Genomic DNA, 56780 nt, shown 5'->3' on the forward strand with positions numbered 1-56780 from the left:
CCCCCGCCCCCCCGGGGCCTGCGCCCGCTGGCGCGGGCGCGCTCGGGATGAAGCGGTTTGTGCGGGCGGCGAAACGGAGACGGCGGGCCGGCTGACCCCGCCGCTAGCCCCCGTCCCGCTTCACCCGGAACGACGAAGGGCGGAGCCGCCGGCTCCGCCCTTGTCTTGTCTGCGGTCGCTTCCGTCCTGCCGCTCAGGCGGCGGCGTAGATGCCGGCGGCCTTGATCTCGTCGCCGACGTAGGGCTCGAACTGCTTGAAGTTCTGCTCGAAGCGCCGGGTCAGCTCGCGCGCCGTCTGGTCGTAGGCGCGCTTATCCTTCCAGGTCGCCCGCGGGTCGAGCACCTCGGAGGGCACGCCCGGGCAGGTCTTGGGCACCGCCAGGCCGAAGTGCGGGTCGGTGAAGTACTCGGCATCCGCAAGCCCGCCGTTCAGGGCGGCGCGCACCAGGGTGCGGGTGTGGCCGATCGCCATGCGCTTGCCGACGCCGTAGGCGCCGCCCGACCAGCCGGTGTTGACGAGCCAGCAGTTGGCCCCGGTCCTGGCCATCTTCTCGCCGAGCATCTTGGCGTAGACGCTGGGGTGGCGCGGCATGAAGGGGGCGCCGAAGCAGGTCGAGAAGGTCGCCTTGGGCTCGCTGCCGACGCCCTTCTCGGTGCCGGCGACCCGCGCGGTGTAGCCCGACAGGAAGTGGTACATAGCCTGCTCTGGCGTCAGCCGCGAGATCGGCGGCAGCACGCCGAAGGCGTCAGCGGTCAGCATGATGATGTTGGCCGGCAGCCCGCCCTGGCCCGACTCGGCGATGTTGGGGATGAAGTCGATCGGGTAGCAGGCGCGGGTGTTCTCGGTGAAGTGCGCGTTGTCGAGGTCGAGGGACCGGCTGTCCGGGTCCATGACGACGTTCTCGAGCACGGTGCCGAAGCGGCGCGTCGTGGCGTAGATCTCCGGCTCGGCCTCCGGCGACAGGCGAATCACCTTGGCGTAGCAGCCGCCCTCGAAGTTGAATACGCCGTGCCCGGACCAGCCGTGCTCGTCGTCACCGATCAGGGTGCGCGTGCCGTCGGCCGAGAGCGTCGTCTTGCCGGTGCCCGACAGGCCGAAGAAGATCGCGGTGTCGCCCTCCGGCCCGATGTTCGCCGAGCAGTGCATCGGCAGCACGTCGCGCGCCGGCAGCAGGAAGTTGAGCAGCGAGAAGACGGACTTCTTGATCTCGCCGGCATAGGAGGTGCCGCCGATCAGCACCAAGCGCCGCTCGAAACTGACCAGGACGAAGCACTCGGAGTTGGTGCCGTCGACCGCGGGGTCGACCTGCAGGCCGGGCAGCTGGACGATGGTGAAGTCGGGGTCGAAGCCGGCCAGCGCCTCGGTGCCGGGCCGCAGGAACATGTTGCGCGCGAAGAGCGCGTGCCAGGCGTTCTCGCAGACCACGCGGACGCTCAGCCGGTAGTCCGGGTCGGCGCCGGCGTGGCAGTCGACGACGAAGGCCTCGCGGTTCTGCAGGTAGGCCTGCGCCTTTTTGAAGACGCCGTCGAAATGGCCGCGGCTGATCGGCTTGTTGACATCGCCCCAGGCGATGTCGGCCTTGCTCGAGGCTTCCTCGACGATGAACTTGTCGTTGGGCGAGCGGCCGGTGTGATGGCCGGTATAGGCGACCAGCGGCCCACCCAGTCCGATCTGCGCCTCGCCCCGCCGGATCGCGGCTTCGTAGAGCTGCGGGACGCTGAGATTGAAGTGCGCCTTGGCGAGATTCTTCAGGCCGAGGGCTTCCAGCCCCTGACGGTCGGCGACCGGACTATCGATTGTCACGCGTTCCTCCGGAAAGGCTAAGGACGACATCCCTGAACCCCACTCTTGCCGGCGGGGTTCCGTTGTTTAGCGGCTGGCCGGCGGGGGTTCAACCTGAACCAGACCGCGGGCCGGCCGGGGGCGCCGCCTTGGCCGCCCGCGCCCGCCGGGTCAGGCGCACCAGCTCGACGCGGCACTCCTCCGGAGTCCGCACCGGCCTTTCGAAGGCGATGCGCGCGCGCTCGACGCCGCGCAGCAGGTCGGCACCTTCCGGATCGACGCCGGTCATTCGCCAGGGTGCGGCCGCCGCGACCTCGGGACGCGCCAGCAGCACAGTGGCGATCAGCCGCAGCGCCTCGCCGTGATCCTGGTTCATGTGCTCGAGGATACCCGTCTCGGCCGCCGCCAGCGGCCCGGCGCCGGCGAGCTGCAGCGAGGCGGCCTCGATCCAGTGGATCCGTCCGAAGCCGGCGACCAGGTGAGCGCGCTCCAGGGCGACGGCGTAGAGGTGGAAGTCGCCGAAGCCGGCATAGAGCTCGGCGCTGGGATTGCGCCGCAGAAAGCGCGCCAGCAGGCGCGCGTCCTCGACCCGGGCGGCGCGGCCGAGCAGGGCGGTGCGCGGGCCTTCCAGAGGATCCTCGAAGCCCTCGGTCTCCTCGATCAGCAGGCAGATCCGCGGGTCCGTCCTCAGGTTCCGGGCATGCTCGGCCAAATCGGAGAGCAATAGCAGAGGCGTCGCGTCCTGGTCGCTCGCGAGCAGGGCGAGCGACCCGTAGGGCGCGCCGGAACCGTCGCGGGCAAGCGCCGTGGACAGGCGGCAGCGATCGGCGCGGCGCAGCATCGCGCGCACGCTCCGGCCGATCTCCTCCGCCTGCTCCGCCATGGGGTCATGGTGAGAGGCCGCCGGGGCGGGATCAAGGCCGAAGCGACGGGCCCCCCGCGGTTGCGCGAAACCTGCGTCGGTAGCGGGCACAAAACGGCCACATCCGGCGTTAGGCTCCCCAAGTCGAACCCGGCGCGAGGCGGGCAGCGCATTGCGGCCCAGCCGCTGCCGCAATCGTGCCAAAAGTGGCGACTATCCATAATGCCCAGGCTGGGGGTGGGACTCGGCCGGGCACTTTCGGGGAGCGTCAGAGGATGCAGAACAACATCGCGCTGGTCGATGACGACCGGCACATCCTGACCTCGATCTCGATCGCGCTCGAGGCCGAGGGCTTCAAGGTACGCAGCTACGCCGACGGCTCGGAAGCGTTGCGCGGCCTGACCGTGCAGCCCGCCGACCTGGTGGTGCTCGACATCAAGATGCCGCGCATGGACGGCATGGAGCTGCTGCGGCGGCTGCGCGAGGATTCCAACGTGCCGGTGATCTTCCTGACCTCGAAGGACGACGAGGTCGATGAGCTGCTCGGCCTGCGCATGGGCGCAGACGACTACATCAAGAAGCCCTTCTCCCAGCGCCTGCTGATCGAGCGCATCCGCGCCCTGCTGCGCCGCGAGCGCTCGGCCAAGGAGGAAACCTCCACGACCAACGAGGCGCCGATCGTGCGCGGCGAGCTGGTGCTCGATCCGGGCCGCCATCTCTGCACCTGGAAGAACGGCCAGGTGAATCTGACGGTTACCGAGTTCCTGATCCTGCGCGCGCTGGCGCAGCGCCCCGGCCACGTCAAGAACCGTGACCAGCTGATGGACGCGGCCTACGGCGAGCACATCTACGTCGACGACCGGACGATCGACAGCCACATCAAGCGGCTACGCAAGAAGTTCAAGGAAGTCGACGACGATTTCGGGCAGATCGAGACCCTCTACGGCGTCGGATACCGCTATAAGGACGGCTGAGCCGGACCTGGGACGGTGCGGGGCGACCGCCGTCCGCCGAAGCTGTAGGGTGGCGCCATCATGAGTCTCGATACGCCCGCGCCGCAGACGTCGCGCTCCAGGCGCGCCCGCGCCCGGGCACAGGCCGAGCTCGACCGCAGCGCCGCGACGGCCCGCGGCGTCGCCGAGCGCCACGCGCGCAGCAGCGCCGCCGTCGGCCATCGCCAGCGCCCGGCTTGGCGCTCGCCGCTGACCCGGCGCATCCTGATCCTCAACGCCCTGGTGCTGGCGATCCCGGTCCTGGGCCTGCTGCATCTCGACCAGTACCGCATGAGCCTGATCAGCTCGGAGCTGGAGGCGCTGCGCACCCAGGCCGACACCCTGGCCTCGGCGCTCGGCACGGCGGCCGTGCGCGACGGCGAGAATGGCCGGCAGGAGCTGATGCCCGAGACCGCGCGCCAGCTGCTGCGCGTCGGCCTCGCGACGACCGGCGCCCGGGCCCGCGTGTTCGGCCGCGACGGCACGCTGGTCGCCGACTCGAGCCTGCTGGCCGGGCCGCTCGGCTCGGTCCAGGTCGTCGAGCTGCCGCCGCCCGACCGCACCCCCGAGTACCTGGTCTGGATCGAGGACCTCTATCGCGCGCTGCGCCGCCTGGTCGAAGGCGCACAGGAGCTGCCGCTCTACATCGAGGTGCCGGAGCAGACCGCCGGCTCCTACGGCGAGGCCGCGGCCGCGCTGCAGGGCGAGCACGCCAGCCGGCAGCGCGTCGACTCGACGGGGCGGCTGTTCCTCTCGGTCGCCGTGCCGGTGCAGCGCTACCGCCAGGTCGTCGCCGCCCTGATGCTGACCAAGGACGGCAGCTCGGTCGACAAGGCGGTGCAGGACCGGCGCCGGGACATCCTGCTGGTCTTCGGCCTCTCCTTCGCGGTCACCGTGCTGCTGTCGCTTTATCTGGCGCGCACCATCGCGACGCCGATTCGCCGGCTCGCCGATGCCGCCGACCGGGTTCGGGGCACCTCCGGGCGGAGCGAGAATATCCCGGACTGGAGCAACCGCCGCGACGAGATCGGCGACCTCTCCGGGGCGCTGCGCGAGATGACCCAGGCATTGCATGCCCGCATGGAGGCGATCGAGGGCTTCGCCGCCGACGTTGCCCACGAGATCAAGAACCCGCTGACCTCGCTGCGCAGCGCCGTCGAGACCGTCGCCCGGGTCGAGGACCCGGAGCAGCAGAAGAAGCTGATGAGCATCATCCTCGACGACGTCCAGCGCCTCGACCGGCTGATCAGCGACATCTCCGACGCCTCACGCCTGGACGCCGAGCTGGCCCGCGGCAAGTCCGAGGAGGTCGACCTCAGGCGCCTGCTCGAGGCCCTGGTCGAGGTCCAGCGCGCCGGCGCCGAGGAGGGCGGGCCGGCCTACCGGCTCGAGCTCGACGAGCGCGAGGAGCTGCGGGTCGAGGGCATCGAGGGACGGCTCGGCCAGGTGTTCCGCAACCTGATCGCCAACGCGACCTCCTTCTCGCCGCCGCACGGCACGATCCGGCTGGCCGCCCGGCGCGTGCGCGGCCGCGGCCGCAACGACGACAGCATCGTCGTCACCGTCGCCGACGAGGGCCCCGGCATCCCGCCGGACAAGCTCGACGATGTCTTCGACCGCTTCTATTCCGAGCGTCCGAAAGGCGAGAAGTTCGGCACGCACTCCGGGCTCGGCCTGTCGATCTCCCGGCAGATCGTCGAGGCCCACGGCGGCGTCGTCTACGCCGAGAACCGTCCGGAAGGCGGCGCCCGCTTCACGGTGACGCTGCCGGCCAGCTGACCGGCCGCCGGCGCCGGCGGGCCAACGCGGGTGATGCGCGCGCCCCGCTTTCCGTTCTAGATAGGCGGCATGGAAGAGATCCACGCCACCTGCGTCGCCCTGCCGAGCCCGATCGGGCCGCTCGGCGTCCTGCTGCTCGGCGCGGCGGCCAGCGGCAAGTCGGACCTCGCCCTGCGCCTGGTCGACGCCGGCGGCTGGCTGGTCGCCGACGATCGCGTGCGCCTGAGCGAGGAGGACGGCCGGCTGCAGGCGCGTCCGGTGCCGGGCTACGCGGGCATGCTGGCGCTGCGCGGCCTCGGCCTCGCTCAGATCACTCGCCTGGAGGAGGCGCCGGTCGCGCTCGCGGTGCGGCTCGTGCCGTCTGACGGCGCGCCGGGCGACCCGCTGCCCGAGGAGCGGCCCGAGCGGCTCGCCGGCCACGAGGTGCCGGCGATCGGACTCGACGCCTCGGCGGCCTCGGCTGTCTCGCGCATCCGTCTTGCCCTGGCCGCGCGCGCCGCCGCCCTGGCGCGTCCCGCCGGTCCGGCACGCGAGAAGGCGGCCCTGCCGCGCGGTGGCGCGTTGCCCGTGGTGATCGTCACCGGCCTGTCCGGCGCCGGCCGGACGACGGCGCTGAAGGTGCTGGAGGACCTCGGCTACGAGGCCATCGACAACATGCCGCTCAACCTGCTCTCGCGCGCCGTCACGGAGGGCGAGCTGGGCCGTGCCGTGGCGCTGGGCGCCGACGTGCGCAACCGCAACTTCGCCCCCGGGCCGTTGCTCGAGCAGTTCGCCCGGCTGCGCGCCGATCCCGCCCTGGCGGTGACGCTGCTGTTCGTCGACTGCGAGGACGAGGCCCTGCAGCGCCGCTTCACCGAGACCCGCCGTCGCCACCCGCTGGCCGAGGGCCGTCCGCTCGCCGACGGCATCGCCGCCGAGCGCCGGCTGCTGGCGCCGCTGCGCGAGCGTGCCGATTTCGTGATCGACACCTCGACGATGGCCCTGCCGGAGTTCCGGCGCTCCCTGTCGCAGCGCCTGGCGCTGGCTGCGGGCCCGCGCATGGGCGTCTTCGTCACCTCCTTCTCCTTCCGCAACGGCCTGCCGCGCGAGGCGGACCTGGTGTTCGACGTCCGCTTCCTGCGCAATCCGCACTACGACCCGGCGCTTCGGTCCCTGACCGGGCGCGACGCCGCGGTCGCCGACTACGTCGCCGAGGACGCAGGCTTCGCGCCCTTCTTCCAGTCCCTGACCGGACTGCTGCAGCCGCTGCTCCCGCGCTACGAGGCCGAGGGCAAGAGCTACCTGACGATCGCGATCGGCTGCACCGGAGGGCGCCACCGCTCTGTCGCCATCGCCGAGAAGCTGGCGCACTGGGTGGCGCTGCGCGGCTGGCCCGTCGGCCTGGTGCATCGCGACCTGGAGCGCAGCGACGTGGCGGAGGAGGCGAGCGGGGCGTCCGCCCCCTGAGATCGCCCGCCGAGATGCCCGCCGGGGTCGCCCCGGCGGGATCGCCCCCGGAGATTCGCCCCCGAGATTCGCCGGTGTCCCGCAGGGCGCTTTTGCGCTAGAACGCCCAACCTGCTCCAGCAAGGTACGAGCATGATCGGTCTGCTTCTCGTCACCCACGGCAACCTGGCCCGGGAGTTCGTCTCGGCCATGGAGCATGTGGTCGGTCCCCAGGCGCAGGTCGCCACGGTCTGCATCGGGCCCGAAGACGACATGGAGGAACGGCGCCAGGAGATCCTCGACAAGGCGACCGCCGTCGATAGCGGGGCGGGCGTGGTCATCGTCACCGACATGTTCGGCGGCACGCCCTCCAACCTCGCGATCTCGCTGCTCGACCGGGCGAGGGTCGAGGTCATCGCCGGCGCCAACCTGCCGATGCTGATCAAGCTGGCCAGCGTGCGTGCCCGCGACGGCCTGCAGGACGCCGTGGCCCAGGCCCAGGAAGCCGGTCGCAAGTACATCGCCGTCGCCTCGCAGCTGCTGAAGGACGAGGCGGCCAGCTAGGATACCGGCGGCCATGTCCGAACAGACCAGCCAGGCGATCCGACGACGGGTCGTCATCTGCAACAAGAAGGGCCTGCACGCGCGGGCCGCGGCCAAGTTCGTCAAGACGGTCAACGCCCACGAGGCCGCGGTCACGGTGCGTCGCGGCGACACCGAGACGCCCGGCTCCTCGATGCTCGGGCTGATGATGCTGGCCGCGGGACCGGGCTGCGAGCTCGAGCTCTCGGCCGAGGGCGGGCAGGCCGCGGCGGTGCTGGAGGCGCTCGCCGACCTGGTCGCCAGGCGATTCGATGAAGACTGAGCGGAAGCAGCCGAAGCGGGGTCCCGGCAGGCCGCCCTCCTGGGCCGGCAGCGGCGAGCGTGTGCTGCGCGGCCTGGGCGTCGCCCCCGGCATCGCCATCGGCGCCGCCTACCTGGCGCGCGGCACCGAGCTGCGCGTGCCGCAGTACCAGGTGCCGGCGCGCCACACCAAGACCGAGTTCGGGCGCTACGAGACGGCGATCCGCCAGGCGATGCGCCAGCTCGACAAGCTGCGCGCCAAGGCCGAGGACTTTCACGGCGCCTCGGCGGAGGAGCTCGGCTTCCTGCTCGAGGCGCACGGGCAGATGCTGCGCTCGGGCCGGCTGCGCGAAGGCGTGCAGCGCCGCATCTTCGAGCAGCGCGACAACGCCGAGCATGCGGTCTCGGCCGAGATCGAGGCGATCGCCGCGGCCTTCGGCTCGGTCGAGGACGACTACCTGGCGGCGCGCGCCGACGAGGTCCGCCAGGTCGGCCACCGCATCCTGCGCAACCTGACGGAGCGGACCTTCAGCAGCTTCGCCGAGCTGCCGGCCGGCTCGGTGATCCTGGCCGAGGAGGTGACGCCGGCCGACACCGCGCTGATGGACCCGACCCGGGTCGGCGGTTTCGCCTCGGTGCTCGGCGGGGCCGAGGGACACACCGCGATCATGGCCCGCTCGCTCGGCATTCCGGCGGTGCTCGGCGTCGCCGACCTGCTGGCCCAGGCGGCCCAGGGCCAGCCGGTGATCGTCGACGGCGACCAGGGCCTGGTCGTGCTCAGCCCGACCAAGCGGCGGCTCGAGAGCTACCGCAAGCGCCTGACCCGGCAGCAGGCCGAGAACCAGTCCCTCGGCCGGCTGCGCGACCTGCCTGCCGAGACCCGCGACGGCTGCCGCATGACCCTGCAGGCCAACCTCGAGCTGCCGAGCGAGGTCGGGCCGGCCCTGGCGGCCGGCGCCGAGGGCGTCGGCCTGCTGCGCACCGAGTTTCTCTTCATGAATCGCGACGACCTTCCCGACGAGGACGAGCAGACCGAGGTCCTCACGCGGGTCGTCGAGGGCATGGACGGCCGGCCGGTCACCGTGCGCACCCTCGACGTCGGCGGGGAGAAGCTGGCGACGGCGCTGGGCCCGCACCTCGGCGCCTCGGCCAACCCCGCGCTCGGCCTGCGCGCGATCCGCCTGTCGCTGCGCGTGCCGGAGCTGCTCGAGGCGCAGCTCGCCGCCAGCCTGCGCGCCGGCGTCGCTGGACCGGTGCGGATCCTGCTGCCGATGGTCTCCTCGGTCGAGGAGGTGCGCGCCGTGCGCGCCGTGCTGCAAAGGGTCGAGGCGCGGCTGCGCCGGCGCGGCGTCCCGATCGCCTCGCCGACGCCGCCGCTCGGCGCGATGATCGAGATCCCCGGCGCCGCCCTGGCCGCCGACGCGCTGATCCGCGAGGTCGACTTCTTCGCCATCGGCACCAACGACCTGATCATGTACACCCTGGCCATCGACCGCGGCGACGAGCGGGTGGCCTATCTCTACGACCCGGTGCATCCGGCGGTGCTGCGCCTGATCCACTTCGCTGCCGACGCCGCGCTGCGGGCCGGCAAGCCGGTCTCCGTCTGCGGCGAGATGGCCGGCGACCCGCGCTACGCCGGGCTGTTCGTCGGCTGGGGCATCCGCGAGCTCTCGATGCGCGCGCCGGCGATCCCCCAGGTCAAGCGCCGCCTGCGCGCCATGGACTGCCGGGCCGCCAGCCGCTTCGTCTCCTCGGTGATGCTGGAGAGCGACCGCGCCGCCGTCACCCGCCTGCTCGACAGCTTCGAGCAGAGCGAGGCGCGCCGGCGCTGAGTCGGCGCCGCCCGACCGGCATCAGGTGTCCAGGGCGACGAAGGCGCCGGCGAGGCTGGAGACGAGCATCAGGGCGCGCACGACCTGCCCCTTGCACGCGGACGCCCGCGCCGCTATAACCCCGCGCCTACCGAACCGGCGCGTCCGGGCCAACAGGCATGCCCGGCCGCCGCGCAGGTCCCCGACCGGGGACCATCAACCGACGAGGAACAAAATGCCGAAACTGAAGTCGAAGAGCGGCGCCAAGAAGCGCTTCAGCCTCACCGGCTCTGGCAAGGTCCGGGCCAATCCCGCGAACCTGCGCCACGGCCTCCGCAAGCGTCCCACGAAGATGAAGCTCCAGGCGCGCGGCACGATGATCCTGTCGCCGGCCGACACCAAGGTCGTCAAGCGCCACTTCCTGCCCTACGCCAAGTAGCGGCAGCGGAACGCTTTTCCAGGAGGAGGCCAGACTATGGCTCGCATCAAGCGTGGTACGACGGCGCACGCCCGTCACAAGAAGGTCGTCAAGCTCGCCAAGGGCTATCGCGGCCGCGGCAAGAACGTCTATCGCGTCGCCATCGAGCGCGTCGAGAAGGCGATGCAGTACGCCTACCGCGACCGCAAGGTCCGCAAGCGCGACTTCCGCGGCCTGTGGATCCAGCGCATCAACGCGGCGACGCGCGAGGCCGGCATGACCTATTCGACCTTCATGGACGGTCTCAAGAAGGCCGGCATCGATCTCGACCGCAAGATCCTCGCGGATCTCGCCGTCGCCGAGCCCGAGGCCTTCAAGTCCCTGGTCGAGCAGGCCCAGGCCGCCCGCGGCTGATTTCGCGGGGCTGACACCGTGCGGGCGGGGCCCCAGCCCCCCCCCCCCCCCCCCCACCCCCCCTCAAGGCTCGTCTCGACCGTCCTTGCCCTCGGCTCGGCGGCCGGTTAGACCGCTTCGCGCGGCCCTCGCCGCCGGTCTCGGACCGGAGGGAGGGCGTCGCCTAACCGGAGCGGACTAAGGATGCAGGATCTCGAGGCGCTCGAAGCAGAGCTGTTCGCCGACCTCGAAGCGGCCGGCGACCTGGCGTCGCTGGAGGCGCTGCGCATCGCCGCGCTGGGCAAGAAGGGCCGGCTGACCGAGCAGATGAAGAGCCTCGGGCAGCTCGACCCTGAGGCGCGCAAGGCGCGCGGCCAGGCGCTCAACGCCGTCAAGGACCGGCTGCAGTCGGCCCTGGAGTCGCGCAAGGCCGGCTTCGAGGAGGCGGCCCTCGAGGCGCGCCTGGCGACCGAGCGGGTCGACGTCACCCTGCCGGCCCGCCCGCACGCCATCGGCCACGTCCACCCGATCAGCCAGACCGTCGAGGAGCTGGTCGCGATCTTCGGCGAGATGGGCTTCTCGGTCGCCGAGGGGCCGCACATCGAGGACGACTTCCACAACTTCGAGGCCCTCAACATCCCGGCCTGGCACCCGGCGCGCCAGGACATGGACACCTTCTACCTGAAGCCCGCCGCCGACGGCGTGCGGCCGGTGCTGCGCACCCACACCTCGCCGGTGCAGATCCGCACTATGCAGCGCACGACGCCGCCGATCCGGATCATCTGCCCGGGTCGCACCTTCCGCGCCGACTCCGACGCGACCCACTCGCCGATGTTCCACCAGGTCGAGGGCCTGGTGATCGACGAGAAGACCCACATGGGCCACCTCAAGGGCACGCTGATCGAGTTCTGCCGCGCCTTCTTCGGGGTCGACGACCTGCCGGTGCGCTTCCGCGCCAGCTACTTCCCCTTCACCGAGCCCTCGGCCGAGCTCGACATCGGCTGCGGCCACCGGGACGGCCAGCTGATCATCGGCGGCGGCCACGACTGGCTCGAGATCCTGGGCAGCGGCATGGTCCATCCGCGGGTGCTGGAGAACTGCGGCATCGACTCCAGCCGCTACCAGGGCTTCGCCTTCGGCATGGGCATCGAGCGCATCGCCATGCTGAAGTACGGCATCCCGGACCTCCGCACCTTCTACGACAGCGACCTGCGCTGGCTGCGCCACTATGGCTTCGTGCCGCTGGAAGCGCCTTCGGTCGTGCGAGGCCTCTGACATGAAGTTCACCCTGAGCTGGCTGCAGGATCACCTGGAGACCGAGGCCCCGGTCGAGCGGATCTGCGAGACGCTGTCGCTGATCGGACTCGAGGTCGAGAGCCTCGAGGACCGCGGCGCCGCCTTCGCGCCCTTCACCGTCGCCTACGTCGAGGAGGCGGCACCCCATCCCGACGCCGACCGGCTGCGCGTCTGCCGGCTGCGCACCAAGGACGGGCCGGTCCAGGTCGTCTGCGGCGCGCCCAACGCGCGCACCGGCATGCTCGGCGTCTTCGCGCCGACCGGGACCCACATCCCCGGCACCGGCCTCGACCTCAAGGCCGGCGTGATCCGCGGCGTCGAGTCCAACGGCATGCTGGTCTCGGAGCGCGAACTGGGTCTGTCCGAGGACCACGAGGGCATCATCGACCTGACGCCGGCCGCCGGCGCGGCCGCGCCCGAGGTCGGCACGCCCTTCGCCAGCCTGCTCGGGCTCGACGAGGTCGTCGTCGAGATCGGCGTCACGCCGAACCGCGGCGACTGCCTGGGCGTGCGCGGCATCGCCCGCGACCTCGCCGCCGCCGGCCTCGGCCGCCTCAAGCCCTTCGAGCCGGGCCGGGTCGCGGGCGGCTACGCCTCGCCACTCGCCTGGCGCATCGCCGAGGGCGCCGGCGAGGCCTGCCGCTTCGTCGCCGGCCGGCACTTCCGCGGCCTCAGGAACGGGCCCTCGCCGGCCTGGCTGCAGCGCCGCCTGACGGCGATCGGGCTGCGGCCGATCTCGGCGCTCGTCGACATCACCAACTACGTCACCTTCGACCTCGGCCGGCCGCTGCACGTCTTCGACGCGGCCAAGCTCGCGGGCGACCCGACCATGCGCTTCGCGCGCGCCGGCGAGGAGATCCTGGCGCTCGACGGCCGCAGCTACGCGCTCGATGCCGAGACCCTGGTGATCGCCGACGAGACGGGCCCGCAGGGCATCGCCGGCATCATGGGCGGCGAGCTCTCCGGCTGCACCGAGGCGACCACCGAGGTGTTCCTGGAGGTCGCGCTCTTCGACCCCATCGAGGTCGCCTTCGCCGGCCGCCGCCTAGGCATCCATTCCGACGCGCGCTACCGCTTCGAGCGCGGCCTCGACCCGGAGTCCGGCAACTGGGGTCCCGAGGTCGCGGCCCGCCTGATCCTGGAACTCTGTGGCGGCGAGGCCTCCGAGGTGGTCAGCGCGGGGCGGGTCCCCGACACCCGCCGCTCCGTGCCCCTGCGCAAGGACCGCTGCGCGACCCTGGGCGGCGTGCCGGTGCCCGACGGCGAGCAGGTCCGCATCCTGCAGGACCTCGGCTTCGAGATCACCGACCGCGGCGACGACCTGGAGGCCCAGGTGCCGTCCTGGCGCAACGACGTCGAGGGCGAGGCCTGCCTGGTCGAGGAGGTGCTGCGCCTGCACGGCTACGAGCACCTGCCGACCTCCTCGCTAACCCTCGACACGGCGATGCCGCTGCCGGCGCTCTCGACCCGCCAGCGCCGCGCCGCGGCGGCGCGCACCGCGCTCTGCTGGAGCGGCCTGGAGGAGTGCGTGACTTTCTCCTTCGTCGCCGAGCGCCACGCCCGCCTGTTCGGCTGGAGCGAGGAGGCCCTGCGCCTCGACAACCCGATCTCGGCCGAGCTCGACGTCATGCGCCCCTCGGTGCTGATCGCGCTGATCGAGGCGGCGGCACGCAACGCCGACCGCGGCTTCGGCGACCTCGGCCTGTTCGAGGTCGGCCCAGCCTACGAGACCGCCGCGCCCGACGGCCAGCGCCAGGTCGCCGGCGCCCTGCGCGTCGGCCACAGCGGCCCGCGCCACTGGGCCGTCGAGCGCCGCCCGGTCGACGCCTTCGACGCCAAGGCCGACGCCCTCAGGGTGCTGGAGGCGGCCGGCGCCCCGGTCGACAACCTGCAGGTCTCGACCGATGCGCCCGGCTGGTACCATCCCGGCCAGTCCGGCTGCCTGCGCCTCGGCCCCAAGGTCCTGGCCCGCTTCGGCGCCCTGCACCCGCGCGTGCTCGCGGCCTTCGACCTCAAGGGACCGGCGGTCGCCACCGAGATCTTCCTGGAAGCCGTTCCCGAGCCGAAGCGCAAGGGCACGGCGCGCCCGGCCGCCGACCTCTCGCCCTTCATGGCGGTCGAGCGCGACTTCGCCTTCGTCGTCGACCTCGAGGTGCCGGCCGAGAAGCTGGTGCGCGCGGCCCGCGGCGCCGACAAGGCGTTGATCTCGCAGGTCGCGCTGTTCGACGACTACCGCGGCAAGGGCCTGCCGGAGGGCAAGAAGTCGCTCGCCCTGGCGGTCACCCTGCAGCCGCGCGAGAAGACCCTGACCGAGCCCGACCTGGAAGCGGTCTCTGCGAAGATCGTCGCGGCGGTCGAGAAGGCGACCGGCGGCACGCTGCGGGGGTAGGTGCCGCCGCTCCACGAGGTCAGGTCGTCAGGCGAGAGGCGAAGGATCCGGCTCCCACGCTTGCATGGTTCGACAGGCTCACCATGAAGCGACGGCACGTATAGCGCAGGCGTCAGGTCGCGCTTCATGGTGAGCTTGCCGAACCAGAAGCGCGAGCCTGCGCTGCAGGACGGGAGGTGGCAGGCCCCGCGCCCGCTCAGTCGACCAGCAGGTATTCCATGCTGGTGACCACGCGCAGCTTCTTGACCGGCTGCTTGGGCTCGTAGGCGCCGGGGTAGTCGTCGCGCGGCAGGATCTGGAACAGGCCCTGGTTGGCGCGTCGGATCGGGCCGACCTCGGAGCCGGCGTCGCGGGCGAACTGCTCGGCGGCCTCGCGGGCGCTGGCGGTCGCCTCGGCGATCATCTCCGGCTTGACGTCGTTGAGGCGGGTGAAGAGGTAGACCGGGCCGCTGATCGGCTGGTTCTCGCTCGACAGCACGACGCCGGCGTCGACCAGGCGGCCGACGTTCTGGGCGGCGGCGGCGACCTTGGCGATGTCGCCGGAGCGGACCAGCAGGCTCTGGGCCAGGATGTAGCGGCTCTCGACCGGCCCGCTGCGGTACTGCTGGGCCAGCAGGTCGGTGACCTGGTAGTCCTCGACCACGACCTCCTGCTCGGCGAAGCCGGCCTCGGCCAGGAAGGCGCGGACCTGGCCGGCGTCGGCCTGCAGGCGGGCCTGCGCGGCGTTGAGGTCGTCGTCGGTGGCGACGAAGCGCAGCGACCAGAGCGCGAGATCCGCCTCGACCTCGCGCTCGGCCAGGCCCTTGACCGAGACGCTGCGCTCGCCGCTGCGGAAGTCCTGGAGACCCTGGGCGACCAGCCAGCCGAAGGCGGCGAGGCCGAGGGCGACGAAAAGGCCCGCGAAGAAGATGTGCGGGCCGGCCGGGACGCGCTGCTTGCCGTCGCTCATGGGGCGCTCGCTGTCGCTGATGGGGCGGGATCATAGCCTGGATTGCAGCCGGGCCGTGACCGCGATCTTCGCCGGCGGCCGCGAGGCCCGGCCGCCGCCCTCCCGCAGGCATTGCGGCGGCCGGGCCGCCCGCCTATGTTGCGCCTGCGTTCCGCGCGGCCCCAGGGGCCGGCGCCGCCTTCCCGTTCCCCGGACTCCCGTCCCAGCAAAGCGTCTCGATGACCGACCTCTCGCACATCCGCAACTTCGCCATCATCGCCCACATCGACCACGGCAAGTCGACCCTGGCCGACCGCATGATCCAGCTCTGCGGCGGGCTGACCCAGCGCGAGATGAAGGAGCAGGTGCTCGACTCCATGGAGCTGGAGCGCGAGCGCGGCATCACGATCAAGGCGCAGACCGTGCGGCTCAAGTTCGAGTCGGCCGACGGCAAGGTCTACACGCTGAACATGATCGATACGCCCGGTCACGTCGACTTCTCCTACGAGGTCAGCCGGTCGATGAAGGCCTGCGAGGGCTCGATCCTGCTGGTCGACGCCAGCCAGGGCGTCGAGGCGCAGACCCTGGCCAACGTCTACCTGGCCCTGGAGCACGACCACGAGATCGTGCCGGTGCTCAACAAGATCGACCTGCCGGCCTCCGAGCCGCTGCGCGTCATGGAGCAGATCGAGGAGGTCATCGGCCTCGACACGACCGACGCCCTGATGATCTCGGCCAAGACCGGCAAGGGCGTCGCCGAGGTGCTGGAGGCAATCGTCAAGCGCCTGCCGCCGCCGATCGGCGACGCCGAGGCGCCGCTCAAGGCCCTGATCGTCGACTCCTGGTACGATTCCTATCTCGGCGTCGTAACGCTGATCCGGGTCATGGACGGCCGCATCAAGGCCGGTACCAAGATCCGCATGCTCGGCACCCGCGCCGTCCACGACGTCACCGAGGTCGGCATCTTCGGGCCGGCGCGCCGCAAGGTCGAGGCGCTGGGCCCGGGCGAGCTCGGCTACGTGATCTCCGGCGTCAAGGACATCGCCGACGCCAAGGTCGGCGACACCGTGACCGACGAGCGCCGCCAGTGCGACGCGGCGCTGGCCGGCTTCAAGCCCTCGATCCCGGTCGTCTTTTGCGGCCTCTTCGCCGCCGACACCGCCGAGTACGAGGACCTGCGCGATTCCCTGGGCAAGCTGGCGCTCAACGATTCCTCCTTCGTCTTCGAGCCCGAGGTCAGCCCGGCGCTCGGCTTCGGCTTCCGCTGCGGCTTCCTGGGCATGCTGCACCTGGAGATCGTCCAGGAGCGCCTGGAGCGGGAGTTCGACCTCGACCTGATCACCACGGCGCCCTCGGTGGTCTACGACATCCACCTGCGCGACGGCACGCTGCTGAAGCTGCACAACCCCAGCGACATGCCCGACCCGACGCGCATCGAGTCGATCGAGGAGCCCTGGATCAAGTCGACGATCCTGGTGCCCGACGAGTTCCTGGGCGCCGTGCTGAAGCTGTGCGAGGAGAAGCGCGGCATCCAGCAGGAGCTGACCTACGCCGGCAGCCGCGCCATGGTCGTCTACGAGCTGCCGCTCAACGAGGTCGTCTTCGACTTCTACGACCGCCTGAAGTCGGTGACCCGCGGTTACGCCTCCTTCGACTACCACCTGATCGGCTACCGCGAGGGCGACCTGGTCAAGGTCGCGATCCTGGTCAACGCCGAGCCGGTCGACGCGCTCTCGCTGATCGTCCACCGCGGCCAGTCCGAGGCGCGCGGCCGCGCGCTCTGCGCCAAGCTGAAGGACCTGATTCCGCGCCAGCTGTTCAAGATCGCCATCCAGGCGGCGATCGGCGGCAAGGTCATCGCTCGCGAGACCGTCTCGGCGCTGCGCAAGGACGTCACCGCCAAGTGCTACGGCGGCGACGCCACCCGAAAGCGCAAGCTGCTGGAGAAGCAGAAGGCCGGCAAGAAGCGGATGCGCCAGTTCGGCAACGTCGAGATCCCGCAGTCGGCCTTCCTGGCGGCGCTCAAGATGGACGGCGACTGAGCCTCGCCTTCTACCGTCTGCTGAAATGCGAGTCGCGCCGGCCGCCGCCGCGGCGCCCGAGCAGCAGCAGGACCAGGCCGGGCAGGCCGAGAACCAGCACCGCCGGCTGTAGCAGCACCCAGAACAGGCCGTCCCACAGCGGCTGCCAGACGTGGCGCTCGAGCACGGCCTGGACCAGGTTCAGACTCGGCCGGTCGATCTGCGCCCACAGCGCGCCCAGCTCCGAGAGCCGGAAGCGGCCGGTCGTCGACCAGGCCAGCAGGTCGACGGCCAGGGCGGCGAGCGCCGCGATCAGCAGGAGGTACCCCAGAAGGCGTGCCAGCAAACGCATGGGTTTCGGCAATACGCCCCTTTTTCGCTCGCATCAAGGGTGCTGCTGCCGCCGGCGCGCTGGCGGCAGGTCCCGCGTCGCGCAGCGTTGCAACCCGCGACGAGCTTCGCTAGGTTCCGGCCGCCCCAGGGCGGTCCTGCAGGGGGTGAGGTGGCCGAGTGGTTGAAGGCGCACGCCTGGAACGCGTGTAAGGGTGCAAGCCCTTCGTGGGTTCGAATCCCACCCTCACCGCCATCCGTAGGTTCGCGGCGCAGCATTTTCCGGATCGAGCTAGAGTTTCTGGGGTGCTCGTTTCAGGGGTCCTCGGCCTCGAGCAGCGCGCATGCCGTCGCGGGTCTGCTCCAGGCGGTACAGACGACTCCGCTCCGTCCTGCCTACGAGACGCTCCCCGCCGGCATGAGTTCCGCCGGGCCGGGCCGCTTGCCCGGCTCGGCTTCGGCGCCCTGCGGTGCTAGGCTGCGGGCCGGAATCCGAGGAGGCGTCATGACGGAGCGAAGGCCGGCGAGCCTGGCCGAGGTCGACCTGGGGCAGCGGCTCGACAAGCGCCGCTATCACGAGCGCAAGGACGCCCTGAAGCAGCGCCTGCGCGCGCTTCAGCTGGCCTACTGGAGCCAGGACCGGGCCGCCGTCCTGGTCTTCGAGGGCTGGGACGCCGCCGGCAAGGGCGGCACGATCCGGCGCCTGGCCGCGCAGCTCGACCCGCGCGGCTTCGCGGTCTGGTCGGTCGGGGCGCCGAACGGCGACGAGCTGCGCCAGCATTACCTGCAGCGCTTCTGGACGCGCCTGCCGGAGGACCGCGAGATCGCCGCCTTCGACCGCTCCTGGTACGGCCGCGTCCTGGTCGAACGGGTCGAGCAGCTGACCGCCCCGGCCGACTGGCGCCGCGCCTACCAGGAGATCAACGCCTTCGAGGCGCTGCTGACCGCCGACGGAACGCGCGTCGTGAAGCTGTTTATGCACATCTCGCTCGAGGAGCAGAAGCGCCGGCTCCAGGCGCGCCTGGAGGATCCGCTCAAGCACTGGAAGCTGGCGCCGGAGGACTTCCGCAACCTCGAGCTGCGCGATGCCTATGCCGCCGCCATCGATGACATGCTGGCGCAGACTTCGACGGCCGACTCGCCCTGGCACCTGATCGCCGCCGAGGACAAGCGCTTCGGGCGCATCGCCGCGCTGGAGGCGGTGGCCGAGGCGCTGGCGGAGGGTGTCGACCTGACGCCGCAGCCGGTCGACCCGGCGATCCGGGATCTGGCGCGCAGGCTGCTGTAGCAAGCTCCGTGGTTGCCGCGACGCCGCGGCTCTGGCTAGCCTCTGCCCCATGTCCGTCCAGAGCCCGGCTCCCCGCCATCTCACCTTCGAAGGCCGAGAGGTGCCGCTCGAGCTGCGCGTCTCGAGCCGCGCCCGCCGGCTGTCGCTGCGCCTCGACCCCGGCCGCGGCGGGCTGGTGCTGACCCTGCCCGAGGGCCTGCCGGTCGAGCGCGGGCTGGACTTCATCGACCGCCAGAGCGGCTGGATCGCCGGACGCCTCGCCCAGCTGCCGCCGCACGTGCCCTTCGCCGAGGGCGGCCTCGTCCCGATCCTCGGCGTCGAGCACCAGATCCGCCACGCCCCCTGGGCGCGCGGCGCGGTCTGGCCCGACAGCGGCCTGCTGTGGGTCGCCGGCGCCGCCGAGCATCTGTCGCGACGAGTCACCGACTATCTCAAGGCCGAGGCGCGCCGGCAGGTCGCGCGCCGGTCCCGGGAGAAGGCCGCGCTGCTGCCGCGCCTCGCCCCCGGCAGCCGGATCCGGCCGCTGGGCCGGATCGCGGTGCGCGAGACAAGCAGCCGCTGGGGCAGCTGCACGGCGCGCGGCGACCTCTCCTACTGCTGGCGCCTGGTGCTGGCGCCGGAGGCGGTGCTCGACTACGTCGTCGCCCACGAGGTCGCCCACCTGGTCCATCTCGACCACTCGCCGGCCTTTTGGCGGCTCTGCGACCGGCTCGCCGACCAGTGCCAGGACTCGCGCGCCTGGCTGCGCCGCCACGGCGCCCGCCTGCAGCGATACGGGTAACCAGAAAAATTGTAATACAACCGCACTTTCTACGCTCTGCAACCTATACTCCTCTCGTCGGCAGAAATGCCATTTCCCGGAGAGTTAAAGGTGAATTTGTCGATCGCAACGGCCCAACGCGAGCGCGGCTCCTGCTACGAGGAGCTCCCCATTAACCAGATTTCTGATTATCCCCTGCTCGATGCCTGCTATCGGCTGTGGCGCGACGGCTGCAACGGCAAGCAGGTGCCGGCCCGGCTCGATCCGGTCGAGCTGCCGCGGCAGATCCTGCCGACGGTCTTCCTGCTCGACCTGGAGCGCTCGCCGACTCGGCTCCGCATCCGTCTTGCCGGGACTGCGATCTGCGAACGGCACGGACGCGAGCTGCGCGGCCTGACGCCCGAGGAGTTCTTCGATCCCGAGGACGCCCGGCGCGTCACCGAGGTCGCCCTGGACGCGGCCTCGACCCGCCGGCCAAGCCTGGCGCGGCGCTCCTTCGTGACCATGGACGACCGGCTCTGGACCTACACGCGCCTGATGCTGCCGCTGGCGCGCGGCGGCGGCGCGGTCGACAGCTTCTTCAAGGCCGCCGATCCCGCATCGATGCAGCGGATCGTCTGAGGCGCGCGGTCACCCCGGCGGCTCACGGCTTCTCAACCTGCCGGTGCCAGCTTGCCGGCAGGAGATGGAAGGGATGCCTTGGAAACCTGTATGGCGAACCGCTGGAGCCGACCACGCCACGAAGAGTTGCCGCTCCACGCCCTGAGCGACTTCCCGATTCTGGAGGCCTGCCACCGGACCTGGCGCGACTCGGCCGTGGGCGACGCGCTGCCGTCGCGGGTCGACCCGCTCGACCTGCCGCGCGAGGGGCTGCCGACAGTGATGATGCTCGACCTGGAGCCGGCACCGGCCCTGCTGCGCGTGCGCCTGGCCGGCACCGAGGTCTGCGCCAAGCACGGCGGCGAACTCAAGGGCAAGACGACCGACGACTTCTTCGAGCCCGAGGACGCCGCCCTGGTCGTCGAGGCGGCCCTGGCGGTGGCGCAAAGCCAGCGGCCCAGCCTGGCGCGGCGCTCCTATGTTTCGATCAACGGCCGGGTCTAGCGATACGTGCGCCTGATCATGCCCCTGTCTCGTAACGGCGAAACGGTCGATTCCTTCTTCAAGGTCGCGGATCCCCGCACCTTCGGCCGCCTGGAGGAATGAGCCGGGCCGGCCCTGCGCAGGTCCGTCCTGTGCAGGTCCGTCCTGTGCAGGCCCGCCCTGTGCAGGCCCGCCCTGTGCTGACCGGCGCTGTGCCGCGCCGCGCCTTGCCCTAGAGTGGCGCCACGCGGGCCTCGTCGAAAGACCCGCCGACAGCCAGCCCGGACGGCGCAGCCATGACCGACCGCAAGACCTCCGCGCCGCCGGGAGCGGCTCCCCTGGTGCGCCGCTTCCTGCCGATCCGCCCGGCCCTGCCGGCCGGCCACGTCCGCTTGCGCACCCTGATCTTCATCCGCTGGGTCGCGATCGTCGGGCAGCTGGCCGCGCTGGTCGTCGTGACCGGCCTCCTGAAGTTCGAACTGCCGGTGGTCGCGGCCGCGGCCGTGATCGGGGTGGCGGCGCTGGTCAATCTCTCGGTGGCGCTGCTGCAGCGCGGCACCGTCTGGCTGCGCGACCCGGCGGCGACGGCCTCGCTCGGCTTCGACCTGATCCAGCTGCTGGCGCTGCTGGCGCTCACCGGCGGCCTGCACAACCCCTTCGCGATCCTGATCCTGGCGCCGGTCGTGGTGTCGGCGGCGACCCTGTCGCGGCGCAGCACCCTGCTGCTGTCGGCCCTCGCCATCGCCGGCATCACGCTGCTCGGGCTCTGGCACCTGCCGCTGCCCTGGGCCGGCAGCGACCTCGCGCTGCCGCCGCTCTACCTCGCCGGCGTGTGGGCGGCGCTGGTGCTCGCCGTCGCCTTCACCGCCGCCTACGTGTCCTCGCTCGCCAGCGAGTCGCGCCGCATGGCCGACGCCCTGGCGGCGACCCAGCTGGCCCTGGAGCGCGAGCAGCGCCTGGCGGCGCTCGGCGGCCTGGCCGCCGCCGCCGCCCACGAGCTCGGCAGCCCGCTGGCGACCATTGCCGTCGTGGTCCGCGAGCTCGAGCGCGAGCTGTCCCCGGGCCTTGCCGAGGACAGCCCGGTGCGCCAGGACCTCGACCTGCTGCGCGGCGAAGCCGAGCGCTGCCGGCAGATCCTGGCCCAGCTCGGCGAGCGGCCGGAGGGCATGCCGGCCGGCCGGGCGCAGGGCCGTGTCGGGGGCGGCCTCGGCGGCGACCCGGAAGGCGATCCCGCCGGCGCCGAGGACACGCCGTTTCACAGGCTGCCGCTGGCCGGGCTGGTCGAGGCCGCGGCGCTGCCCTTCGAGAGCGAGGGCAAGGCGCTGGAGATCACCTACGCTGCCGGCCTCAAGCCGGCCGAGCAGCCGACCGTGGTGCGCCGTGCCGACCTCGTCCACGGGCTCGGCAGCCTGCTTCAGAACGCCCTGCAGTTCGCCCGCAGCAGGGTCGAGGTCGAGCTGGCCTGGGACCGGGAGACGATCCGCGTCGCGATTCGCGACGACGGACCCGGCTTCGCGCCGCAGATCCTCAGCGACCTCGGCGACCCCTATGTCTCGACCGGCCGCAACGACGTGCGCGGCGGCGGCCGGCGCGACCAGACGCACATGGGCCTCGGCGTCTTCATCGCGCAGACGCTGCTGGCGCGCACCGGCGCGGCCCTGGCCTTCGGCAACCGCCCGGGTGGCGGCGCCGAGGTTGTCATTTCCTGGCAGAGCGACCATCTGGTGGCCAGCAAGGCAGGCCGAAGATGACGACTCTGACGATGGAAACCCCGACCGGCGTCACCCCCCAGGATGAGCGGCGCCTGCTCATCGTCGACGACGACGAGCGCTTCTGCTCGCGCCTCGCGCGGGCCATGGAGCAGCGCGGCTTCGCCGTGGAGCAGGCGAACTCCGTCGCCGACGCGCTGGCGGCAGCGCGGCGCGACCCGCCCGAGTTCGCCGTCGTCGACCTCCGGCTGCAGGACGGCAGCGGCCTCGAGGTCGTCCAGGCTCTGCGCGAGGCCGACGAGAACACCCGCATCGTCATCCTGACCGGCTACGGCAACATCGCCACCGCCGTCGCGGCGGTGAAGGTCGGCGCCACCGACTACCTCCCGAAGCCGGCCGACGCCGACCAGATCGCCGCCGCCCTGACCGCCGACGGCGACCTGCCGCCGCCGCCAGAGCATCCGATGTCGGCCGACCGGGTGCGCTGGGAGCACATCCAGCGGGTCTACGAGCAGTGCGAGCGCAATGTCTCGGAGACGGCGCGCCGCCTGCGCATGCATCGCCGGACCCTGCAGCGCATCCTGGCCAAGTACGCCCCCCGCGACTGAGCGCCCCCGACTCGACTGAACGCCGCCGACTCGAGGGCGAGCGCCCGGCTGGACCCGGCGGGCGCTTGCGGCATACTGCGGCGACCATGACCGCCCTTCCCACCCAGCCCTGCGCGCGCTACCGCCTCTCGACGGATCCCGGCCCGTCCGGCGCCGGCTGCGCCCTGTCGGCGGCCCTGCCCGCCGCCGTCGCCGAGGCGCTCGCTGTCTGCCTGCCCGGCTGGCGCGTCTGCGCCGAGGACGAGGTTCCCGCCAGGCCGGCGATCCAGGTCGAGGCCGCCGGCCCTGGCTACCTCGTCCGCCACGTCCTGCTGCCCGGCGGCTGTTTCGAGGCCGCGACGCCGCCCGAGGCGGCCAATGCCGTGGCCGGGGCGGCGACCGGCGCCTGGATCGCCGCCCGCAGGGACTGGGTCCAGCTGCACGCCGCCGCCGTCGAGCTCGGCGGGCGCCTGACCCTGCTGCTGGGCGCCAGCGGCGCCGGCAAGTCGACTCTCGCCCTGGAGTGCGCCGCCGCCGGCCACCGGCTGTTCGGCGACGACCGCCTGGCCCTCGAGCTGCCGGAGGCCGGCGCCTCGAGCGGTCGCGTCCAGGGCATCGCGCTGGGCGTCGGCGCCAAGCTGCGCCGGCCGCTGCCGGCCGGCACGTCGCCGGCTCTGCGCCGCCTTGCCGTCGACTGCGCCGTCGGCGGCACCGGCGCGGTCGATTTCCTGACTCTGCCCGAGGCGAGCCTGGCGCGGCCCGGTGCGCGGGCGCCGGTGGAGCGTTTGGTGCTGCTCACGCGGAGCCCGGACGCCCGCCCGGCCCTGACGGGGCTCGAGCCCGCGGCGGCGCTGCGCGCGCTGCTGCCCAACGCGCTGGCGCCGCATCTCGGGCCCGGCGCGCTGCTCGCCTGGAGCCAGGCGCTGGTCGCGCGCCTGCCGTGCCGTCGGCTCGGCTACCGCGAGGCCGCCGAGGCGCGCGACCTGCTGGAGGCGGCACCGTGCTTGCCCTGAAGCGCAACCCCGCCGTGACCACGACCGAGATCGAGGGCGAGTTCTTCCTGGTCGAGCCGGACAGCGGCGAGATCTTCTACCTCGACGCCGTCACCAGCGGCGTCTGGCGCCTGGTCGAGACGCCCTGCGGCGAGCCGGAGATCCTCGAGACGCTGTCGGCGGCCTTTCCCGACGCGCCGGCCGACCAGCTGCGCGGCGACGTCGCCCGCCTGCTGGAGCAGTTGCGCCGCGCGCGTCTGATCCTGCCGGCCTAGTCTGGCCCGTTTCCTAGCGCTCGCGGAAGGCCTCGGCGGCGGTCTCGCGCAGCCGGTCGGTCAGGTAGGCCAGGATCGTGCGCTCGCCGATGCGGAAGTCGACCTGGGCCTGCATGCCCGGCAGCACCCGCAGGGGCCGGCCGTCGGGTCCGGTCAGGGAGGTCGAATCGGTGCGCACCTCGACCTCGTAGAAGCGCTGGCCGCTCGCTTCCTCCGCGACGGCGTCGGCGGCGATCCGCTCGACCCGGCCCTTCAGCGTGCCGTAGCGGATGAAGTTGAAGGTCTCGACCTTGACCTCGGCCGGCATGCCGGCCTCGAGGTGGCCGATGTCGGCGTTGCGCACCCGGGTCTCGACGACCAGCGTGTCGCCGACCGGCACCACCGTCATCATCGGCTGGTTGGCGCCGACCGACTGCCCGGCGCTGGTCACCGCGAGATCCTGGACGACGCCGTCGACGGGCGCGCGCAGCACCAGGTTGCGCAGTGCCGTGCTTTGCTGGGCGACGCGGGTGCGCGCCCTCTCGCGCTCGCCGAGGGTCGCGGCCAGCTCGTCGAGCACCTGGCTCTGCCAGTCGCGCCGCTGCGAATCGAGGGTGCTCTCGGCCTCCTTGAGGGCGGCGCGGGCGGAGGCCAGCTCGCTTTCCGCCTGGGCCAGATCGCCGGCCGCCTCGACGACCTGGCGCTGCACGGATTGGTAGCGGATCGCCGGGAAGTAGCCCTTCTCGACCAGGGTCGCGATCGAGGCGGCCTGGTCGCGCAGGATCGCCAGGCTCTCGGTCAGCGGCGCGATGCGGTTCTGCTGCCCGCGCACCGCCTGCTCGCGCTGGGCGACGACCTCGCGCGCCGTGGCCAGCCGTGATTCCAGGGCGTTGCTCCGGGCGTTGTAGAGGTTGATCTGGGCCTCGACCGCCTCGGGCCGGCCCTCGACCAGCTCCGGCGGGAACTGCAGCTCGCTCTCCGTCGCCTCGGCCTCGAGCCGCAGGGTGCGGGCTTCCAGCGTGTCGACCTCGGCCTGGAGCTGGCCGACCTCGCGCTCGGTCAGCTCGGGGTCGAGCTCGATCAGCGGCGCACCCTGATTCACGAGGTCGCCGTCGCGGACATGGAGCCGGGTGACCCGGCCCCCGACCGGATGGTTGATCACCTTGACCTCGCCGGACGGCCGGACGACGCCCTGACCGGTCGCGACCTGATCGACCTCGGCGACCGAGATGTAGACCAGGAACAGCAGCACCAGTCCCGAGAGCAGGAACAGCAGCAGCCGGGCGACCGGCGAGTGCTCCCGCTCGACCAGAGCCTGGGCGTCGGGCAGGAAGTCGACGTAGCGCGCCCGCAGGTCCTTTTCGCTCCACAGTGTCGGCAGGCGCCGGCCGGCCTGCGGCACCACCGCCTGGCCGGGGCGCCGGGCCGGCAGTCCGAAGCTCGGCTCCTTGCGATCGGGATCGCTCACCGTCAGGTCCCTCCGCCCGCCTCGGCCGCCTCGGTCATGCGCGCCTTGGCGAAGGCGATGACCTCGGCAGGCGGGCCGATGCGCTCGATTCGGCCGTTCATCAGCAGCGCGACCCGGTCGGCGATCGCGAAGGGGCTCAGCCGGTGCGAGATGATCACCACGGTCCGACCCTTGGAGGCTCGCTGCAGGTTGCGCAGCAGGCGCTCCTCGGCGACCGGGTCGAGGTCGCTGGTCGCCTCGTCCAGGATCAGCAGCCGCGGATTGCGGATCAAGGCCCGGGCGATGCAGAGCAGCTGGCGCTGGCCGGCCGAGAGGCCGACGCCGCGCTCGCCGAGCGGCGTGTCGTAGGCCTTGGGCAGACGCTGCACGAAGTCGTGGGCACCGACGAAGCGGCAGACCGCGACGACCCGCTCGGGATCCTTGACGTCGGAACCGAACAGCACGTTGTCACGGATCGTGCCGGCGAACAGCTGGGTTTCCTGCGGCACCACGCCGAGCTGCTGGCGCAGGCTGGCGGTGCTGAGGTGCGCCAGGTCGTTGCCGTCGTAGAGCACGCGGCCGCGGGTCGGCCGGTAGAGTCCCTGGAGCAGCCGCACCAGGGTCGTCTTGCCGGACCCCGAGGGGCCGATGATGCCGAGCACGCTGCCCTGGGGCACGGTCAGGTCGAGGTCGCGCAGGACTGGCGGCAGGCCGGGCTCGAAGCCGAAGGAGAGGTTCTCCACGACCAGCCGGCCGGCGAGCCGCGGGGCCGCGGCGCTGTCGCCCGGCGAGGCCTCGGTCGGCTCGCCCATGATCGCCTCGAGCCGCTCGAAGGCGGCGCGCACCTCCTGCAGCTGGGTCCAGGCGACGACCGTCAGGCGCAGCGGCGCCAGGGCGCGGGTCGCCAGGATGCTGCCGGCGATCAGGGCGCCGAGCGTGGTCTCGCCGGCGATCACCAGCTTGGCACCGACATAGAGGACCAGGAGCCCGGTCAGCATCTGCAGGCCCTGACCGAGCGCCGCGACGATGCTATTGAGGTTGCTCGCCCTGAAGGCGGTCCAGGCCGACAGCGCCAGGCGCTGCTCCCAGCGCCGCTCCATCTCGGGCTCCAGGCCCAGCGACTTCACGGCCAGGGCGTTCTGCAGGGTCTCGGCGACGTGCGAGGACTTCGCCGCCTGAGCCCGGAAGGACTGCTCGAGCAGCCTCCTCTGACGGCCGTGGAACAGGAGCGACAGGCCGACGAACAGCGGCATGGCGCCGAGCACGATCCAGGCCAGCAGCGGGTGGATGAAGAAGAGCGCGGCCAGAAAGACGACGACGAAGGCCATGTCGACCAGGGTCATCGGCATCTGGCCGGTGAAGAAGGTGCGGATGGTGTCGAGCTGGCGGAGCCGCTCGCCGATCAGGCCGCTCGGCGTGCGCTCGAAGTGGGCGAAAGGCAGGTGCATCAGGTGATGCATCACCTCGCCGCCGACCAGCGCGTCGAGGCGGCCGCCGGTATGGCTGGAGACGTAGCCCCGCACGATGCGCAGCACCACCTCGAAGCCGTAGACCGCGACCATGCCCAGCGCCAGCACGTCGAGGGTCGAGAGCGCCTGCTGGCCGATCACCTTGTTGTAGAGGGTCATGGCGAAGAGCGGCGTGGCCAGCGCCAGCAGGTTGAGCACCAGCGAGGCCAGGATCAGCTCGCCGACCACGCCGCGCAGGCGCCTGGCCATCTTGGTCCGCCACGCCGCGGCGTCGCGGGGCAGGGCCTGCGGGCGGACCAGCACCGCCTCGGCCGGCGCGAGGCTCCGTGCCGCGGCGGCCGGTGCCAGTTCCAGGCTGTGGTCCTCCAGGGGGTCCCAGACCGTCAGCGATCCGGGTCCCGCGGCCTCCACCAGGCGGACCAACGGCGGCCCGCCGTCGGCGGGTCTGCCGAGCAGGAGGTAGGGCGCCGGCAGGTCCGCGAGCAGCCGGCCGTCGGCCGGCGTCGCTTCGAGCGGCAGCCGTCGGACCCGGTAGCCGAGGCGCTCGGCGGCGCGGCAGAACTGGTCCAGGGACATTCCGTCGGGCGCGACCGGAACCGCGGCGCGCAGCTCGCCCGCGCCGATCGGCCGGCCGAACCAGGCGGTCACGCGCAGCAGGCAGCTAGCCAGCGCATCCGGTCGGAAGGGCGCCAGGACACCGGCCGTCCCGGCGGCGCCCCCGGTGGCGCCGGTGGCACTCGCCCGGGGGGCCGCCAGGGCCTCATCCCGGACGCTGTCGCCAGGCGTCCGCTGCGTCTCGCCGGCTTCCTCGAAGGCCGCGTCCTCCGCGTCTTCACTACGTGGGGTTGTCGGGTCGGAGGCCCTGGCAACGTCGGAGTCCGCCTGCCCCGGTCGCCGCCCCGCCGTGGAGAACTCCGCGTCCGAGTCAGTCAAATCCGGATCCTGGCGCGCAGATTCGCCTCGAGACGCCGAGGCCGCGACCAACAGACAGCCTGTGGCGAGGTGTCCCGTTCGAGGTTTGCAGAGTGGCGGAGTCGGTGCACTCGGTCACTTCTTGTCGCCTGTGGCGAGAACGTGTATGGAGGCGTCGCGCTGCTGTCAGGTCTTCTTTAAGGTTCCTCGCGTTCAATCGACACCTCAAATCGCTTGGCACGGTGATTTCGCGCCTTTGCCTCCGCTACTGCTGCGGGTGCAGGGGTAAACAAGCGGTAAATCGCGGATGCCGTCCGCCTCTGCCAGGCTCCTGTGGCCGGCAGGAACCCCGGCAGGCAGGGGCGCGGCAGGCGGCGGCAGTAGGATGCGCTCGTCGCAGCGCGCGGGGGATGAAGCCGATGTGGGCGACGACGCGAAACCTCCTGGCCGCCAGCACCGTCGCCCTCGCCGCCTCCGCCTTCCTGGGCGCCGAGGCCGGCGCCCAGGGCTTGCCCGCCGCCGACCAGCCTGCGGCTCAGGTCGAGGAGGGCGTCGACCCGCAGGTCCAGGCCCTCATCGCGGAAGCGGAGCGGACGCGCCCGGTCCCGGCCGAGCTGATCGACGCCCTGGCGATGGGCCTCGGCGATGCCGACCAGCTGATACGCTCCTTCATCTCCGACGGTAATCCGACGCCGCAGGAGGTCGCGGTGCGTGCCATCGCGCTGTCCCTGGCAGTCGGCCGGGACCCTCGGCTCGGCGATCCCGACCGGCTCTTTGCGCTCAACCAGTCGATCGGCGACGGCATGTCGAAGTCGCTCGGCGCGCCGCGCATTCTCAACGTCGAGGTCGAGGCCGGCTTCGTGCCGCCCGAGGGCACGCTCGCGTGGGATCTCGGCGGCCTGACGACGCCGGTGGCCGAGGGCTTCCAGCAGCTGACGCCCTACAGCCTGGAAGTCGGCGGCCTGAACCTCGGCGAGCAGGACGGGGTCGGGGGCGGCGCGGTGCTGGAGGACGTCATCCAGAATCTCGAGAGCCTGTCCCTGGAGGTGCCGAACGGCCAGTACCGCGTCGTCCTGCTGACCGCGGAGGACATCGCGGCCGGCTCGAGCGCGCCCTTCGGCGAATCCTTCACGATCAACGGCGTCGAGTACTTCCTCGGCAACTCGGGGGTCGGCGACTGGTTCGACACGGCCTACCTGCGCGCCGCCGACGGCTCCGCGGCCGCCCTCAGCTACAGCGCAGCCGGGCTGTCGGTGACCGTCGAGGTCGGCAACGGCAGGCTCGACCTCCGGTTCGCCGGCGGCTCCGGGAGCATGCTGAGCGGCATCGTCCTGGAGCCGATCGCCCTGCCGAGCCGCTTCGACGTCAGCGGCGTCACCGGCCCGCGGCGCGACGCGGCCCGCAACCAGCAGGCCCAGAACCAGCAGGCCCAGAACCTGCCCGGGCAGGGGGGACAGGCTTCGAGCCCGAGTCCGCCGTTCCTGCAGGCGTCGGACCTCGCCAACGTGGTCGCGCTGGAGTTCGTAACCCTCGCCGCGATCGCCACCGTCAGCGGGGTCGCCCCGGCCGCGGGCAGCGGTGCGCCAGCGCCGGTGCGGACCGCCAGTCCCCAGCCACCGGCGCCGCCCTTCGTCTCGCCCGTCGGCGTCAGCCCGGCAAGCTGAGGCCATGACGCCGTACCTGTCCTTCCGCCGCCGGCGGCGCCTGGTGGCCTTGGCGACGGCCTGCGCCGCCTGCTGCGCGGCGCCGGGCGTCGCGCCGGCGACGGCGCAGACCGCCGCCGAGGAGGCGGTGATGACGCGTGCGCGCCCGGACTTCGACCCGATCGGCATCGAGATCTTCTTCGACGAGGAGCAGCCGGCGCCGCCGCTCACGGTCTTTCCCGCGCTCGGCCTGGGCGGCGGCTACGACAGCAACGTGTTCCGCGAGAGCGAGGGTGGCCGGGGCGACTTCTTCTGGGAGATCAGCCCCGCGCTGCGGGTCAGCAACACCGGCCAGGACCTCGGCCTGGAGGCGGGCATCTCGGCCAGGGTGCGCCGCAACCTCGAGTTCGAGAGCAACGACTTCGAGGACTACGACATCTACGGCCAAGCCAACTACTTCTTCCTGGACTCCGACATCTCGCTGCAAATCGGCTATTCGCGGGGCCATGAGGACCGCAGCGACCCCGACAGCACGGGGTCCGGCGAGAACATCATCCAGTACGACCGCTACCGGGCGCTGATCTATTCGCAGAACCGCTTCGGCGACTTTCTCGTCAGCCCTTCGCTCGAGTACTACAAGTACAACTACCTGACCGGGCCGGACCGCGACGGGCGCGACCACTGGCAGGGCGTCGCGACCCTGCGGCTCGGCTACGAGTTCCAGCCCGGCTACGTCGTCTTCCTCGAGCCCGGCTACGACCTGCGCCGCTACGACCTCGCCGTCGACAGCCTCGGGCTCAACCGCGACTCCTCCGGGTGGCAGGCGCTGGCGGGCCTTACCTACAACGTCAGTGCGGTGACCTTCGCCGAGGCCTATGTCGGCTACTTCCAGCAGGACTACGAGGATGCCGCATTGGCCGACGCCGGCGGCCTGACCTATGGCGGGACGCTGACCTGGAACCCGCTCGACCTGCTCACGGTCAATGCCTCGATCGACCGCTCGGTCCAGAAATCGACGCTCGCGGGCGTTTCGGGCACGGTCTCGACCAGCTACCTGCTGGGCTTCGACTACGAGTTCACGGACAGCCTGATGCTGACCACCAGCGGCATCGTCACGACGAGCAGCTTCGAGGGCGCCTCGCGCGAAGACTTCTCCTACAGCGCCGGCGCCAGCCTGGTCTACCTGGTGAACGAGTTCGCCCAAGCCCGCCTCGGCTCGCGCTACGAGGCGCGCGATTCCGACCTCGAGACCAACAGCTACCGGGCCATGATAGTTGAAGCCTTGCTTACCCTGCAGTACTGACGTCGGCCTGACGAACGGGGAAACGAAGCAAGGCTTCTCGCGTTTAAGGAAGTTGTGTCCGCCCGCTCGCGGCACGGGGAAGCCAGGGAATGGGGGTGAGTGTTGCGAACGATTGTGGCTCTACTGCTTTGCGGTGGCCTTGCGGCGGCCTGTGCGGGGACGGGCGGCGGCGGAGAGCCGCTGCTTGCGGCGCTAGACATCAAGGAGAGCTACAAGCTGAGCGCCGGCGACCGCCTGCGCATCAACGTCTACGGCCAGTCGGACGTCTCGGGCGAGTTCGAGGTCGATTCCGGCGGCACCATCAGCTACCCCCTGCTGGGTCCGGTCGAGGTCAAGGGCCGGACCATCGCGCAGGTCGCCGACACGATCACGGAGCGGCTCGACGCGGACTTCATCGCCGACCCGCGGGTCAACGTTGAGGTCGTCAACTTCCGGCCCTTCTTCATCCTCGGCGAGGTCAACGCGCCGGGCCAGTATCCCTTCGCCTCCGGCTTGACCGTGCGCCAGGCGATCGCGCTGGCCGGCGGCTACACGCGCCGGGCAAGCAGCTCGGGCATCGAGGTGATCCGCCAGACAGAGGAGGGCTCGGTCACCTACGAGGTCGCCGAGGACTCGGTGCTGATGCCCGGCGACACGATCGAGGTTCCTCGCCGTTTCTTCTGAGGGACTATCGCAAAGGTTTATAAAGATTCTCGGTGTATACTAACAAATCGTAGCGTTTCCTTCCGGATCGTATAAGTGCCGCAATGATCGGGCGAAACGCTTGGCGATTCCGCGGCCTTTCACTAGAAGTGACGGTGCGGCAACAGCGACGTTCATCCGAAATACTGTCTGTCGTCGGATCCGTTTGCGAGCAAAGGGTGAGAGCCCTTGGGGTGGGGACCAGGGGTGGAGCGCAAGCCTTGAGCGCAGAGCCGTACGACCTCCGGACTGAGCGGGATGCGGCCAGCCGGATGCCGCCGGGGCTGGCGCGCGACCCCGGCCTGGCGCAGGCGCCTCGTGGCCAGTCCGCAGGCGGCTTCGACTTGCGTTCGCTGTTCGGCATCGTGCGCCGCCGCAAGTTTCTGATTCTCGGCCTCTGCCTGGTCGCGACGGCGCTGTCGATGGTCTTCGTCAATCGCCTGACGCCGCTCTACCGCAGCGCCGCTACGATCCTGATCGAGGGCCAGACGACGAACTTCACGAACCAGCCGCAGGCGGTCTCCGGCATCAGCCGCGACTTCTATACCGTCCAGGCCGAAGCCGTCGTCCTCACCTCCCTGCCGCTCGCGGAGCGCGCCGTGCTGGCGCTGGAGCTGCAGCGCAATCCCCTGTTCAACCGCTCACTGGCGCCGCCGAGGCGTGGCCTGCTCGATGACCTCCAGTACAGGGCTCGCCTGTTCCTCGCGGGGCAGGGCTTGGCCGACCCGCCCGAGGAGCCGGCCTTCGCGCCGCCCGAAGAGGTGCCGGATCCCGCCCGGGACCGGGCCTTTAGGCGCGAGCTCGCGAACGCCTTCCGCGCACCCCTCGCCGCGCGCGCCGACACCAACACCGGCACCATCGGCCTCAGCTACGTCTCGACCGACCCGCTGTTCGCGGCGACGGCGGTCAACACCGTGGCGTCGCTCTACGTCGAGACCCTGGAGAGCGAGCGGGCGAGCAAGCTGGGTCAGGGCATAGAGTTCTTCCAGGAACAGGTCGCCGAGGCCGAGCAGCGGGTGCACGGCGCGCGGCGAGCCCTCGAGGAGTTCAACACCGTCAACGACATCCAGGAGCTCGAGGGCCGCTCGCTCGACCTGCGCCGGCTCGATTCCCTGGTCGACGACCTGCGCGAGGCCGAGGCCCGCCTGTCGCAGCAGCAGCTCGACTACGGCCAGGTCCAGCGCGCGCTCGCCGGCGGCGACCTGGTCGATTCCGCCGCCGGCCTGGCGGCGCCGACCGTCGAGAGCGTCCGGCTGTCGATCATCAACGCGGAGCGGCAGCTCGCCGAGCTGCTCAACCAGTACCGCGAGGGCCATCCCAGGGTACAGGCGCTGCGCGCCGAGATCGACCGGCTGCAGGCCAGCCTGCGCAGCCAGCTGCTCGGCATCGCCACGGATTTCGGTGGCAAGCTGGCAGTGACCCGCGGCCAGGTCGAGCGAATGACCGCCGAGCGCACGCGGCTGGAGGAGCGTCTGCAGACCGTCTCGCGCCTCAAGGTCGAGCGCGACACCCTGGACAACGCGCTCGCGGATGCCGAGCAGCTGCTGCGCGAGCGGCGCCGCAGGCTGGACGAGGTCGCGCTGCAGCGCCAGGCGCCGGTCGAGAAGCAGGCCAGCGTCCTGGAGTCGGCGCAGGTGCCCGGCGGGCCCTACTATCCCAACAAGGGCATGATCGTCGGCGTCGCCTTCATCGCCTCGCTGATGCTGGGCTTCGGCCTGGCGCTGCTGCTCGAGTTCCTCGATTCCGGCTTCAGGAGCCTGAGCCAGGTCGAGCTGCACACCGGGCTGCCGACGCTCGGCATGCTGCCGCTGGCCGGCACCGGCCGTGCCGACCAACCGCCGCACCTGCAGGCCACGGACCGCCAGGGGTCGCTCTTCGCCGAGTCGGTGCGTACCCTGCGCACCGGGCTGATGCTGTCGAGTTCGACGGCGGCACCCAAGGTCGTCCTGGTCACCTCCTCCGTGCCCAGCGAGGGCAAGACCTCGACGGTGCTGTCGATCTGCTGCCAGTCGACCCAGGCGGGGCGGCGCTGCATCGCCATCGACTGCGACATGCGCCATCCCAGCATCGACGCCACGCTCGGCTACGCCCCCCACATCGGCCTCGGCGACTATCTCGCGGGCGTGGCCGACATCGAGGACATCATCGCCCTGGACGAGGCGACCGGGCTGCACTTCATCGGCGCCGGCACCGGGTCGCTGCGCCCGGTCGAGCTGCTCGCCTCGCCGCGCATGGAGAAGCTGCTGAACAGCCTGTGCCAGCGCTACCACATGGTCGTGCTCGACACGCCGCCGGTGCTGGCGGTATCGGACGCCCTGCCGCTGACGCGCCTGGCCGACGCCACGCTGTTCCTGGTTCGCTGGGAAAAGACCAACCGCGAGACCGCCAAGGCCGCGCTGAAGCTGGTGCTGGAGACCGGCGCCCGCTTCGCCGGCATCGCCCTGACCTATGTCGATGTCCGGAAGCACGCCCAGTACGATTATGCCGACTCGGGATACTACTATCACAAGTCATACCGGAAGTATTACCGGCCCTAGGCCGTCGCGTCCTCGCCGCTTGCGTCACCCCTGGCCGGCCTTCCTGGCCCTGGCGGTGGCGGTGCCGCTGGTCGCGGCCGCGGTGCCGCGCTTCGTCGCCAGCCTGCTGACGGACCGCCACGAGCTGGTCTTCTACAACCTCGAGCAGGGCCGCAACCGCTCTGACTACGAGGGCCTGTGGTCGGCCATCGCCGACTACGAGTCGGCGCTCGAGCGGCAGGAGGATTCGCAGCTCCACCAGCGTCTCGCCCAGCTCTACCTCGCGGTCGCTCGCGATCCGGCCCTGGAGGCCGACCGCCGGAGGCTGCTGCTGAGCCGCTCCATCGACAACCAGCGCGCCGCCCTGGCCGGCGCGCCGTCGGACAGTTACGCCTGGCTGCAGCTCGCACTCGCGCTGTTCGGCATCGAGGGCGCGACGCCGGATTTCGAGCGGGCCTACCGCCGCTCGCTCGAGACCGCCCCCCATGCCCCCGCACTGGCGAGCGCAAGGGCGCTGCTCGGCCTGCGCGCCTGGCCCCAGCTCTCCCCGGCGACGCGGGCGCTGGTTCCGGACCAGATCGCGCAGGCGGCGACGCTCGACGCGGGGGGGCTGGCCGGCCAGATGGCGAGCCAGGGCGAGCGGCGCCTGGCGCTGGGCCTGCTGGCCGATCGGCCGGTGCCCCTGTCCCGGCTGCAGGAGGCGCTGTCGCAGCCGTGAGCGCGCCGCCGCGGCCGCAGGCGTCTCAGGTCCGGCCGGTCCGGTGGCCGGCGGAGGTCGGCGTGCCGGACTCGCCGGCGGCGGCCTGGGTGACGGGCGCGCTGCGGCGAGGCCGCCAGGACTGCGCCATGCCGACGCCGAGCAGCAGGCACCAGGTCACGGTGATCGCGGGGATCTGCAGGCTGAAGTCGAGCAGGGAATGCACCGCGACCACGGCGGTGGCGGAGAGGGCGGCGATCGGGAAGACGACGTTCTGGCGGCGCTCGAACAGCCCGGCCAGACAGCGCCAGGTCGCCAGGCCGAGGGCGGTGAGCAGGAGCAGCGCCGCCGGAATGCCGGCCTCGATCGCGAGCTCGAGGTAGGAGTTGTGGGCCTTGCGCATCGAGCCCAGGCCGAGGCCGAAGGCGTCGTCGCGATAGCGCAGGAAGACGTCCGGGAAGCTGCCCAGGCCGAAGCCGGTCAGGGGCCGCTCCGCCAGCGCCCGCGCGCCGAGGTCGAGCACCAGCAGCCGATGGTTGCCGGCCGAGGCGACGCCCTCGAGCCGCCCGATCAGCAGATCTCCGGCGCCGAGCAGCAGGACCGCCGCGCCGCCCCAGATCAGGCCCGCGAAGAGCAGGCCGCCGCCGCGCCGCCCTTCGTCCGCCCGCCCGACCTGCGCCCCGCGCCGGGCCAGGCCCACGACCAGCAGGCCGGCCAGGGCCGCCAGGGCGCCGCCGCGCGAGGTGCTGAGCAGCAGCGCGCCGCCGCAGACGACCAGACCGTAGAGGCAGATCCAGAAGCCGCCATCGAGCCCGTCGAGCAGGCGCAGCAGCGCGACACGCCGCCCGGCGCCGCGGGCGAGGCCGCCCGCGAGCCGCTCCTGCGCCAGCGCCGCAGCGACGACCAGGCCGAGTGCGGCGTAGGCGGCGAAAGAGTTGCGATTGACGAAGGTCGCGGTCAGCGAGTCGCGATAGACGTACTTCTCGTAGAGTCCCATCGCGTGGTTGCCGTCGAGGTAGGCGAGCAGCCCGTAGGTGGCGTAGGCCGCGGTCGAGATCACCACGCACCAGAGCACCGCCCGCGCGCGCGCCGGCCGGCGGCCGAGATAGAGCGCGAGCCAGAAGACGCCGCCATAGGTGCCCAGCCGGACCAGGCCGTCGATCGCCCGGTCGGGCTGAAGCCCGAGCGCGCCCTGCAGCGGCCGTCCGAGCGCGCGCTCCGCCGCCGCCCAGTCGGGGGCCTGCAGCGCCTCGGGTACCGGCGCCAGGGACTGCAGGGCCAGCCACAGCAGCACGCCCAGGAAGAGCAGGGCCATCGGCAGGCTGCGCCGTCCGGCGATCGACAGTCGGCGCCGGTCGGCGAGCATCGCCAGCGCCCAGAGCGCGAGCAGCAGTCCGACCAGAATCGCCATCAGGTTCCAGCCGAGCGGCCGGTTGGCGCCGAGCGGCAGGGGCGCCAGCGCGACGACTCCGAGCAGCGCCCAGAACACCAGGCGGTGCAGCCTCATCGAGCGGGGTGCGAGACGGAGGGGTCAGTAGGCATTCTTGTCGATCAGCGCGACGAAGGGCGTGAGGAACAGAATGCGCAGATCGAGCGAGATCGACCAATTCTCGATGTAGTAGAGGTCGGCCTGGACGCGCCGGCGCATCTTCTCCGGCGTGTCGGTCTCGCCGCGCAGTCCGTTGATCTGCGCCCAGCCGGTCATGCCCGGTTTCATCCGCTGGCGCGCCAGGTAGTCGGCAATCATGGCGGAGTAGTGGGTCTCGTGGGCGAGCGCGTGGGGCCGCGGGCCGACCAGGGACATGTCGCCCCGCAGCACGTTGACCAGCTGGGGCAACTCGTCCAGCGAGCTGCGCCGGAGCAGGGCGCCGACGCGGGTGACGCGTGGATCGTTGCGGCGGGCCTGGGAGATGTCGCCCTCGGGTCCTGCGTCGGTGTCGGGGCCGGCCGCTGGACAGTCCCGCATGCTGCGGAACTTCAGCAGCTCGAAGGGACGGCTGTTGAAGCCGCCGCGCCGCTGCCGGAACAGGATCGGGCCGGGGCTGTCGAGGCGCACCGCCACGGCCAGGCAGAGCAGCAGCGGCGACAGCAGGACCAGCAGCAGCGCCGCCAGCAGCCGGTCCTCGACGTCCTTCAGCAGCAGCTGCCACGCCGTCAGCGGCCGCCGCCAGACGTGCAATGTCGGGATGCCGGCGAGGCGGCCGAAACCGTAGACCGGCACCTCCAGGTCGGGCAGCTCGGGCACCAGCCGGACGTCGATCGGCAGACCGCGCACCGCGCGCATGACCCGGCGCAGGACGTCGCCGGCCCCGTTCGGCGCGGCGACGATCAGCTCCTCGATCCGGCGCTCGCGCAACAGGGTCTCGAGGTTCGCGAGATCGCCGATGGTGCCGGGGGCGTCGCGGTCCTGGCGGAGCGAGATCAGGCCGACGATCTCGTAGTCGCCGGTGTCCCGCAGCTGCTCTGCGATGCCTTGCGCCAGCGTCCCCGAGCCGACCACGGCCAGGCGCTTCAGTGCCAGGCCGCCGGAGCGCCAGCGGGAAATCTGGCTCGCGGCCAGGGCGCGCACCGTGACTAGGCCGGCGAGGCCGAGGACGGCCCAGAGCAGGAACCAGCCGCGCGAGTAGATCGTCGTCGTCTGGGTCAGGGCCGAGAGCGCCAGGAGCGCGCCCAGCACGATCGACCAGCCGAACATGCTGCGCGCCATCTGGGGCACCGGGTGGCGCAGGCGATCGGTCCGGTACACGCCGGAGAGCTGCATGACGTTGAGGGTCAGGACGGCGGCGGCGGCCAGCGCCGTCAGGTAGGCCGAGGGCAGGTCGGCGGGTCGGTCGACCTGCAAGCCGCGCAGCAGGTAGGCGAGGTAGCCGGCGACCAGGACGACGACGACGTCGAGCAGGCGCAGCAAACCGCCGAGCAACGCTTCCGGATCGCTCTCCGTGCCGGTCCTGCCCCTTGCCATGTCATCCCCCCTCCTGGCGCCTAGTTGGTAGCTGCGGCGCGTCCCGACGGCAAGCTTCGGGTTAGCGGCACGGTGGTTGAGCTCACGTTCGATGCAACCACCAGGACTCTTCGTTGAGCGAGTAGACCGGGCTGTAGTGACGGATTCGCTCCGCAGGCATGACAGCCGGGATCTGGTTGTCCAGGACGAAGGCCGAGCCCTCGAGCTCGACCACCAGGACCGCGTGCTGGACCCGTAGGTTGAGGTCGTTGACGATGACGATGCGCAGCCGCTCTCCGGGCCAGCCGAGCGCGCGCAGCGACAGGAACTTGGCGATCGCGTAGTCCTCGCAGTCGCCGTCCTTGTCGAAGAACTGGCCGGGCGTCGCCCAGTAGTCCTCGACCCCCCAGTTGCGCGGGTCGATGACGTAGCGATGCTCGTTCATGTAGCGGTTGACGGCGTCGATCTGACTCTGTGGATCGCGGCCGGCCTGTCCGTAGAGGAAGCCTTCCCACTCGGCCAGGTCGCAGCGGTCGAACGAGCCGGCGCTGCAGACCTCGTCGGGCGGACGGTCGTCGAAGTGGCGGGCCAGGGCGCCGCGCCACTTCGGGAAGAGCGCCAGGTTATCGCTGCGGATCGTGGCCCTGCCGAACACCTGGTCGAGCACGCTCGGGTCGGCTGCTTGCGAGTCGACCGGCAGGGCCAGCATCAGGATGCCCGTCAGGACGCAGAGCGCGCTGCACAGGCCGAGGGGGCGCCGCCGTCGGGACATGGACCGGTTTCCTCACTCCTCCGCGGCCGGGTCGATCGCTCGCCGGGGCGGGAACAGCAGTCTCGCGACTTTCGCTTAACGTTAACTTAAGCGCGCGTGATCTAGCCTCAGCGCCCGTTCCCAGGCCTTTCCGCGGAAGCCCAATGGCCCTTGCCGCCCAGACCCCTCCGACCGGACCCTCGCACGATGCGCCGGGCGTAGCCCCGAGCGAGTCCGAGGCTGCGCCGCAGGAAGCGGCCGGTCAGGGGGGGCCGGACTGGCGGCCCTGGTCGGTCGGCCTGCTGCTGCTGCTGGCGGCGCTCGCCGGCGTCTACTGGGTGTTCGGCTTCGTCGAGGCGCAGCGCCAGCAGGAGCTGCGGGTCTGGCAGGACCGACTGGCCCTGGTCGCCGAGAGCCGCGCGGCGGCGGTCGACGAATGGCTGCGCGGGCAGCGCGCCGAGATCGCCGGGCTCGCCGACAATGCCTCGCTGCGCCTGCTGCTGAGCGAGCTCGCCCTGGCCGGCGGCGACTTGGCCGCCGTCACCGATCTGGAAGGCCAGCGCGGATACATCGACAATCTGCTGACCGTCACCGCCGAGCGCGCCGGCTATGCCGAGCGCTCGTCCCAGCCGGCGGTCGGCGCCAACCTGCCGTCGACTGTCCACGCCGGGCTGGCCGCGCTCGACGCCGACGGCCGCCTGGTCGTCGCGACCTCCGCCTTCGAGACCGGGCCTGTCGGTGGCGCGGCGCCGCGGCCGAATCCCGCGCCCTCGTTCCGCCTCGACCCCGAAGCCGGCCTGAGGCTGCGCCTGGTCGCGCCGATCTATGCCCTGCAGGGCGAGGCGGCGCCGGGCCGGGAGGTCGGCTGGCTGGTCGCCCAGCGGCCGGCGGGCGAGCGGCTCCGGGGGCTGCTGCGGCAACCCGGCCTGCCGGCGGCGGGCCTCGAGACCTGGCTGCTGCGCCGCCAGGGGGCCGCGGTCGAGTACCTGCTCGAGGCGGCAGGGGCGGCCGGCGGCCTGCTCGCCGCCGACACGCCGGAGCTGGCGGGGGCCGCGGCGCTCGCCGAGCCCGGCGGCTTCGGCATCCGCCGCGGCCGGGACGGCGGCGAGCTGCTGGCGACCTCGCGCCGTCTCGCCGAGGCGCCGCTGAGCCTGATGGTCAGCGTCGAGCGCGCGGTAGCCCTGTCCGAGAGCGAGGCGCGCCTCGGCCGGCTGCTGACGCTGCTGCTGCTCGCCATCGGGCTGGTCGGCGCCGGCATGGCGGTGCTCTGGCGGCACGGCGCCTCGCGCCGCGCCCGCGCGGCGGCCCTGGCCTATCGCCGCACCGCGCAGGCGCTCGCCGAGCAGCGCGACCTGCTGCGCCTGGTCACCGACAGCCAGCCAACGGCGATCACCATCCTGGACGAGGCCGGGTGCTATCGATTCGCTAACCGCACCGCAGGGCTGCGCGCCGGACTGGACAGCGCCGACCTGCTGGGCAAGGAGCTCACGGCGGTACTTGGACCGGCCGCGGCGCAGCGGACGCTGGCGCTCGCCGCGCAGGCGCGCGACAGCGGGCAGCCAGTCAGCGACAGCCTGCGCATCGAGCCGGCCCAAGCCGAAGCGACGGGGACCGAAGCGACGGGGGCCGAAGCGACGGGCGCCGAGGCCGCCGAGCAGCGGCGCGTCTACGCCAGCGATCACATTCCGGTGCCGCGCAGCGCCGCCCTCGGCACCGCCGTGCTGGTCGTCGAGCGCGACCTGACCGTGGAGTTCCGCGAGCGAGCCCGCCGCGAGCGCGCGCTCAACGACCTGGTCGAGGCCCTGGTCCGCCTCGTCGACCGCCGCGATCCCTTCGCCGCCGACCACTCCCAGAAGGTCGGCCGGCTGGCCCAGCGCCTGGCCCGCGAGATGGGCCTCTCCGAGGGCGACCGGGAGACCGCGCGCATCGCCGGGCTGCTGATGAACGTCGGCAAGATCGCCGTGCCGGAGGATGTGCTGACACGCAAGGGTGGGCTGTCGGCGGAGGAGCGACGCCTGGTCCGCGATTCCCTGGGCGCCAGCGCCGAGCTGCTGCAGGGCATCGAGTTCGACGGACCGGTCGCCGAGACCCTGCGGCAGGCTCGGGAGGGCGCCGGTACGGAGTCGGCAGGCGCCCGCGCGACCCTGGCCCCGGCGCGGATCCTGGCGGTCGCCAACGCCTTCGTCGGCATGGTCAGCGACCGCGCCTGGCGCGACCGACTCGGCGTCGACGAAGCCATCGCCGAGATCATGGCCGGCATCGGCACGCGCTACGACCGCGGAGCGGCCGCCGCCCTGGTCGGCTACCTCGACAACAAGGGCGGCCGCGCCGACTGGGAGCGGTCAGGCGCATGAGATCCCGCCGCGCTTTCCCCCGGAGCGGGAATAGAGGGCTGGACCCTCCCGCGCGCCACCCTTACCTTTCGGCCCGTCGGCCCCATCTATGGCTGAGGAGGTCATCGGTGGCATTGTTGGGCAGGCTGCAGGCGAGCGTGACGCGCGGCGAAGAAAACCCGGATGTGCGTCGCAGCGTGCCGGAGGATCTCCGCCTCTACGCCATCGGCGACATTCACGGTCGGCTCGATCTGCTGGAAGCGCTGCACGACCGGATCCGGGAGGATGCGGCGGGCCGCCAGGCCCGGCGCCGTCAGCTCGTCTATCTCGGCGACTACGTCGATCGCGGCCTTGCGTCCCGGCAGGTCGTGGACACGCTCATCGCCCAGCCCCTGGAGGGCTTCGAGGCCGTCCACCTGCTGGGCAACCACGAGTTCTTCCTGCGCCGCTTCCTGAGCCAGCCCGGCAGCGGCGACATCTGGCTGATGAACGGCGGCGAGACCACCCTGCAGAGCTACGGCATCGAGCCCTGGGACGACCCGCCCGGCGGCAGCGAGCGCCTGCCCTGGCTCTCGAGCCGCTTCGAGGCGGCGCTGCCGGAGAGCCACCGCCGCTTCTTCGACGGCCTGGCGCTGACCCACGAGGCGGGCGACTACCTCTTCGTCCATGCCGGCGTCCGTCCCGGTGTCCCGCTCGACCGGCAGGTCGCCGAGGATCTGATCTGGATCCGCGAGCCCTTCCTGCGTTCGCAGGAGGAGTTCGGCAAGCTGGTCGTCCACGGCCACACGCCCGACGTCGGACCGGTGCAGCGCGGCAACCGCATCTGCGTCGATACCGGCGCCTGCTACGGCGGCAAGCTGACCGCGCTGGTGTTGCAGGGTGACGAGCAGAGCTTCCTCCAGGCCTGAGGGGCCGGCGACGGCCGACCCCGCGGGCGGGGCTCTCGCCGCCTGGCGCCGGATCGCGACGGGTCGCGCCGAGGCGCCGCTGCCGCCGGGCGCCGGCGAAAGCCTCGCCGCCTTCACGGGAGCCGCCGGCGCTGATTGGCTGCTCGGCCCCGAGGCGGGCCTCGATCCCGGCCGCGTCGAGGCGAGCCGGCTGTTCAACCGCTTCGCCCGGGCACGGCACGAGAGCGTCCTGGCGGACATCCTCGAGGCCGGCATCCCCATCGTCGCGCTCAAGGGCTTCGCCTCGGCCTACCAGCTCTTTCCGGATCCCGACCTCAGGGCCATGGGCGACCTCGACCTGCTGGTCCGCCCCCGGGACCGTGACCGGCTGATTGCGCTCCTGGCAAGTCAGGGCTTCGCCTTCCAGGTCATGCCGACGCGGCCCTGGGGCTTCATCTCGACCGCCAGCTACCAGCCCTTCGTCTCGCCCGACGGTACCGTCAACCTCGACATCCACGTCGCACCCGACTGCGCGCCGGTGCCGGCCTCGCTGTCGGTCGAGCAGCTGTTCGCCGAGGCGCAGCCGCTGCCGGGCTGCCGGCTGGACCTCCGCGGCCCGGCGCCGAACCACGCCTTCCTGCTGTTCGCCAGCAACGCGGCCAAGGACAAGTTCGGTCGTCTGGCGGTCAAGAAGGCGGTCGACGCGCTGCTGCTGCTGCTGCGCCGCGAGCGCGCCGGCGAGCTGGCGGTCGACTGGCCGACGCTCGCCGAGACCGCGCGGCGCGGCCGCTACCTGAAGCCGATCCGGGTGTTCCTGACGCTGCTCGGGCGCTTCGGCGCAGACCTGTCGGACCTGCCCGACACGCTGCGCCGGCCGCCGACGGGCCTGGCCGGCCGCGAGCTCGACCGGGTGGTGCGCGACTGGGACAGCTTCTTCGCGCGCGGCGAGGGTCTGGCCGACTACCTGCGGCGCGAGCTGCTGCTGACCGCCGAGCCCTCGGTCGCGCTCGCCAACAACTGGGCGCGGCTCAAGGGCTTGGTCCGGCCGCGCAGCGGCCTGCCCCGGCGCCTGCCGGCCGACTGAGCGACCCGCTGGAGAACCTGACCCGGATCGCGCGCGGCTGTGCTATGGGGGGTTCTGGGCCCAGCGGGGTCCATCGGGGGGAAATGGCATGATACGACGCAAGGTCCTAGTCACCGGCGGCGCGGGATTTCTCGGCTCGCATCTCTGCGAGCGGCTGCTCGACGCCGACTGCGACGTGATCTGCGTCGACAACTTCTTCACCGGCCGCAAGGAGAACATCGCCCACCTGATGGGCAATCCCTACTTCGAGATGCTGCGTCACGACGTGACCTTCCCGCTCTACCTGGAGGTCGAGGAGATCTACAACCTGGCCTGCCCGGCCTCGCCGGTGCACTACCAGTTCGACCCCGTGCAGACGACCAAGACCTCGGTGCATGGCGCGATCAACATGCTGGGCCTGGCGCGGCGCACCCGGGCCACGATCTTCCAGGCCTCGACCTCCGAGGTCTACGGCGACCCGGAGGTCCATCCGCAGCGCGAGGACTATCGCGGCAACGTCAACCCGATCGGGCCGCGCGCCTGCTACGACGAGGGCAAGCGCTGCGCCGAGACCCTGTTCTTCGACTATCACCGGCAGCACGGGCTGAACATCCGGGTGGCTCGGATCTTCAACACCTACGGGCCGCGCATGCACCCCAACGACGGGCGCGTGGTCTCCAACTTCATCGTCCAGGCCCTGCGCGGCGAGCCGATCGCGATCTACGGCGACGGCAGCCAGAGCCGCTCCTTCTGCTACGTCGACGACATGGTCGAGGCCTTCCTGCGGATGATGGCGGCGCCGGACGCGGTGACCGGCCCGCTCAATCTGGGCAACCCGGTGGAGTTCACGATCCGCGCCCTGGCCGAGAAGGTGATCGCCATGACCGGCAGCCACTCCGAGCTGATCTTCCGGCCGCTGCCCGAGGACGACCCGCGGCAGCGCCAGCCGGACATCGCCCAGGCCCGCGAGATCCTCGGCTGGGAGCCGAGCGTGCAGATCGAGGACGGTTTGGAGCGCACGGTCGCCTACTTCCGGCAGCTGCTCGATCGCTAGCCGGGTCGTCGAGGCAAACGCCATGTCGCTGTCCTACCGCCTGCGTCAGCACGTCAAGCGGCCTCTCCGTCGCCGCTTCCCGGCGCTCTTCGCGCTCGCCCTCGCGGGCTGGCACGGCAGCCTGGGCCGCCGGCGGAGCCAGGGCGGCAAGCCCCTGCCGCGGGTGCTGCTCGAGCGGACCAAGGGGAAGGTCGCCCATGGCCCCTTCGCCGGGCTCGCCTACCACGGCAGGTCGATCGGCAGCGTCAGCGCCGCCAAGCTGGTCGGCAGCTACGAGGTGGAGCTGCACGGACTCCTCGCCGGGCTGGCCGAACGCGACTTCGAGGTCATCGTCGATGTCGGCTGCGCCGAGGGCTACTACGCCGTCGGCCTGGCCCGCGCCTTCCCCTCGGCCCGCGTGGTCGCCGTCGATCCCTTGGCGCCGGCACGGCGCGCCTGCGCGCGCCTCGCCGAGGACAACGGCGTCGCCGACCGTCTCGTGACCGCCGCCTGGGCGAGCCCGGCGCGGCTGCAGCGCTGGTGCCGCGGCCGCTGCCTGCTGCTGCTCGACTGCGAGGGCGCCGAGGAGGGCATTCTCAGGCCGGAGCGCGCGCCGGCCCTGGCCGGCTGCGTCATCCTCGTCGAGCTCCACGATTTCCTCGACGGCGGCCTGAGCGAGCGCGTGCTGGCGCGCTTCCGCGGCAGCCATCGCTGTACGCTGGTCGAGCAGCAGCCGCGCGATCCGGCCGCCTGGCCGGTGCTCGAGGGCCTGAAGCCCGACTTCGCGCGCCGGCTGCTGGACGAGAAGCGGCCCCGCGCCCTGCGCTGGGCGCTGCTCGAGCCGCTCGCGGCCAGCTAGCGCGGAGGAGGCCAGGTCTCGCCGGGCCGGGCCGGGCGCAGCAGGACCGGCGGCCGGCGCAGCGAAGCGAGGAAGGGATGCTGCTGCGGCGCTGCCGCGGCGGCGGTCGCGGGGCTCGCCAGCCTCGGCAGCTTCAGCAGCAGTCCCGCGAAGACCCAGAAGTAGACGTTGACCGGGTCGAGATCGAGGGCCCAGCCCTTGCCGCTGGTCACCATGATCGTCAGGAGGTAGGCGAAGAGGATGCTGGCCACCGGCTGCAGCGCCGTTCCGCCCGTCTGCCGGCGTGCGCCGAACCCGGTGAGGAGGATGCCGCCGAACAGGGCGAGCAGGGCGAGCAGGCCGAACACCCCCATCTCCAGCACGATCTTGGCGTAGTAGTTCTCGACCGTGACCAGGCGCACCGTGTCGGGCAAGACGTGGCGCGCGGCGACGGTGCCCATGCCGGTGCCGGTGCCGAGCGGGTGCTGCGCCAGGGTGCCGAGCAGGTCGCCGACGGCGACGTCCTGCGAGTAGGAGGCGGCGAGGTCGCCGACGCCGGTGAACAGCTGCAGGACGTCGAAGCCGAGCAGCTCGAGCACGGCGAGCATGAACAGCGGCCCCAGCAGCACCCCGGCGAGCAGCTTGGTGATGCGGGCGTCGACGAGCAGCGCCAGCAGCAGCAGCAACGGTGCGAAGACGAACAGCGAGCGCGAGCCCGACAGCAGTCCGGCGACGACGAAGACGGCGAGGGAGATCCGCCCGAGCAGCCGCCAGCGTGCCTGGGAATCGCCGAAGGCGACCGCGTAGCCCGGCACCAGCATGGCCAGGGTGAACTGCCCGTACTGCGCCGCGAAGGTGAAGGTGGAGTTGAAGCGTCCGAGGTGGGTGCCGAAGTCGAAGCGGGTGAAGCCCTGGGTCACGCCCCTCGCCGCCTCGCCGTAGAGCGCGGTCATCAGCGGCTGGTAGCCGACCGCGATGGCCAGGAAGAAACAGAGGATGCCGAACAGGCAGGGCACGAGGCCGACCAGCAGGAGGCGGCGCATCAGCAGCTCGACGTCCGCCCTCGTCTCGCAGTAGGCGGCGGCGACGTAGATCAGGGGGATGTAGAGCAGCGCCACCTTGAGACCGATGACCGCGACCCGCCAGTCGTAGAGGCTCGGGTTCCCGGCCTGGGCGAAGGCCACGAAGGCGAAGAGGGCGATCGCCAGCCCAAGCCAGCTCGGCAGCGCCGCGCGCGCCAGGCCGTCGCGTCCCGAGGCGAAGAACATGACGAGGCAGGGGATGGCGAAGAGGAGGTCCTTCAGCAGCTTCGGGAAGTCGGCCGGATGCAGCGCCAGCGTGACCACCCCGGCGAAGGGCATGTAGATCAGCAGCCCGAGGAAGCCCCAGCGCCAGCGCAGCATGCAGACGACGACGAGCGGCAGGAGCGGGAGGCCGAGGAGGAGCGGGAGGTACTGCATCAGGCGGTCACCGGGCGGCCGGCCCGTTCGCGGGCGTTTGCGCCGCCGGGCCGGCAGCCTGCGCGCCGAGATCGAGCGGCCGGTCCCGCGCCTCGAGGCCGCGCTCCAGCAGGCCACGGTAGAAGCCCCCCAGCCGCCCCCGAAAGCACGACCAGTCGAACTGCTCGGCGCGCAGGCGCGCGGCCTCGGCCATCCCCATCCGGCCGGGTCGGTCGGCGGCCAGGCGGCGAAGCGCCGCCGCCGTTCCCGCCACGTCACCCGGCGCCACCAGCAGCCCCTCGCACCCCTCGCGCACGACCGAGCGCGCCGGCAGCGACAGCAGGCAGGGCAGGCCGCAGGCCAGGGCTTCCAGCACGACCAGCGGCCCGCCCTCCATCAGCGAGAGGAAGACGAAGAGGTCGCTGCCCTGCAGCTGCTCGACGAGGCGGTCCTGCCCGAGGACGCCCAGATGGCGTACCCCGGGCGGCAGATCGGCGAGCAGCCGCAGGCCGAAGTCGTCGACCACCGGCCCGACCAGGCGCAGCTCGGCGTCGGGCAGGGCCGCCGCGCGCCAGGCCTCGAGCAGCAGGTGGACGCCCTTGCGCATGCTGATGTGGCCGACGTAGATCGCCCGCAGTCCGCTCGTGGCCGGAGGCGGCGCGGCCGGGGGGCGGAAGCGGCCGGTGTCGGCGCCGAGCGGCAGCAGCACGACCTTGCCCGGCGGCACCCCCTGCTCGACCAGGAAGTCGCTGACGAAGGGCGACTGCACCATGACGCGGTCGGCCAGCGCGACCTCCTCGACCAGCCGCGCCGGCGGGCGGTCCGGCCCCGCCGGCAGCCCCAGCCGCCGCGCCTCGGCCGCCAGCACCGCCTCCTTCCAGGGCGGCAGCGTGATCTCCAGCAGGGTCATGGCGCCCTTCGCCTTGGCGGCGCGCAGGCTGTGCAGGCAGCTCTCGATGCTGCCGTGGAAGATCGCCCCCGGCGGCAGGTGGCGGCGGAGCCAGCGCGCCGCCAGGCGGTCGTGCGCGCCGTTGCCGGCGACGTAGCCGCCCAGGCGGTTGAGCAGCAGCGGCAGCGGTCCCGAGACCGCGACGACGGACTCGGGTGCGAGCGCGGGGCTGCTCCGCCGGCTCAGCTTGCGGACCAGCGCCGGGCTCGCCGCCGCCAGCGACCACGGCCAGCGGCCGGGCTTGTAGTAGAAGCCGGTCAGGAAGCGGCAGGGCAGCCCCGCCTCCTGCGCCGCCTGCGGCAGCTGGTAGACGAAGCCCTGGCGCGCCGGATGGCTGACGACGACGGAGGGGATCACAGGGGCGCCTCCAGGAGGCCGGCGAAGAGCGCCTCGTAGCGGTCGGCGACGGCGGCGGCGCGGTGCCGCTCCAGCTGCGCCGGCGCCGCCGCGCGCAGCGAGGCCGCCAGCTGCGGCTGCGCCAGCAGCGCGGCCAGGCGGTCGCGCAGGGCGGTGCCGTCGCCGGAGGGGAAGTTGAGACCGGCCGCGCCGACCGCCTCCGGCAGGCCGCCGCCGTCGGAGACGACGAGCGTGCAGCCGCAGGCCAGGCCCTCCAGCGCGACGATGCCGAAGGGCTCCGGCCAGCGCGACGGCACCACGAGGATCTGCACGCGGTTGAGCTGGCGCGCCAAGGCCGCCTCGCGGTGGACGCCGGCGAAGACCACCCGGCCGGCGAGGCCGAGCCGCTGTGCCTGCGCACGTAGCGCCGGCTCCTCCGGGCCGCTGCCGAGCACCAGCAGGCGCGGCTGGCCCGGCAGAGCCGCCAGCGCCTCGAGCAGCAGGTCGCAGCCCTTGTCGGACACCAGCCGCCCGGCGAAGCCGAGCTCGAATTCGCGCGCGACCTCCGCTGCCGGCAGCGTCGTGAAGAGGCCGTCGCGGTAGGGGTTGGGGATGACCGTGGCCGGCACCGGCAGCCGCGCCGCGACGGCGCCGCTGATCGCCACCTGGGTCGAGCGCCGCAAGGCGCGGCGGCGCAGCGCCCGCGCCAGCCCGAGCGGGCCGGGGCTGCCGCTCAGCCAGGTCTGGTGGGTGATCGCCCAGGGCCGGTCGAGCAGGAGCAGCGGCCAGCCGTAGCGCAGCGAGAGGTGGTTGTGCCAGACGACCTCCGCCGCCCGCACCAGCCGGAACAGCTGCCGGGCGCCGGGCCGCCGCACAACCGGGTAGGCGAAGGCGCGGCCGTCGTCCGCGGCGGTCGCCGTGACCACGGTCACCGCGTGCCCGCGCGCGGCCAGCTCGTCGGCGATCGTCTGGCTGGCGATCTCCAGCCCGCCGAGCGACGGGTGGAAGTGGTAGGAGCAGAGCAGCAGCCTCACGCCGGCCTCCCGGCGTCGCCGGGGCGCCGGCCGAGCCGCGCACGCAGGTAGTGCCAGTCGTCGCGGCTCGGGGTCATCAGCGCCAGCGGGCTGCCGAGCCGCTCGCGCTTCAGCGCCAGCAGCAGCAGCGCCACCGCCGCCGCCTCGCCGGCGACGACGCCCGCGGCGGCGCCGAGCAGCCCGTAAAGGGAGGCGAGGCCGGCCACGGACAGCAGGCTGACCGGCAGGGCGAACCAGGTCAGGCGGCTGACCAGGCCCGGCCGCCCGAGCGCCTTGATGCCGTGGGCGAGGAGGCCGCGGACGACCCGCAGGCAGGTGGCGAGGGCGAGGATGCGGGTGACGTCGGCCGCGACGGCGTAGGCCTCGCCGAACAGCAGGGACAGCAGCCAGGGCGCGAGCAGCACGACCGCGACCGCGCCGCCCGCGGCCAGGGCGGTGGCGAGCCGCAGGTAGCGCCCCAGCACTTGCAGCCGGCCCGCCTGCTCCCGCTGCGCCGCGGCCCGGGGGAAGGCCAGCGGCACGAGGGTCTGCGAGATCAGCCCGAGCGCCCCGGCGAGGGTCGCGGCGACGACGTAGAGGCCGAGGTCGCGCGGCGCCAGCAGCGCGGCGATGACGATCTGGTCGAGGCGGCTGCCGACGATCTCGGCGAGCGAGCCGAGATGCACCTTCGCGGCGTAGCCCGCGACGGCGACGAGCGCCTGGCGATCCGGGCGTCGCGGCGGCGTCGCCGCGCGCCAGACCAGGGCGATGGCGAGCAGGCCGCAGAGCAGGGCGGCGGCCAGGTTCGTCGCCAGCACCGTGCGGACCGCCACGGCATCGAGCAGGGCGAGTAGCAGCAGGGCGGCGAGGTAGAGCGTCGGCTGCAGCACCCGCAGCAGGTTCCAGGTCCCGACCTTGCCGAGCGCCACCAGGCCGCTGGCGGCCGCGGCGCCGGCGGCGTTGACCAGGGCGAGCAGGAGGAAGTAGGCGACGGCGAGCTCGTGCAGCGCCGCGCGCTCGCCGCGATAGGCGAACTCGAGGGCGAGCAGGCCGGGCGGAATCGAGGCGAGGCCCAGGCCGCCGGCGAGCAGGAAGGCGCTGGCGACGATCCGGCCGGACCGGTCGCGCGCACGCGAGGCATTGAAGCTCACCGCCTGGTCGATGCTGAGGCTGGCGATGGCCAGGAGCAGCAGCGGCCAGAGCATGACCAGGGCCAGCTCGCCGCGCCCTTCCGGCAGCAGCAGCCGCGCGACCAGCACGCCGGTTCCCAGGTTGAGGAACTGGAGGATCGCCGTCGCCTTGAAGGAGAGCAGGAGGTCGCGCACAAGGGTACCCAGCGAGAAAGCCTCGGTCGCCGGCGAACCTAGCATCAAAAGGTGCAGCGCTGCTTAAGCCCGCGCTCGCCCGTGGCCGGCGGCCCGGGGCGTCGGCAGGCCCAGCGCCGCGCGCAGGCCGGCGACGTCGGCCTCGAAGTCCCAGCCCGCGACCCGCGCCTGCGCCCGGCGGCCGAGCTCGGCCGCCTGCGCCGGGTCGGCCAGCACCCGCTCGAGGGCGGCCCGCAGGGCGCCGACGTCGCCGGCCGGAAAGACCGCGCCGGTTTCGCCCTCCTGCACCAGGTCGCGCGCCGAGGCGACGCGGTCGCTGGCGATCACCGCCGTGGCGGCGTTCATCGCCTCGTTGACGACCAGCCCCCAGGGCTCGCGCTCGCTCGGCAGCACGAAGGCCTCGGCGAGGTCGTAGAAGGCCGGCAGCTCGCCCTGGTTCCGGAAGCCGAGGAAGCGTACTCGCTCGCCGGCGCCGGCCGCCTCGACGCGCGCCTCCAGGGCCGCGCGCGTCTCGCCCTCGCCGACGAAGAGCAGCAGCGGGCGGCGGGCCGCGGCGGCGCCGCCGAGCTCGAGGAAGGCCTCGAGCAGATCCCCGGCGCGCTTGCGGGGCGTCAGTTTCGAGGCGTAGAGCACCACCGGCCGCTCCGCCGGCAGGCCGAGCTCCCGGCGGAAGGCCTCGCGGCGGGGCGACGCGGCGTCGGCCAGGGCCCGGAAGCGGGCATTGTCGACGGCGTAGGGCATGTCGAAGATGCGCGTCTGCGGCACGCCGAGGCCGACCCAGTAGTCGCGATTCAGGCTGCCGATCGCCAGATAGCGGTCGACCAGCGGCCTCAGGCCGGCGAAGAAGCCGGCGCGCAGCAGCCGCTTGGCCGGGCCGCGGTGGGTCGAGATCGCCGTCGCCTCGTCGCGCAGCAGCGTGCGCAGGCCGAGCGCCCGCGCCGCCGCCAGCGCGCCGACGTGGAAGGGCCGGGCATAGCCGTGGACCCAGAGCGCCTCGAAGCCGCCGCGTCGCAGCCGCCGGGCCAGCCCGTAGCTCCAGGGCCGCATCCGGCCGACCCGGCCGCGGTCTCCGAGGCTCGGCAGGAACTCCGCCTCGTAGCCTTCGAGCAGCGGCAGGTCCCAGGCGATCCGCCGGCCGAATCCCGGATCCTCGTAGCCCCGGAGCGAGCGGTCGCTGGCGAAGAAGACCCGCAGCTCGATGTCCGGCTCGCGGGCGATGCGCGCCAGCAGCGGCGCCTGGTACTGGATCGGATGGGTGACGAGGTAGGCCAGCTTCATCGGGCTGCGGTCTCCGGTGGCTCTCCGGTCGCAGGCGGCATCTCCACCAGGGCCGCGACGAGCGTCTGCAGGCGGGCGGCGAAGGCCGGGAAGGCGAAGTCCTCCAGACCTTCCGGCCGTCCCTTGGGCCGGGCCAGCGCGACCTCGACGGCCGCCGCCAGGCTTTCGGGGTCCTCGGGATCGGCGAGCAGGCCGAGCCGGCCGTCCCGCACCGCCTCGCGGCTGCCGTCGCGGCAGCTGGCGACGACCGGCACGCCCGAGGCCATGGCCTCGAGCAGCACGATGCCGAAGCCCTCGCTGTGGCCGCACAGCACGAAGGCGTCGGCGAGGCGGTAGAGGGCCGCCTTCTCGACCTCCGGCACGAAGCCGGCGAAAACCACGGCGCCGGCGACCCCCTTCGCCTCGGCTCGGGCCTGCAGGCGGGCGCGGTCGGGACCGTCGCCGGCGACCAGGTAGACCAGGTCCGGATGCCGTTCGAGCAGGCGCGGCAGCACCGCGATCATCTCCTCGACGCCCTTGTCGCGGCCGCCGGCGGGCAGGCGGCCCAGGGTCATGACGACGCGCCGGCCGGCGACGCCGAGGCGGGCGGCCAGCGCCGGATCCGCGGGCCCCGGGGTGAAGCGATCGAGGTCGATCGTGTTCGGCAGCAGCCGGCCGCGCTCCGGCGGCAGGCCGCTCCAGGCGGACAGCCGCTCCAGGGTCAGGCGGCTGACGCCGAAGACGGCGTCGAGCCGCCGCACCAGCCGGTCGGCGAGGCGATGCCTCGTCGGCTGCCAGGCGTCGATGCCGTGGGTGACGGCGGCCAGCGGCGCCCGGAAGCGCCGCTGCGCCAGCCAGGCCAGCGGCAGCAGGCGGAGGTGGCCGCAGAGAACGAGGTCGAAGCCGCCCTCGCGCAGGAGGCAGCGCAGCAGGGCCAGCAGGAGGCCGGCCTTGCCGCCGCCGGCGATCAGCGTCAGGCCTTCGGGCAGGGGCGTGCCGTTCGGCGGCGCGTCGCGCTGGACGACCAGCAGCGCCTCGACCGCCGGCCAGGCGGCCAGCGCCGTCAGCAGGTCCCGGTTGAACTTGGCGATGCCACCGTTGGCGCCGAAGCTCTCGTGCAGGATGACCAGAAGGCGCATGGCGGCAGTCATAGCGCGAAAGCGCGCGGGCTGCCCAGCGGCGCTCGCCGCGGGAGGTCGCCCGGGGCCTGCCCGCGTGGGCGTTCCCCCACGCCGGCAATCCGGCTAGGGTCGCCCGGCGCGCAGGCCGAGGTGCGACGGGGGTCCCGGAAGTCGAATGCGAATCACCATCATCCAGGGCCCCTTCCTGCCGGTGCCGGCGCTGCGCGGCGGTGCCGTCGAGAAGGCCTGCTTCGCCCTCGGCCAGGAGTGGGCGCGGCGCGGACACGCGGTGACCCACGTCTCGCGCCGCTTTCCGGGACTGCCGGACAGCGAGGAGATCGCGGGCGTGCAGCACCTGAGGGTCGCGTCGCGCGACGCTCCGTCCGGCGCCCTGGCGTTCCGCCTCGCCGAGGCGCGCTACGGCCTGCGGGCGCTGCGCGTGCTGCCCCCGGCCGACGTCCTGCTGATGAACTCGGTGGTGCTGCCGCTGCTGGTGCGCGACCGCCGCCGCGGCCTGCCGGTCTACCGCGTCGGGCGGCCGCCGAAGGGACAGTTCCGCCTCTACCCGCGTCTCGGCTGGCCGGTCGCCGTCTCGCGGGCCGTCGCCGCCGCGATCGAGCGGGAGGCGCCGGCCTTCGCCGGCCGCGTCGCCGCCATCGGCGGCCCCGTGACGCCGGCCTTCCACCCGCTCGCCGCCGACGAGCTCGGCGAGCGGCCGCCGCGCCTGCTCTACGTCGGGCGGCTGCATCCGGAAAAGGGCCTGCATCTGCTGATCGAGGCCTTCGCGCGCCTGGCCGAGTCCGCGCCGCAGTGGCAGCTGGCGATCGTCGGTCCGCACGAGGTCGCCGCCGGCGGCGGCGGCACCGCCTACCTGGAGCGGCTGCGCCGCCTCGCCGCGCCGCTGGGGGCGCGCGTCGAGTTCGTCGGCCCGCTCTACGACGAGGCGCAGCTGCGGGCGCGCTACCGCGAGGCCTCGCTGTTCTGCTACCCCTCGCTGGCGGAGCGCGGCGAGGGCCTGTCGGTGGCGCCGATGGAGGCCATGGCCATGGGCACCGTGCCGCTGCTCTCGGGGCTCGACTGCTTCGACGACTACCTGGAGCCGGGAGTCAGCGGCTTCCGCTTCGACCATCGCGCCGCCGACCCGGTCGCGGCGCTGGCGGCGGCCCTGGCGCCGCTGCTCGGCGGCGCGGTCGATCTCGCGCCGCTGCGCCGCCGCGTCCTGGAGGTGGCGGCGGGCTTCACGGTCGAGGCCTGCGCCGAGCGCTACCTGGCTGTCTTCGAGCGTGCCCTCGCGGCGGCGGACCGGCGGCAGGGCTGAGCCGGTGCGCATCCTGCACGTCATCTCCAACCTCGACCTCGAGCTCGGCGGCCCCAGCCTCGCCTGCGCTGAGATGGCGCGCGCGGTCGCCGCCGCCGGCCACGAGGTCGCGGTCTACACCACGGACCGCACCGCCCGGGGCCGGCTGGAGGTGTCCGACGACGGGCCGCAGCTGCGCGACGGCGTGACCTACCGCTATTTCCGGCACCGCTGGCACGACGGCTGGTCGTGGTCCTGGCCGCTCGCCCGGGCGCTCTGGCGCGACGCCGGCGGCTTCGACCTGCTGCACGTCCACTCGCTCTACCTGTTCCACAGCTGGGCCGGCCCCGCCGCGGCGCGGGCGGCCGGCGTGCCCTACTTGGTGCGCCCCCACGGCACCCTCGATCCCAGCGTCTGGCCGCGCCGCCGCTGGGCCAAGACGCCGGTCGAGCTGCTGTTCCAGAACCGCATGATCGGGGGCGCGGCGGCCCTGCACTACACGAGCGAGGACGAGCGCCTGCTCGCCGAGCCCTACGCCCGCGGCCGTCCCGCGCTGGTCGTGCCGCTGGGGCTCTCCACGGGCGACTACGCGCGGCTGCCGCCGCCGGGCCGCTTGCGGGCCGCCCATCCCGAGGTCGGCAGCCGGCCGCTGGTGCTGTTCCTGGGGCGGCTGGCGGAGAAGAAGGGGCTCGACCTGCTGGTGCCCGCCTTCGCCCGCCTGGTCGAGGCCGGCGCCGACCTGCAGCTGGTGCTGGCCGGCCCCGACCGCGGGGCGCGGGCCGAGACCGAGGCGCGGATCGCGGCGCTGGGGCTGGCCGGGCGGGTCACCTTCACCGGCATGCTGCGGGGCGAGGACAAGCTGGCGGCGCTGGCCGACGCCGCCCTCTTCGTCCTGCCGTCCTACCGCGAGAACTTCGGCCTGGCGGTGGTCGAGGCGATGGCCGCCGGCCTGCCGGTCGTGATCTCCGACCAGGTGGCGATCTGGCGCGAGATCGAGGCCGACGGCGCCGGCCTGGTCTGCCGCACCGAGGTCGACTCGCTGACCGAGGCGCTGGCGGCGGCGCTGGCGAGTCCGGCGGCGCTGGCGGAGCGCGGACGGCGGGCGCGCGACTCGGCGCGGCGGCACTTCGACTGGGCGGCGGTCACGCCGAAACTTTGCGCCGGCTACCGCGCGGCGATCGAGGGGCGGCTGGGGTAGCGGCGCCGGGCGGGGCCGTGGCGGGTTTCGGCGGCGAAGGAGAGGGATCGGGGACGGTGGCGGAACGGCTTTCGGTGGTGATCCTGACCTTCGAGGCGGAGGCGACGCTGGGTGCGACGCTGGCCAGCGTCGCCGGGCTTGCCGACGAGGTCTTCTGCGTCGATTCCGGCAGCAGGGACCGCACGGTGGAGATCGCGCGGGCCGCCGGCGCCACGGTCGTCGAGCATCCCTTCGAGCACTACGGCGCGCAGCGCAACTGGGCGATCGAGAGCTTGCCGCTGGGCGGCGGCTGGGAGCTGCACCTCGATGCCGACGAGCGCCTGACGCCTGTGCTGGCAGCGGAGATCCGCCGAATCCTGGAGAGCTCGCCGGCCGAGCTGGAGGGTTGCTACATCCCGCGGCTGGTGCACTTCCTGGGCCAGCCGCTGCGCCACGGCGGCTTCTATCCGATATACCACCTGCGCCTGTTCCGGCGCGGCCGCGGGCGCTGCGAGGACCGGCTCTACGACCAGCACTTCTACGTGGCGGGGCGCACGGAGCGGCTGGCTGCGCCGATGATCGACGACATGCGGGGCCCCTTCGCGGTCTGGAAGGCGCGGCACCGGCGCTGGGCCCGGCTCGAGGCCGAGCAACTGCTGCGGGGCCCGGCGCCGCAGCCGGGCGTGATCGCCGGCCGCTTCGGCGGCAGCCCGGTCGAGCGCAAGCGCGCGCAGCGGCGGCTCTACGAGCGCCTGCCGCCCTTCCTGCGCCCCTTCCTGCTGTTCGGCTACCGCTTCCTGCTGCGCGGCGGCTTCCGCGACGGCCGCCAGGGCTGGCGCTTCTATTGGCACCAGACGCTCTGCTTCCGGCTGCTGGTCGACTGGCACCTGGTCAGGCTGCGCCTCCGGCGAGCTCTGGGCGAAAAAACAGCAGGTCGGCCTGGACAGGGGCGCCCGAAGCGTCGGTAAGCAGGTTGTGTCGGCCCTGCAGGCGGAAGCCGCGCGCGGCCAGCCAGGCCTCGACCTCCGCGGCCAGGGCCTGTCCCTCGTAGAGCTCGAGGTAGGAGCACTCGACGTAGACCCAGGCGACCTGGTCCAGGCGGTCGGCGCAGCCCTCCAGAGCGGCCAGCTCGAAGCCCTGGACGTCGAGCTTCAGCAGGACCGGTGCCGGCAGCATCTCGGGCAGCAGGACCGCCAGCGGCGCGAGCCGCACGCTGTGCCGGCCGGTTTCGGCGGTGCCCGGAAAGATCTCGACCTGGCGCCGCCCGATCGGCAGCAGCGAGGAGGAATCCTCCCGCGCCGAGAGGTGCATCGCCGCGCTCTCCTCGCGCGGGCCGACCGCGGCCTCGATCAGCCGGACCGCTGGGTCGCCCGCGAACAGCCGGCGGAAGCGCGCTGCCGGGCCCGGCAGCGGCTCGAAGCCGACGAGGGGGGCGCCGGGGAAGAGGCTGCGGGCGAGCAGCGCGAACTGGCCCTTGTTGGCGCCGACGTCGAGAACCGCGGCCGGCCGCAGCCCGGCCAGGGCCTGGCGGTGCTCGACCGTCATGGCGACGCCCCGGCGCAGGCCCCGGCGCCCGCCGCGCGAGGCCAGGAGCCGCGCCAGCTTGGCCAGGCGCCGGGCGGTCACGCGCTCCGGCCTTCGAGCAGGGCCAGGAAGCGCGGCCCGATGCGCTCGATGTCGAAGGTGCGCTCGGCGTAGGCGCGGCCGGCGGCGGCGAGCTCGGCGCGCAGCGGCGCGTCGCGGCGCAGGCGCCTGGCCGCGGCGAGGAAGCCGGCGGTGTTGCCGGGGGCGACGCAGAGCCCACCGCCGGCCTCCAGCAGGAGGCGCGCCGCCAGGTTCTCCGGCGGGATCGCCGCCAGGATCGGCCGTGCCGTGCACAGGCTGGTCAGCACCTTCGAGGGTACCGCGAAGACGCCGGCCTCGGGCTCCAGGATCGCCAGCAGCAGGTCGGCGCTGCCGAGCACCTCCGGCAGGCGCTCGTAGGGCTGCCAGTCGAGCAGCTCGAGGCCTGCCAGGCCCTCGGCGGCCTTCGCCTGCTCCAGATGATCGCGGCCCAGGCCCTCCGAAACCACGACGACGCGCACCGCCGGGTCGTCGCGGAAGGCGCGGGCGAGGGCGGCCAGCATCTCGGGATTGTGCTTCACGCCGAGCGTGCCGGCGTAGAGCAGCACGAAGCGCTCGTCGAGCCCCTGCTCGCCCGACCAGGCGTTGCGGCGGTCGACCGGCGCCAGCTCGCGCAGCGGCGCCCAGTTCTCGATGACCGCGATCCGCTCCGGCCGGACGCCGCGCGCCTCCAGGAGCGGCCGGAAGTCGGCGGTGATGGCGATCACGGCGTCGCTGCGCCGCAGGGATTCGGCCTCGAAGCGGCGCAGCAGAGGCGCTGCCAAGCCGGCCAGCCGATGGCTGCGG

General features: G+C 72.7%; 49 protein-coding genes and 1 tRNA gene (1 of these 50 running past the window's edge). 33 read left to right on the top strand and 17 right to left on the bottom strand.

Features of this window, described 5'->3' with window-relative positions; translation table 11 throughout:
• Positions 1-193: 193 nt before the first annotated feature.
• Positions 194-1804 carry a phosphoenolpyruvate carboxykinase gene (locus WD341_RS00065; RefSeq protein WP_368423357.1) on the bottom strand — a complete coding sequence of 537 codons (1611 nt, stop codon included), beginning with the start codon at positions 1802-1804 and terminating at the stop codon, positions 194-196.
• An 88-nt stretch (positions 1805-1892) separates the two neighbouring features.
• The gene (locus WD341_RS00070) at positions 1893-2666 is read right to left on the bottom strand and encodes a HugZ family protein (protein WP_368423358.1); all 774 of its coding nucleotides are present in this window, start codon (positions 2664-2666) and stop codon (positions 1893-1895) included.
• Positions 2667-2920: 254 nt separating this feature from the next.
• Between WD341_RS00070 and WD341_RS00075 the strand changes: the two genes are divergently transcribed.
• The 10 genes from WD341_RS00075 to pheT all read left to right on the top strand — a co-directional run bounded on the left by WD341_RS00075 (position 2921) and on the right by pheT (position 13991).
• A complete protein-coding gene (locus tag WD341_RS00075) occupies positions 2921-3619 on the top strand; it encodes a response regulator transcription factor (RefSeq protein WP_368423359.1) in 699 nt (232 codons plus the stop codon).
• Positions 3620-3679: 60 nt separating this feature from the next.
• Positions 3680-5416, top strand: a complete 1737-nt coding sequence (locus WD341_RS00080; RefSeq protein ID WP_368423360.1) for a stimulus-sensing domain-containing protein — start codon at positions 3680-3682, stop codon at positions 5414-5416.
• 69 nt (positions 5417-5485) lie between these two features.
• The gene (gene rapZ, locus WD341_RS00085; protein ID WP_368423361.1) at positions 5486-6862 is read left to right on the top strand and encodes an RNase adapter RapZ; all 1377 of its coding nucleotides are present in this window, start codon (positions 5486-5488) and stop codon (positions 6860-6862) included.
• 132 nt (positions 6863-6994) lie between these two features.
• Positions 6995-7405, top strand: a complete 411-nt coding sequence (locus WD341_RS00090; RefSeq protein WP_368423362.1) for a PTS sugar transporter subunit IIA — start codon at positions 6995-6997, stop codon at positions 7403-7405.
• 13 nt (positions 7406-7418) lie between these two features.
• Entirely contained in the window at positions 7419-7706 is a 288-nt protein-coding gene (locus tag WD341_RS00095; protein WP_368423363.1) for an HPr family phosphocarrier protein, read from the top strand.
• Positions 7696-9516 carry a phosphoenolpyruvate--protein phosphotransferase gene (gene ptsP / locus WD341_RS00100; protein WP_368423364.1) on the top strand — a complete coding sequence of 607 codons (1821 nt, stop codon included), beginning with the start codon at positions 7696-7698 and terminating at the stop codon, positions 9514-9516. Before WD341_RS00095 ends, ptsP begins: the two co-directional genes overlap by 11 nt.
• 214 nt (positions 9517-9730) lie before the next feature.
• Entirely contained in the window at positions 9731-9934 is a 204-nt protein-coding gene (gene rpmI, locus WD341_RS00105; RefSeq protein WP_368423365.1) for a 50S ribosomal protein L35, read from the top strand.
• A gap of 36 nt (positions 9935-9970) precedes the next feature.
• Complete coding sequence (rplT, locus tag WD341_RS00110; RefSeq protein WP_368423366.1) at positions 9971-10327, top strand: 50S ribosomal protein L20; 357 nt, start codon at positions 9971-9973, stop codon at positions 10325-10327.
• A 183-nt stretch (positions 10328-10510) separates the two neighbouring features.
• Entirely contained in the window at positions 10511-11581 is a 1071-nt protein-coding gene (gene pheS, locus WD341_RS00115) for a phenylalanine--tRNA ligase subunit alpha (RefSeq protein WP_368423367.1), read from the top strand.
• Between the two features lies 1 nt (position 11582).
• Positions 11583-13991: a phenylalanine--tRNA ligase subunit beta gene (gene pheT / locus WD341_RS00120; protein WP_368423368.1), complete on the top strand. Its 2409-nt coding sequence runs from the start codon at positions 11583-11585 to the stop codon at positions 13989-13991.
• A 196-nt stretch (positions 13992-14187) separates the two neighbouring features.
• On the opposite strand, the gene WD341_RS00125 is transcribed toward pheT, so the two are convergent.
• Positions 14188-14940: an SIMPL domain-containing protein gene (locus tag WD341_RS00125; RefSeq protein WP_368423369.1), complete on the bottom strand. Its 753-nt coding sequence runs from the start codon at positions 14938-14940 to the stop codon at positions 14188-14190.
• A gap of 218 nt (positions 14941-15158) precedes the next feature.
• Here WD341_RS00125 and lepA point away from each other — a divergent pair, with 218 nt between their 5' ends.
• A complete protein-coding gene (gene lepA / locus WD341_RS00130) occupies positions 15159-16961 on the top strand; it encodes a translation elongation factor 4 (RefSeq protein WP_368423370.1) in 1803 nt (600 codons plus the stop codon).
• Positions 16962-16971: 10 nt separating this feature from the next.
• Here lepA and WD341_RS00135 read toward each other — a convergent pair whose 3' ends face one another.
• Positions 16972-17292: a hypothetical protein gene (locus tag WD341_RS00135; protein ID WP_368423371.1), complete on the bottom strand. Its 321-nt coding sequence runs from the start codon at positions 17290-17292 to the stop codon at positions 16972-16974.
• Between the two features lie 144 nt (positions 17293-17436).
• Between WD341_RS00135 and WD341_RS00140 the strand changes: the two genes are divergently transcribed.
• The 9 genes from WD341_RS00140 (at position 17437) to WD341_RS00180 (ending at position 23964) form a co-directional block, all read left to right on the top strand.
• Positions 17437-17526, top strand: a tRNA-Ser gene (locus tag WD341_RS00140).
• Between the two features lie 249 nt (positions 17527-17775).
• A complete protein-coding gene (locus WD341_RS00145) occupies positions 17776-18558 on the top strand; it encodes a polyphosphate kinase 2 family protein (protein ID WP_368423372.1) in 783 nt (260 codons plus the stop codon).
• Between the two features lie 49 nt (positions 18559-18607).
• Complete coding sequence (locus WD341_RS00150) at positions 18608-19339, top strand: M48 family metallopeptidase (protein WP_368423373.1); 732 nt, start codon at positions 18608-18610, stop codon at positions 19337-19339.
• A gap of 90 nt (positions 19340-19429) precedes the next feature.
• On the top strand, positions 19430-19939 hold the full coding sequence (locus WD341_RS00155; RefSeq protein ID WP_368423374.1) for a PAS domain-containing protein: 510 nt from the start codon (positions 19430-19432) through the stop codon (positions 19937-19939).
• Between the two features lie 90 nt (positions 19940-20029).
• Positions 20030-20422: a PAS domain-containing protein gene (locus WD341_RS00160; RefSeq protein ID WP_368423375.1), complete on the top strand. Its 393-nt coding sequence runs from the start codon at positions 20030-20032 to the stop codon at positions 20420-20422.
• Positions 20423-20697: 275 nt separating this feature from the next.
• Positions 20698-22152: an ATP-binding protein gene (locus WD341_RS00165; protein ID WP_368423376.1), complete on the top strand. Its 1455-nt coding sequence runs from the start codon at positions 20698-20700 to the stop codon at positions 22150-22152.
• Positions 22149-22718 carry an ActR/PrrA/RegA family redox response regulator transcription factor gene (locus WD341_RS00170; RefSeq protein ID WP_368423377.1) on the top strand — a complete coding sequence of 190 codons (570 nt, stop codon included), beginning with the start codon at positions 22149-22151 and terminating at the stop codon, positions 22716-22718. Before WD341_RS00165 ends, WD341_RS00170 begins: the two co-directional genes overlap by 4 nt.
• 86 nt (positions 22719-22804) lie before the next feature.
• Positions 22805-23710 carry a hypothetical protein gene (locus WD341_RS00175; protein WP_368423378.1) on the top strand — a complete coding sequence of 302 codons (906 nt, stop codon included), beginning with the start codon at positions 22805-22807 and terminating at the stop codon, positions 23708-23710.
• Positions 23698-23964, top strand: a complete 267-nt coding sequence (locus WD341_RS00180; protein ID WP_368423379.1) for a PqqD family protein — start codon at positions 23698-23700, stop codon at positions 23962-23964. Before WD341_RS00175 ends, WD341_RS00180 begins: the two co-directional genes overlap by 13 nt.
• 13 nt (positions 23965-23977) lie before the next feature.
• On the opposite strand, the gene WD341_RS00185 is transcribed toward WD341_RS00180, so the two are convergent.
• The gene (locus WD341_RS00185; RefSeq protein WP_368423380.1) at positions 23978-25411 is read right to left on the bottom strand and encodes an HlyD family type I secretion periplasmic adaptor subunit; all 1434 of its coding nucleotides are present in this window, start codon (positions 25409-25411) and stop codon (positions 23978-23980) included.
• 2 nt (positions 25412-25413) lie between these two features.
• Positions 25414-27507 (bottom strand): peptidase domain-containing ABC transporter, encoded by a 2094-nt coding sequence (locus WD341_RS00190; RefSeq protein WP_368423381.1) that lies wholly within the window; start codon positions 27505-27507, stop codon positions 25414-25416.
• A gap of 683 nt (positions 27508-28190) precedes the next feature.
• On the opposite strand from WD341_RS00190, the gene WD341_RS00195 reads away from it, so the two are divergent.
• From WD341_RS00195 to WD341_RS00215, 5 genes are all read left to right on the top strand, one after another.
• On the top strand, positions 28191-29435 hold the full coding sequence (locus tag WD341_RS00195) for a hypothetical protein (RefSeq protein WP_368423382.1): 1245 nt from the start codon (positions 28191-28193) through the stop codon (positions 29433-29435).
• Between the two features lie 4 nt (positions 29436-29439).
• A complete protein-coding gene (locus WD341_RS00200; RefSeq protein ID WP_368423383.1) occupies positions 29440-30717 on the top strand; it encodes an outer membrane beta-barrel protein in 1278 nt (425 codons plus the stop codon).
• A gap of 114 nt (positions 30718-30831) precedes the next feature.
• Positions 30832-31380, top strand: coding sequence for a polysaccharide biosynthesis/export family protein (locus WD341_RS00205; protein ID WP_368423384.1), 549 nt, complete (start codon positions 30832-30834; stop codon positions 31378-31380).
• Between the two features lie 239 nt (positions 31381-31619).
• Entirely contained in the window at positions 31620-33935 is a 2316-nt protein-coding gene (locus WD341_RS00210) for a GumC family protein (RefSeq protein ID WP_368423385.1), read from the top strand.
• 19 nt (positions 33936-33954) lie between these two features.
• Positions 33955-34632, top strand: coding sequence for a hypothetical protein (locus WD341_RS00215; RefSeq protein ID WP_368423386.1), 678 nt, complete (start codon positions 33955-33957; stop codon positions 34630-34632).
• A gap of 25 nt (positions 34633-34657) precedes the next feature.
• Here the strand turns inward: WD341_RS00215 and WD341_RS00220 are convergent, their stop codons facing one another.
• From WD341_RS00220 to WD341_RS00230, 3 genes are all read right to left on the bottom strand, one after another.
• On the bottom strand, positions 34658-36118 hold the full coding sequence (locus WD341_RS00220) for an O-antigen ligase family protein (RefSeq protein WP_368423387.1): 1461 nt from the start codon (positions 36116-36118) through the stop codon (positions 34658-34660).
• A 24-nt stretch (positions 36119-36142) separates the two neighbouring features.
• Positions 36143-37573, bottom strand: coding sequence for an undecaprenyl-phosphate glucose phosphotransferase (locus WD341_RS00225; RefSeq protein WP_368423388.1), 1431 nt, complete (start codon positions 37571-37573; stop codon positions 36143-36145).
• Between the two features lie 82 nt (positions 37574-37655).
• On the bottom strand, positions 37656-38324 hold the full coding sequence (locus tag WD341_RS00230) for a transglutaminase-like cysteine peptidase (RefSeq protein ID WP_368423389.1): 669 nt from the start codon (positions 38322-38324) through the stop codon (positions 37656-37658).
• 143 nt (positions 38325-38467) lie between these two features.
• Here WD341_RS00230 and WD341_RS00235 point away from each other — a divergent pair, with 143 nt between their 5' ends.
• The 5 genes from WD341_RS00235 (at position 38468) to WD341_RS00255 (ending at position 44478) form a co-directional block, all read left to right on the top strand.
• A complete protein-coding gene (locus WD341_RS00235; RefSeq protein ID WP_368423390.1) occupies positions 38468-40657 on the top strand; it encodes an HD domain-containing phosphohydrolase in 2190 nt (729 codons plus the stop codon).
• Positions 40658-40833: 176 nt separating this feature from the next.
• Entirely contained in the window at positions 40834-41544 is a 711-nt protein-coding gene (locus WD341_RS00240) for a metallophosphoesterase family protein (RefSeq protein WP_368423391.1), read from the top strand.
• Positions 41516-42607 (top strand): nucleotidyltransferase family protein, encoded by a 1092-nt coding sequence (locus WD341_RS00245; protein WP_368423392.1) that lies wholly within the window; start codon positions 41516-41518, stop codon positions 42605-42607. Before WD341_RS00240 ends, WD341_RS00245 begins: the two co-directional genes overlap by 29 nt.
• Positions 42608-42695: 88 nt before the next feature.
• A complete protein-coding gene (locus WD341_RS00250) occupies positions 42696-43640 on the top strand; it encodes a UDP-glucuronic acid decarboxylase family protein (protein WP_368423393.1) in 945 nt (314 codons plus the stop codon).
• Between the two features lie 22 nt (positions 43641-43662).
• Positions 43663-44478 (top strand): hypothetical protein, encoded by an 816-nt coding sequence (locus WD341_RS00255; RefSeq protein WP_368423394.1) that lies wholly within the window; start codon positions 43663-43665, stop codon positions 44476-44478.
• On the opposite strand, the gene WD341_RS00260 is transcribed toward WD341_RS00255, so the two are convergent.
• The 6 genes from WD341_RS00260 to WD341_RS00285 form a co-directional block, all read right to left on the bottom strand.
• Positions 44475-45917: a hypothetical protein gene (locus WD341_RS00260; protein WP_368423395.1), complete on the bottom strand. Its 1443-nt coding sequence runs from the start codon at positions 45915-45917 to the stop codon at positions 44475-44477. The genes WD341_RS00255 and WD341_RS00260 overlap by 4 nt on opposite strands.
• Positions 45918-45924: 7 nt before the next feature.
• Positions 45925-47202, bottom strand: a complete 1278-nt coding sequence (locus WD341_RS00265; RefSeq protein ID WP_368423396.1) for a glycosyltransferase family 4 protein — start codon at positions 47200-47202, stop codon at positions 45925-45927.
• A complete protein-coding gene (locus tag WD341_RS00270) occupies positions 47199-48215 on the bottom strand; it encodes a glycosyltransferase family 4 protein (protein WP_368423397.1) in 1017 nt (338 codons plus the stop codon). The genes WD341_RS00265 and WD341_RS00270 overlap by 4 nt, the downstream gene beginning before the upstream one ends.
• The gene (locus WD341_RS00275) at positions 48212-49519 is read right to left on the bottom strand and encodes a lipopolysaccharide biosynthesis protein (RefSeq protein ID WP_368423398.1); all 1308 of its coding nucleotides are present in this window, start codon (positions 49517-49519) and stop codon (positions 48212-48214) included. Before WD341_RS00275 ends, WD341_RS00270 begins: the two co-directional genes overlap by 4 nt.
• A 63-nt stretch (positions 49520-49582) precedes the next feature.
• Complete coding sequence (locus tag WD341_RS00280; RefSeq protein WP_368423399.1) at positions 49583-50797, bottom strand: glycosyltransferase family 4 protein; 1215 nt, start codon at positions 50795-50797, stop codon at positions 49583-49585.
• On the bottom strand, positions 50794-51915 hold the full coding sequence (locus WD341_RS00285; protein ID WP_368423400.1) for a glycosyltransferase family 4 protein: 1122 nt from the start codon (positions 51913-51915) through the stop codon (positions 50794-50796). Before WD341_RS00285 ends, WD341_RS00280 begins: the two co-directional genes overlap by 4 nt.
• Before the next feature lie 157 nt (positions 51916-52072).
• On the opposite strand from WD341_RS00285, the gene WD341_RS00290 reads away from it, so the two are divergent.
• The 3 genes from WD341_RS00290 to WD341_RS00300 are packed head-to-tail and all read left to right on the top strand — an operon-like array spanning position 52073 to position 55339.
• Positions 52073-53215: a glycosyltransferase family 4 protein gene (locus WD341_RS00290; RefSeq protein ID WP_368423401.1), complete on the top strand. Its 1143-nt coding sequence runs from the start codon at positions 52073-52075 to the stop codon at positions 53213-53215.
• Between the two features lie 4 nt (positions 53216-53219).
• A complete protein-coding gene (locus WD341_RS00295; protein WP_368423402.1) occupies positions 53220-54392 on the top strand; it encodes a glycosyltransferase in 1173 nt (390 codons plus the stop codon).
• A gap of 56 nt (positions 54393-54448) precedes the next feature.
• Positions 54449-55339: a glycosyltransferase family 2 protein gene (locus WD341_RS00300; RefSeq protein WP_368423403.1), complete on the top strand. Its 891-nt coding sequence runs from the start codon at positions 54449-54451 to the stop codon at positions 55337-55339.
• Here WD341_RS00300 and WD341_RS00305 read toward each other — a convergent pair.
• Together WD341_RS00305 and WD341_RS00310 are read right to left on the bottom strand one after the other, a co-directional pair.
• Positions 55263-55997, bottom strand: coding sequence for an FkbM family methyltransferase (locus tag WD341_RS00305; RefSeq protein ID WP_368423404.1), 735 nt, complete (start codon positions 55995-55997; stop codon positions 55263-55265). The two genes, WD341_RS00300 and WD341_RS00305, sit on opposite strands and share 77 nt — an antisense overlap.
• Positions 55994-56780 carry the 3' portion of a glycosyltransferase family 4 protein gene (locus WD341_RS00310; RefSeq protein WP_368423405.1) on the bottom strand. Its footprint extends 410 nt past the window's final position, so only the last 787 of its 1197 coding nucleotides appear in the window; the start codon falls outside the window, past its right edge; the stop codon is at positions 55994-55996. Before WD341_RS00310 ends, WD341_RS00305 begins: the two co-directional genes overlap by 4 nt.

Origin of the sequence: Tistlia sp., from assembly GCF_040905785.1 — a bacterium.
In the GTDB taxonomy this organism is placed as follows: Bacteria; Pseudomonadota; Alphaproteobacteria; order Kiloniellales; family DSM-21159; genus Tistlia.

What these genes read in the sequence shown, in the direction of transcription:
- WD341_RS00070 (WP_368423358.1), bottom strand. Translation starts at nt 2,666, where the DNA reads ATGGCGGAGCAGGCGGAGGAGATCGGCCGGAGCGTGCGCGCGATGCTG.
- WD341_RS00075 (WP_368423359.1), top strand. Translation starts at nt 2,921, where the DNA reads ATGCAGAACAACATCGCGCTGGTCGATGACGACCGGCACATCCTGACC.
- WD341_RS00080 (WP_368423360.1), top strand. Translation starts at nt 3,680, where the DNA reads ATGAGTCTCGATACGCCCGCGCCGCAGACGTCGCGCTCCAGGCGCGCC.
- rapZ (WP_368423361.1), top strand. Translation starts at nt 5,486, where the DNA reads ATGGAAGAGATCCACGCCACCTGCGTCGCCCTGCCGAGCCCGATCGGG.
- WD341_RS00090 (WP_368423362.1), top strand. Translation starts at nt 6,995, where the DNA reads ATGATCGGTCTGCTTCTCGTCACCCACGGCAACCTGGCCCGGGAGTTC.
- WD341_RS00095 (WP_368423363.1), top strand. Translation starts at nt 7,419, where the DNA reads ATGTCCGAACAGACCAGCCAGGCGATCCGACGACGGGTCGTCATCTGC.
- ptsP (WP_368423364.1), top strand. Translation starts at nt 7,696, where the DNA reads ATGAAGACTGAGCGGAAGCAGCCGAAGCGGGGTCCCGGCAGGCCGCCC.
- rpmI (WP_368423365.1), top strand. Translation starts at nt 9,731, where the DNA reads ATGCCGAAACTGAAGTCGAAGAGCGGCGCCAAGAAGCGCTTCAGCCTC.
- rplT (WP_368423366.1), top strand. Translation starts at nt 9,971, where the DNA reads ATGGCTCGCATCAAGCGTGGTACGACGGCGCACGCCCGTCACAAGAAG.
- pheS (WP_368423367.1), top strand. Translation starts at nt 10,511, where the DNA reads ATGCAGGATCTCGAGGCGCTCGAAGCAGAGCTGTTCGCCGACCTCGAA.
- pheT (WP_368423368.1), top strand. Translation starts at nt 11,583, where the DNA reads ATGAAGTTCACCCTGAGCTGGCTGCAGGATCACCTGGAGACCGAGGCC.
- WD341_RS00125 (WP_368423369.1), bottom strand. Translation starts at nt 14,940, where the DNA reads ATGAGCGACGGCAAGCAGCGCGTCCCGGCCGGCCCGCACATCTTCTTC.
- lepA (WP_368423370.1), top strand. Translation starts at nt 15,159, where the DNA reads ATGACCGACCTCTCGCACATCCGCAACTTCGCCATCATCGCCCACATC.
- WD341_RS00135 (WP_368423371.1), bottom strand. Translation starts at nt 17,292, where the DNA reads ATGCGTTTGCTGGCACGCCTTCTGGGGTACCTCCTGCTGATCGCGGCG.
- WD341_RS00145 (WP_368423372.1), top strand. Translation starts at nt 17,776, where the DNA reads ATGACGGAGCGAAGGCCGGCGAGCCTGGCCGAGGTCGACCTGGGGCAG.
- WD341_RS00150 (WP_368423373.1), top strand. Translation starts at nt 18,608, where the DNA reads ATGTCCGTCCAGAGCCCGGCTCCCCGCCATCTCACCTTCGAAGGCCGA.
- WD341_RS00160 (WP_368423375.1), top strand. Translation starts at nt 20,030, where the DNA reads ATGGCGAACCGCTGGAGCCGACCACGCCACGAAGAGTTGCCGCTCCAC.
- WD341_RS00165 (WP_368423376.1), top strand. Translation starts at nt 20,698, where the DNA reads ATGACCGACCGCAAGACCTCCGCGCCGCCGGGAGCGGCTCCCCTGGTG.
- WD341_RS00170 (WP_368423377.1), top strand. Translation starts at nt 22,149, where the DNA reads ATGACGACTCTGACGATGGAAACCCCGACCGGCGTCACCCCCCAGGAT.
- WD341_RS00175 (WP_368423378.1), top strand. Translation starts at nt 22,805, where the DNA reads ATGACCGCCCTTCCCACCCAGCCCTGCGCGCGCTACCGCCTCTCGACG.
- WD341_RS00195 (WP_368423382.1), top strand. Translation starts at nt 28,191, where the DNA reads ATGTGGGCGACGACGCGAAACCTCCTGGCCGCCAGCACCGTCGCCCTC.
- WD341_RS00200 (WP_368423383.1), top strand. Translation starts at nt 29,440, where the DNA reads ATGACGCCGTACCTGTCCTTCCGCCGCCGGCGGCGCCTGGTGGCCTTG.
- WD341_RS00220 (WP_368423387.1), bottom strand. Translation starts at nt 36,118, where the DNA reads ATGAGGCTGCACCGCCTGGTGTTCTGGGCGCTGCTCGGAGTCGTCGCG.
- WD341_RS00225 (WP_368423388.1), bottom strand. Translation starts at nt 37,573, where the DNA reads ATGGCAAGGGGCAGGACCGGCACGGAGAGCGATCCGGAAGCGTTGCTC.
- WD341_RS00230 (WP_368423389.1), bottom strand. Translation starts at nt 38,324, where the DNA reads ATGTCCCGACGGCGGCGCCCCCTCGGCCTGTGCAGCGCGCTCTGCGTC.
- WD341_RS00235 (WP_368423390.1), top strand. Translation starts at nt 38,468, where the DNA reads ATGGCCCTTGCCGCCCAGACCCCTCCGACCGGACCCTCGCACGATGCG.
- WD341_RS00250 (WP_368423393.1), top strand. Translation starts at nt 42,696, where the DNA reads ATGATACGACGCAAGGTCCTAGTCACCGGCGGCGCGGGATTTCTCGGC.
- WD341_RS00255 (WP_368423394.1), top strand. Translation starts at nt 43,663, where the DNA reads ATGTCGCTGTCCTACCGCCTGCGTCAGCACGTCAAGCGGCCTCTCCGT.
- WD341_RS00260 (WP_368423395.1), bottom strand. Translation starts at nt 45,917, where the DNA reads ATGCAGTACCTCCCGCTCCTCCTCGGCCTCCCGCTCCTGCCGCTCGTC.
- WD341_RS00280 (WP_368423399.1), bottom strand. Translation starts at nt 50,797, where the DNA reads ATGAAGCTGGCCTACCTCGTCACCCATCCGATCCAGTACCAGGCGCCG.
- WD341_RS00285 (WP_368423400.1), bottom strand. Translation starts at nt 51,915, where the DNA reads ATGCGCCTTCTGGTCATCCTGCACGAGAGCTTCGGCGCCAACGGTGGC.
- WD341_RS00290 (WP_368423401.1), top strand. Translation starts at nt 52,073, where the DNA reads ATGCGAATCACCATCATCCAGGGCCCCTTCCTGCCGGTGCCGGCGCTG.